The following is a 57,671-nucleotide window of genomic DNA, read 5'->3' on the forward strand; positions in this document are numbered from 1 at the left end:
AAAAGAACCACACGTAATCACGATATCCAAACGACAGCTGATCAGCTCACAGAACAACAAGACGCTCAAGATCCTCTTCAAGCCACATCGAAAGCAAATACCTCCCCCTTCGCCCAAATAGAAAACGATACCGACAACCTTCAGGAAAACGCCATCGCGAAACCTGAAACAACGCGCCCCAACCCCAGCCATAAAGAGGTCGTGGTCTCTAGGGGCGACACCTTATCAACGCTATTCGAACGGGTCGGACTTCCCGCTGGCGAGGTTCACGACGTTCTGGCCAGCGATAAACAAGCCAAACAATTCAGCCAACTCAAAAGGGGACAGATTCTGCAGTTCGAACTGACTCCTGACGGGCAGCTTAAACAACTGCACAGCAAGGTCGGCGACCTCGAAACCATCAGCCTGTCCAAGACCGACAACGGCTATACATTTAGCCGCGAGGTTACTAAGCCAACCATACGTACAGCCTATGCACACGGCATTATCAACAGTTCTCTGTCACTCTCAGCTCAACGCGCCGGCCTATCCCACAGCATGACCATGGACATGGCCAATATTTTTGGCTACGACATCGATTTCGCTCAGGATATTCGCCAAGGTGATGAGTTCGATGTGATCTATGAGCAGAAAGTTGTGAAGGGCAAGATAGTCGGCAATGGCAATATCGTGTCCGCAAGATTCACCAACCGTGGGAAAAACTATTCCGCGGTTCGTTATACCAATAAGCAAGGCAACACCAATTACTACACGGCTGAAGGCAACAGCATGCGAAAGGCATTCATTCGCACTCCTGTGGATTTCGCCCGCATTAGCTCGTTATTCTCAATGAGCCGCAAGCACCCTATATTAAATAAAATCCGTGCACATCAAGGCGTCGATTACGCCGCCCCTCGCGGTACGCCGATCAAGGCGACTGGTGACGGTAAAGTGTTGTTGGCTGGACGCAAAGGTGGTTACGGCAATACGGTCATTCTGCAGCATGGCGAGACTTACCGAACGCTTTACGGTCACATGCAAGGATTTGCCAAGGGCATACAGGCTGGCGCTACTGTCAAGCAAGGCCAAATAATTGGCTATATTGGTACCACTGGTTTATCGACTGGACCGCATTTGCATTATGAGTTTCAGGTCAACGGGGTCCACGTCGACCCGCTGGGTCAGAAACTGCCGATGGCCGATCCGATTGCCAAATCGGAAAAACAACGCTTCCTGCAGCAAAGTCAGCCATTGATGGCGCGCATGGACCAGGAAAAGGCCACCATGCTGGCCTCCAGCAAGAGATAAAAGATGGCTCTATATATAGGTGTGATGTCTGGAACCAGCCTTGACGGGTTGGATATCGCTCTTATTGAGCAGACCGACCGCCCAACTTTATTGGCGACTCACTACATCCCCATGCCGGAAGATTTGCGTGCCGAGCTTCTGAGTTTATGCGCCAGCAGCTCGGATGAACTTGCCCGAGCAGCGATCGCCGAGCAGAAATGGGTACGCTTGGCCGCTCAAGGCATTCTGACGCTACTTGAACAAGAGCAACGCTCTCCCGGTGAAATTCGCGCTATCGGCAGCCATGGCCAGACCATTCGCCATGAGCCCGCTCGTGGTTTCACTATTCAAATTGGAAACCCTGCCCTCCTTGCCGAATTGACCGAAATCACTGTCGTCAGTGACTTTCGCCGCCGCGACGTCGCTGCAGGTGGTCAAGGTGCACCGTTAGTCCCGGCGTTTCACGAAGCGTTGTTTGATAAACCTTTAGGCGCGCTACAAGACCATAGAGCCGTGCTCAACATTGGCGGCTTCAGCAACTTAAGCTTGATCGAACCCGATAGACCAGTGTCTGGCTTTGACTGCGGTCCCGGAAATGTTTTGATCGACGCCTGGATACAAACCCAGCGCGGCCTGAACTATGATCAGGACGGAGCGTGGGCTGCCAGTGGACAAATTGAACCCGCACTGCTGCAATCCCTGCTCAGCGACCCTTTCTTTTTGACGCAAGGCCCAAAAAGTACAGGCCGTGAAGTCTTCAATCTCAGTTGGTTGCAACACCACTTGTTTCAACTACCAAGCTTCCCACCGGAAAACATCCAGGCAACCCTTACCGAGCTGACCGCGCTGACGATTACTCAATCGCTACAGATGGCTCAGGCTGTGACTGATGAGTTATTAATCTGCGGGGGTGGCGCGCATAACGCAACGCTAATGGCCAGACTCGCTGCACTGCTGCCAAACACAACGGTAAACAGTACCGCCCTGTATGGAGTGGACCCGGACTGGGTCGAGGCCATGGCTTTTGCCTGGCTGGCACATTGCTGTCTTGAAGGCGTGCCCGCTAACCGTCCGACAGTCACGGGTGCCCGGGGTTTACGTGTACTCGGCGCCATTTACCCAGCCTGACGCACACAGCAAAACGCCGCACGTCAGTGCGGCGCATCTTTACTTACAAACCCTGCATCACAATCGATAAATCAGACCGAAAACGACGAGCCGCAACCACAAGTCGTGGAAGCATTCGGATTTTTGATCACAAAGCGAGATCCTTCCAAGCCTTCCTGATAGTCCACTTCTGCGCCTGCCAGGTATTGAAAGCTCATTGGATCAACCACTAAGCTCACACCGTCACGCTCAACAATGGTGTCGTCATCAGCAATGTCTTCATCGAACGTGAAGCCATACTGGAAGCCTGAACAGCCACCACCGGTTACGAATACACGCAGTTTCAGGCGATCATTGCCCTCTTCATCGACCAGAGTCTTCACCTTGTGCGCTGCACCGGGGGTGAATTCCAAGGCCGTTGGCGTGAAGGTTTCGACGCTCATGCTAATTATCTCCCGGCGCTATGCCGCAATAATGCGTAATGACGCGCATTATCCGCTTGTCCTAGTAAATCGGTCAACTATTGTAGGGGCAGCAACGAGCTGTAGGTGACAAGCCGCAAGACAAAGCCGATCACTTGCAGCTCGTAGCTCGCCACTGCTCTTACGGCAACATCCCCGCATGGGACAGGCCGAACCGCTCATCGAGACCAAACATGATGTTCATGTTTTGCACCGCCTGGCCTGAAGCGCCCTTCACCAGGTTGTCGATCACCGATAACACCACCACGACATCGCCGCCCTGCGGACGATGCACGGCAATACGACAAACATTAGCGCCACGCACACTGCGAGTTTCGGGATGGCTACCCGCAGGCATTACGTCAACAAAGGGTTCATTGGCATAACGCTTTTCATACAGCGCCTGCAAATCCACCGACCTATCTACCACCGTTGCGTAAAGCGTCGAATGAATGCCACGAATCATAGGCGTCAGATGAGGCACGAAGGTCAAACCCACATCACCGCCTGCGGCTCTGCGCAAACCTTGGGTGATTTCGGGCAAATGACGATGACCTTTAACCGCGTAGGCCTTGAAGCTTTCACTGGCCTCCGCGTACAGCGACCCGACACTCAGACCACGGCCCGCACCGCTTACGCCGGATTTACAGTCGGCGATCAACCGGGAGTTATCCGCCAGACCCGCCTCAAGCAGCGGTAAGAAGCCTAACTGGGTCGCCGTTGGGTAACAGCCAGGCACCGCGATCAAGCGCGCCGTTTTTATCTGCTCGCGATTCACCTCTGGAAGACCATACACCGCCTCTTCAAGCAATTCAGGCGCGCCATGGGGTTGGCCGTACCACTTGGCCCACTCGTCAGCGTCATGCAAACGGAAGTCCGCAGAAAGGTCGATAACTTTAGTACCTGCTTTAAGCAGTTCGCCGGCCAGTGCATGAGCTACACCGTGGGGTGTCGAGAAAAACACAACATCGCAGGCGCCCAAGGTTTCAACGTCCGGAACGCTAAAGGTCAGGCCGTCGTAATGGCCTCGCAGGTTCGGATAAAGATCAGCCACAGGCAAACCGGCCTCAGAGCGAGAAGTGATAACCACTACCTCGGCTTGCGGATGCTGTGCCAACAGACGCAGCAGCTCGACCCCGGTATAACCCGTGCCGCCGACGATTCCGACCTTGACCATAACCCTGCCCCTTTAACGAACCTACTGGAAAGCCGTCGATGATAGGGTCGTTGAGCGCATGCGACAACCGCAAAGGTGACGTAGGGGCGCTCATGCAACTACTATTTGGCCACCGTAAATCCTGGAAAACCCAATATGCTCTATCTATGGCTTAAAGCTTTCCACATTGTCTCAATCGTCTGCTGGTTTGCCGGCTTGTTTTACTTGCCCAGATTGTTTGTCTACCACTCCTTGAGCGAAGACGCTGTTAGCCGCGAACGCTTTTGCATTATGGAGCGCAAGCTTTATCGGGGCATCATGGGGCCAGCGATGGTTGCCACCCTGGTGTTCGGAATCTGGTTAATAAGCCTCAATCCGAGCGGCTACCTCAGCCAAGGCTGGATGCACGTCAAGCTCTTATTGGTGGTGCTGTTGATCGGCTATCACCACATGTGCGGCGCGCAAGTAAAACGCTTTGCCCGTGGAGAGAATGGCCGCAGCCACGTGTATTACCGCTGGTTCAATGAAATCCCGGTACTGATACTGCTCGCAATCGTAGTACTGGTGGTGGTTCGACCTTTCTAATCACAGCTCAAAAACGGGGTACTGCTTATGTCGCTGCCAACGCTGCTTGAACATCGTTTGCGTCTGCCCGTGGTAGTCGCACCGATGTTTCTGATTTCCAATCCACAACTGGTCCTAGCGTGCTGCCGCAATGGGGTAGTGGGGAGCTTCCCTGCGCTGAACCAACGTGAAAGCAGCGGCTTCAAGGCTTGGCTGGAAGAAATCGAAGCGGGATTGGCAGGGCTTGTTAATCCTGCGCCTTACGCCGTCAACTTGATCGTGCATAACAGCAACCCACGCTTGCAGGCCGACCTGGAAATTTGTGTTGAGCACAGAGTACCCATCGTTATTACCAGTCTTGGCGCCGTTAGAGAACTGGTCGACGCTGTGCACAGTTATGGGGGACTGGTGTTTCACGACGTTACGACACGACGTCATGCGGAAAAAGCAGCCGAAGCCGGTGTTGATGGTTTGATCGCCGTCGCGGCCGGCGCTGGAGGGCATGCGGGCACCTTGAGCCCATTTTCGCTGATCGCCGAAATCCGCCAATTCTTCGATAAGACCCTATTGCTGGCGGGCTGCCTGAATCAAGGCCACCAGATACTCGCCGCCCAACTGCTCGGCGCCGACCTTGCCTACTTCGGCACACGCTTTATCGCCACCCGCGAAAGTCATGCACCTGACGCCTACAAAGAAATGTTGATGGCCTCAAAAGCCGCCGATATTGTGTACACCGCCGCAGTGTCGGGGGTGCCCGCTAGCTTCATGCGTCAGAGCCTGGAAAATGCCGGTTTTGATCTGGCGGCGCTACAAGGCAAAGTCGAGGTGGGTTCAAGCGCTAAACTCAAACCCATGAGTGACGAAGCGAAAGCTTGGAAAACCGTGTGGTCTGCGGGCCAAGGTGTTGGTGAAATCAACGACCTCCCCGATGTCAACGAACTGATCGCGCGTTTGGATTCCGAATACCGTTCAGCACAAACCCGGTCAGTCGAACTGGCGAAGCATTGGCCTCACTGATCATCTGCCCTTTCACTGCCATCAGTCGACCGTAAAGACTTGACGTATTACCAGACAAGGAAGCCGAGAATGGCTGAGCCACACTTCAAGATCATCTTCAGCGGGCAACTACGCAGCGGTGTCGAGAGAGAGACCGCCACGTTAATCCTGGCGGAGCTGTTCAAAAGTGACGGGGCTGTCGTTGAGAAACTGTTCAGCGGTCGAGCGATTACGCTTAGGCACGGGCTATCGCAAGAACAGGCGCGGTATTACCTGGATGCGCTGAATGATGCGGGCGTCGAAGCACGCATTGAGGCTGAAAACCCCATTAATCTTGAGCTGTACGACATTCATCAACCCACGCCATACCAAACACAAGCACAACTATCACCCTATGCCACGCCTCAAGCGCCGGTTATTACGACACTGGCAGGCTTCCCCGAATTGAAAGTCTTTACCGTCCGAGGGCGGATCGGACGACTGCGGTACTTGGCCTGGACCTTTGTGCTCATGACGGCGATTGGCGTTGCTACGGCGATTTGCGCAGCGCTGATGACAAGCTCGCTGATCGCTGGAGGGCTGTTCACGACCATCGCGGTTGTCGCCTTTTTCATCATCAGCGTACAAATCGGCGCCCAGCGGCTCCACGATGCGGGTTGGTCTGCTTGGCTTCTGTTATTAAACTTGGTGCCATTCGTGGGCGCGCTGTTTCCTATCCTGATGATAGTCGTTCCCGGGAATACGGGACCAAATCAGTTCGGCGCGCCGCAACCGCCGAACAGCAAGGCAGTAAAAATACTGGCCTGCACGTGGCTACTAATTCTCGCAGTGACCATGGTCGGCTTTTTTTTCGGGGTTCCTGGGCTATTCGAAAGCGAAGTACAAACCACCGCCACTGAATACGAAAATACCCTGCCCTATGACGACGACCAAGACAGCGACACTTCACAACCCGCCGATAGCACGCCGCCATCTGTAGACTATAAAAACAAATAACCCGTTAGACTTTGACCGCTCCGGACTGAGCGCGCTGCCTGGAGAAACTGCATGACCTGTTACGCTCTGATTACTGGCGCCTCCAGCGGCATTGGCCTAGCGATGGCCGAGGCCCTGGCGCGCAGGGGTCGCAGCCTGATTTTAGTCGCCCGCGAACGCGAAGAGTTGGAGCGCATCGCCATCGAGCTGACGCAACGCTTTGGTGTGGACGTTTTGTTCCGGGCCTGCGATCTTGGCGAACCGCTGCGGCTTTCCGGCTTCCTTTTGGAACTCGAAGACGGTGAGCGACAAATCGACTTATTGGTTAATTGCGCGGGGATAGGTACGTGCGGGCCGTTCCTCGCTCAAGAGTGGGGTGTAGACCAGGACTTGATTGACATAAACATTCTGGCCCTCACTCGCCTGTGCCATTCCGTCGGCAACGCCATGGCCGTACAGGGTGGCGGACAGATACTGAACGTCGCCTCGGTTGCAGCCTTTCGGCCGGGCCCATGGATGACCAGCTATCACGCAAGCAAAGCTTATGTGCTGACTTTTTCCGAAGGGCTGCGTGAAGAGCTGAAGAAAACCGGCGTGAAAATATCAGTGCTCTGCCCCGGGCCGACGCGTACAGCGTTTTTTCAAACAGCTCAAATGGAATTGGGTGCGCTTTCTAACAGCAACCGGATGATGAGCCCCGAAGAGGTTGCGTTATATACCGTCCGCGCACTGGCGAAAAATCGCGCGGTGATCATTCCTGGTTGGCGCAACAAGCTGTCGGCCTTCGCCCCTCGCCTGACGCCACGTTGGCTAACGATAAAAATAGCCGCTGCGCTCAATAAGGCTCACTGCCCTCGCTAATAAGCGCTGGGCCTGATACCCCTGCGTCATTACACTCGTTTACTTATTCAAGCGGAGAAATAGCTGTGGAGACTCTGTTCACCAAAATCATCAACAGAGAGATACCGGCAAAGATCATCTACGAGGATGACCAGGTGCTGGCCTTTCATGACATTGCCCCTCAAGCACCGGTGCACTTTCTGGTGATTCCGAAAAAAGTGATTCGTACACTTAACGACGTAACCGAAGAAGACAAGGGCCTGTTGGGCCATATCTTGTACACCGCTCAACGTCTGGCTAAAGAACTGGGCTGCGAAGACGGTTTCCGCGTGACGATGAACTGCAATGAGCTGGGCGGTCAGACCGTCTATCACATTCACATGCACGTCTTGGGTCAACGTCAGATGCACTGGCCACCAGGCTGATTCATTTATCAACGACTTAGGCTCATCGGTGCTGGACTCGCACAACCGGTGAGCTGATCCAGCTCAAGCCGCACCTGATCGATTCGGGTAGACTGGTCTGCGTGGATTTACCCGGAGGTGCCCATGGCTACCGAACGTCACTACTCACCTGTTGACCGTTTTCTATTACAAGCCGATGCCGCAATGCGCACGCTGTTGCCCTTTAGCGCGCAACCGTATCGTCCCTCTCCCGCGATTGTCCAACCTGAAGTCAAGATGAACGACGCCGACACTCGGCACGTGGCAGGCCTGATGCGCATCAACCACACCGGCGAAGTCTGCGCGCAGGCTCTTTACCAAGGCCAAGCATTAACCGCCAAATTACCGAAAGTGCGCGCTGCTATGGAGCATGCCGCCGAGGAAGAAATCGATCACCTTGTGTGGTGTGAACAGCGCATTCATCAGCTGGGCAGTCACACCAGCGTGCTCAACCCGGTGTTCTACGGGTTATCTTTTGGAATCGGGGCAGTGGCCGGCCTGATCAGCGACAAAATAAGTCTTGGATTTGTAGCTGCCACAGAAGATCAAGTCTGCAAGCACCTAAATGACCATTTGGCGCAATTACCTGCTGGGGATGAGAAGTCCCGAGCCATTCTAGAGCAGATGCGTACTGACGAAGAACACCATGCTCAGGGTGCACTGGAGGCCGGCGGTTTCCGTTTTCCAAGGCCGGTCAAATTCGGCATGAGCTTGTTGGCAAAAGTCATGACCAAAAGCACTTATCGGGTCTAACGGTTTGACCGTAAAAAGGCGCCTCGATGGGCGCCTTTTTTACATCTACATCGGAACGGGACCCTTTAAGGCTGCATGTTCCGAGCGTAGAAAATCTCCAGCATTTCGTGCTTCACCCTTTCGGTGACCTGGTCACGTTGTTGAGTCGACAGGTTGCTCGTCGCATCCCCAAACAAGTAGTTGTCCAGTTCGAAGTTCTTTAGCAGCATCTTGGTGTGGAACATATTTTCCTGGTAAACGTTCACGTCTGTCAGTTGATAGGCAGAGCGTGTGTCTTCAGAAAGATAGTTCTGAACCGAGTTGATTTCGTGGTCAATAAAGTGTTTTTTGCCTTCAATGTCGCGCGTAAAACCGCGTACACGATAGTCGACAGTGACGATGTCTGAGTCGAACTGGTGAATAAGGTAGTTCAATGCTTTAAGCGGTGAAATAACCCCACAAGTCGACACGTCTATATCAACACGAAACGTCGCGATGCCATCGACCGGGTGAATTTCCGGGTAGGTGTGCACCGTGATGTGGCTCTTGTCGAGGTGAGCCAAAATAGTTTCTTTTGGCAGCGGCCCAGGTGACTCTTCGATCTGGCTGTCGGTGGGCGTCACCGGCTGTTCGGAGATCAAAATGGTCACGCTAGCGCCTTGCGGGTCGTAATCCTGGCGCGCGATATTCAAGATGTTGGCGCCAATAATATCGACCACATCAGTCAGAATCTGCGTCAGGCGTTCCGCGTCGTACTCACGATTGATGTACTCGACGTAGGCTTGCTGGTCTTGCGGAGTTTCCGCATAGCAGATGTCATAGATGTTGAAGCTCAAGGTCTTGGTCAGGTTATTGAACCCGTGGAGCTTGAGTTTGCTTTTCACCGATAAAACTCTCTTTATTTGTGCGGTCAAGCCGCGTAATCAAGCATGCCCGTCAGATAAGAACGGCTCATCTGCGTAGGACGGTGAACACCTCTTCGCGGTGGCGATTTTGGTTGTCTGTTCGGGCGTTTCTATAGTCGTGATGCAACGGACCGTACCCTGAAAAAGGGGCGCATTATGCAGACGTAACACGCCGGCTGCCAGAGTCTGCGCCGCTTTTATGAAATTTGGGTGTCCATTCAGCCCAATTCGATGATTTCATAGTCGTGAGTAATCTCGACGCCTGCATTACCCAGCATGATCGACGCCGAGCAATACTTCTCAGCTGACAACTCAATGGCCCGCTTAACTTGGGTTTCTTTCAAGTCGCGACCCTTGACCACGAAATGCAAATGAATCTTGGTGAACACCTTTGGGTCTTCGGTAGCGCGCTCAGCTTCAAGAAAAGCCTCGCAGCTTTCGATAGCCTGACGTGATTTCTTCAGGATGCTGACCACGTCAAAGTTGCTGCAGCCACCTAGGCCAATCAACACCATTTCCATGGGCCGCGCGCCGAGGTTACGGCCACCGCTCTCAGGCGCACCATCCATCACCACCACATGGCCGCTACCGGATTCACCAAGAAACATGGCTTCGCCAGCCCACTGGATGCGTGCCTTCATCACCAAGACTCCACTATTAAAAAAGGGTCGCCAGCTTAGCACAGGGCCAACATTCGCTGGCTCCAAAGCTAAATGCGTATTTGAAATAAAGACGTGGGAAATTTCCTAATTTTCGGCGATCTGTCCTGATAAGCTGCGGCGAATCACTGACGCGGCCGATACCCAACAGGATGATTCGTGGCGCGTTACTTTTTTCGGGATACATGCATGGTCGCTATAAGCCTTACACCCAAGATCAAAAATCTCGACAAGCTCCTGGCCCATTGTCAACGCCGTCGCTACGCCGCCAAAACTAATGTTATGCGTGCAGGTGACCGCTCTGAGTCGCTGTTCTTCATCGTCAAGGGCTCCGTGACGGTGGTGATAGAAGATGACGGACGGGAAATGATCGTGGCCTACCTCAATACCGGAGATTTTTTTGGCGAGTTAGGTTTGTTTGACCAAGCAGGGCAAGCGATTGAGCGCAGTGCCGGTGTGCGCACCAAGACCGAGTGTGAAGTGGCTGAAATCAGCTACAACAGATTCCGTGAAGTTATGCAGGACGATCCTGACATCTTGTACGCTATCGGCGGCCAAATGGCCGAACGGCTGCGCAATACCACTCGAAAAGTCGGTGACTTGGCCTTTCTCGACGTGACTGGACGCGTAGCGCGAAGCCTGCTGGATTTATGCAAGCAACCAGATGCCATGACACATCCCGACGGCATGCAAATTAAGATTACCCGCCAGGAAATAGGCCGCATTGTGGGTTGTTCGAGAGAAATGGTTGGCCGCGTACTCAAGGCATTGCAAGAGCAAAATCTGGTACACGTTAAAGGCAAGACAATGGTGGTGTTCGGTACCCGTTAAACGCCTACAGGGTTAGAACTCACTTAGGATGTATTGATAACGCTCGGCTAGATTTCCCAAAACATCGGCTCCCGGATAGGCTTCGTGCAAAGCGACATGGCTTTGGGCCCTTACGCGCTGAGGTTGCTCACAAATCTGGTTGAATGCATTGACCGCAGCGATCATGTCCTCACGCTCGTCGTCCAGCAGCAACGCACCATGCGCCAGCACAACAGGGCGTTGACCGCCCTGACTTTGCCGCCAACGCTGGGCCGTGCCTACCATTTTGCGGCCGTCGAGATTCACGTTGAAACGCCCATCACAGAAAGCGCCCTCCACCTCTCCAACTGACGCCGCGCCACCGAGCGCGATTAGCTCGTCGCAGATCGGCTCACACAAGCGTCTGTACGCGTTCTCGATTCGGTCCCGATCATTGTCGCCGCGCGGCTGGGCGTACACCAATGCGATGTTCACGGTGGCGTGAGATTGAGGCACAGGCTCGCCACCGCTTTCACGCAGAAGAATCGGCCAGCCGAGATTTGCCAAAAATTCGGTCGCCACATCGAAACGAGCGAGACGGCTCATACGACGCGGCATCACCAAAGCACGATCTATCGGGCGCCAAAACAGCAATCCGAATTCGGCATTACCCGCACACACCGAGGCGAGCAGATCCTGCTCAGCCTGAAGACCTGCGGCGACAGTGGTTTTGATGACAGGGTTTTGCATCTAAGCTCTCTGGTGTCCATTACATTGTTTCGCCAACATGGTGGCGAGAATTCTCAGATCAATTACTAATCAACGGCCCACGCTCAGGAAAGAACAGTCGCTGCAATTCAGCACCCGGATGTTCTGCACGCATGAACGTTTCGCCCACCAGGAACGCATAGACCTCGCTGATTTCCATCAGCTCGACGTCCGCGCGATTGAGGATGCCGCTTTCTGTGATGACTAAACGATCACGTGGTATACGCGGCAGGAGGTCCAACGTGTTTTCAAGATTCACTTCAAACGTATGCAGGTTACGGTTGTTGACGCCTATCAGTGGTGTGTCCAAGGTCTTTAGCGCCCGCTCCAACTCGTCAAGGTCATGCACCTCAACCAACACATCAAGACCTACGCCTTTCGCGACGGCAGCCAATTCGGCTAACTTCGCGTCTTCCAAAGCGGCCACGATTAGCAACACACAGTCAGCGCCAAGGGCACGGGCTTCAATGATTTGGTACGGATCAATCATGAAGTCTTTGCGAATCACCGGCAGGGAGCACGCGGCGCGGGCTTGTTGCAGGTACGCATCGGCGCCCTGAAAAAAATCGACGTCGGTCAGGACGGAGAGGCACGTCGCGCCACCGGCCTGATAGCTCTTGGCAATTTCCGCAGGAAAAAACTTCTCGCGGATCACGCCTTTGCTCGGCGACGCCTTCTTGATTTCCGCAATTACCGCAGGTTGCTTCTTCTTCGCCTGCTTGATCAGCGCATCGGCGAAACCCCGCGTCGCATCGGCCAGCGCTGCCAGACGCTCCAACTCAGCGAGGCTAATTACCGCGCTACGGGCGGCGATTTCCTCGATCTTACGGGCAAGAATCTTTTCCAGAACCGTCGGCACACTCATCCTTCGTTCTCCTGTCTGAATACCGCAGTAAAGGCACCCAACTCTTCCATTTTCTCCCGGGCAAGGCCAGTGTGCAGAGCATCATGCGCCAGCTCCACGCCTTGTTTCAGCGTGTAAGCATGATCCGCCGCATAGAGCGCTGCGCCTGCATTAAGGACAATCATTTCAGCAGCTTTTTGACCGTTCTCCGTTTTGCGCCGACCTAACGCATCGCGAATCAACTCCAGCGAAGCAGCCGGGCTTTCTACTGTCAGGCCAAACAGGCTTTGGCTTTTAATGCCCAAATCTTCCGGTTGTACCCAATATTCGGTGATGTCACCGTTTTTCAGCTCGGCGACAAAGGTCGGTGCTGCCAGGCTGAACTCGTCCAAACCGTCCTGAGAGTGTACGACCAACACGTGCTTGCTGCCCATCCGCGACAACACCTCAGCCAGTGGACGGCACAATGCCTGACTGAACACCCCGACCACCTGGTGGCGGACGCCAGCCGGATTCGTAAGCGGGCCGAGCATATTAAACAGGGTGCGCAGACCGAGGTCGCGTCGGGGGCCAGCAGCAAACTTCATAGCACGGTGGTGGGACTGAGCGAACATGAAACCAATGCCGACGCTATCAATGCAGCGAGCGACTTGCACGGGGGTCAAGTTCAGATAAATCCCGGCAGCTTCGAGCAGATCGGCGCTGCCACTTTTACCGGAAACCGCCCGGTTACCGTGCTTGGCAACCGTACAACCGGCCGCCGCAACGACAAACGCCGACGCCGTCGAAACGTTAAAAATATTGGCACCGTCGCCACCGGTGCCGACCACGTCGACGACGCCGTCGAGGGTTTTGAGCTCAACCTTGTCGGCCAACTCACGCATTACGGTGACCGCGCCAACAATCTCGTCGATGCTTTCGCTTTTCATGCGCATGGCCATCAAGAATGCGCCAATCTGCGCTTCAGTACATTGACCGGTCATGATTTCGCGCATGACGTCGCGCATTTCTTCCGTGCTCAAATCCAGCTGGTTAACAATACGACCCAGCGCGCTTTTAATGTCCATAACCATAACCTTACTCATAACCTTGAACCCTCTTAAACCTGGCGAGTGCCGCCGGTTTGTTTGAGGAAGTTGGCGAACAGCTCATGGCCCTGCTCGGTAAGAATCGACTCAGGGTGAAACTGAACCCCTTCGACATTCAGCGTCTTGTGGCGCAAGCCCATTATTTCATCGACCGAGCCGTCTTCGAGTTCGGTCCACGCTGTCAACTCAAGGCACTCCGGCAATGTTTCGCGCTTGACCACCAACGAGTGATAACGGGTGACCGTCAACGGATGATTCAGGCCGTCGAATACACCGAGGTCTTCATGGATCACCGGACTGGTCTTGCCATGCATCACCTGCCGCGCACGCACCACGTCACCGCCAAATGCCTGACCAATGGCTTGATGCCCGAGGCAAACACCAAGCAACGGCAACTTGCCGGCAAAGTGTTTGATCACTTCCAGCGAAACGCCTGCTTCGGTCGGGGTACAGGGGCCAGGAGAAACGACGATGCGTTCGGGGTTCAAGGCTTCGATTTCGGCAATCGTCAGTTCGTCGTTGCGGATCACTTTGACCTCTGCACCCAACTCACCCAGGTATTGCACGACGTTGTAGGTAAACGAATCGTAGTTATCGATCATCAGCAGCATGTGATTAACCTCTTGAAGTACTGACTTTAAAGCAACCCCTGGACTCTGTCCGTTAGCTTGGCGCATGCACGCTGCTCACTGAAATCCATCCAGCGCAGGTGCTTTGGCAAGACAATCGAAGGGCTATGGGTACAAGTCCGGCGAGGCCGGGAGGAAACAGTCAGGCGCGCCAACGCCAACGGGCGTGAGCCTTGATAACGCGCATCAAGAATTTACTGACGATCAACACTGGGGGAGGTCTCATTTTCATACGTCCCGGCACATTAGCTTACCCAAGCATGCGGTGCAATATCGCCGTAGTGACGCTCCGCCGGGCATTTAGCACGCGCAGACGGCGCAGAGCCGTCAAAGCTTTGCTACTTTTCGTAGAGGTAAAACTAAAATAACGACAAAAGGGATCATAACAATGATTAAACAGGCGCTGTCCCTGCCGTTTGCAACATGTGTTCTTTCACTGGCCTGCTCTTACGCCTTCGCGGCCCCTTCTCCTTACTCAACTCTGCTGGTGTTTGGCGATAGCCTGAGTGATTCCGGTCAATATCCTGACCTTGCGGGCCCAAACGTTTCCGGCTTGCGTTTCACGAACCGCACCGGCCCGACCTTTAAAGACGGCAGTGGCGAGGCCTATGGACCGGTTTCAACCACATTGCTCGGATTGAAACTCGGCATCGCGCCCGGCGACCTCTTGCCCTCGACGTCCCCGGTCAACGCACTTCTCGGCTTAAAAGATGGTAATAACTATGCCGTAGGGGGTTATCGAACAGATCAGATTTATGGCTCAGTCACTTCTAAATCGGTAGTTGCCATCCCAGATGGTGAACCCGGTGGAGGCACAGTACTGCGCAGCAAGGACAGTTACTTGGTTGCAAACAACTTCCGGGCTGATCCCAACGCGCTTTATTTCTTGTCAGGCGGCGGCAATGATTTTTTCCAAGGACTGGTCGTCGATGCCCCATCAGCAGCAGGTTCGGCAGACCAACTGGCGAATAGTGCCCAAGCCCTTCAGCAAGCGGGCGCACGCTACATCATGGTCTGGCTGTTACCTGACCTCGGCTTGACGCCAGCGGCGTTTGGCACGCCTGCCCAAACGCCCAGCTCCCAGTTGAGTGGCGCGTTCAATGCAGAACTCGTCAGTCGCCTGTCGCAGATTCACGCCGAGATCATCCCGCTGAATATTCCACTGTTAATTCAGGAAACCTTGGCCAACCCCGCGCGCTTCGGCTTGGACGCCAGCCAAAATCTGGTCGGCACGTGCTTTAACGGTAATGCCTGTAAGGAAAATCTCGCACACGGCCTTAACAGCGCAACGCCCGACCCCACCAAGCTGCTGTTCAACGACAGCGTGCACCCGACAATTGCCGGGCAACAATTAATCGCCGATTACGCCTATTCATTGCTTTCGGCACCTTGGGAAACAACCCTACTGCCGGAAATGGCCCTCGGGACTTTGAACGCGCACCAAGATGCATTGCGCAATCAGTGGTTAGCCGATGAAGGTAATTGGCAAAGCGTCGGCCGCTGGCGCGCAATCATCGCTACCGGCGGTGAGCGCATCAAATTCGATGACGACAGGAGTTCCGCCAAGGCAGACGGCCATGGCTACAACTTGACCATCGGGGGCAGTTACCGGTTTGCCGACGATTGGCGTGCGGGGGTTGCTGCAGGTTTCTATCGGCAACGCTTGGAAGCAGGCCCCCGAGACTCCGACTATTCTCTCAACAGCTATTTGGCGACTGCATTCCTGCAATACCATGCCAACCACCTGTGGGCGGACGCGGCGCTGACCGGCGGAAAACTCGACTATCAAGATGCCAACCGTAAATTCGCGCTGGGGATAGCCGAAGGCGAAGAGAAAGGTGATACCGATGGCAAGCTGTGGGCATTTAGCGCCCGATTGGGGTACGACATCGCCCAGGCCAATAGCGGATGGCACCTGTCGCCGTTCATCAGCGCCGATTACGCCCACATCGTAGTGAACGGCTATTCGGAAGATGGGGCGCGTTCTACGGCGCTCACCTTCGACGACCAGCGACGTAACTCTCGGCGCCTCGGTGCAGGGCTTCAAGGCAAAATCCAGGTCACGTCGTCGACACAACTGTTTGCTGAGGCAGCACACGAACATGAGTACGCCAACCACCAGCAAAACGTCACGATTGCCCTCAACAGCCTGCCGACTATCGACTTCACGCTGGACGGTTACAAACCACAAAGCAGCCTCAACCGCGCCAGTATCGGCGTCAGTCAGAAGCTGACCCAGGAGGTGTCATTGAGCGCGAACTACAACTGGCGCAAGGCCGACGACGTGACCCAGCAAGGTGTTGGGTTGGCGGTGAGTGTGGATTTTTAACAGCGAGGATTTCAGCCTTTGCGACCGAATTTATTCGGGAAACAAGCGGCGTGGTGCGTGTGACCCGCCGCGTTGTTGCCTTCCCGAATAAATTCGGTCCCACAGGGAAATTGCAAAGGAAGTATTACGGCTCCTGCTCAGCCAACGCCACGGCGCGGAACATGGCGCGGCGCTTGTTGAGCGTTTCTTCCCACTCAAGCCTTGGCACTGAGTCGGCAACGATACCGCCACCGGCCTGAACGTGCAGTTCGCCGTTTTTGATCACCGCCGTGCGGATCGCGATGGCGGTGTCCATATTGCCGTTCCATGCCAGATAACCTACGGCACCACCGTATACGCCACGTTTTACCGGTTCCAGTTCGTCGATGATTTCCATCGCACGAATTTTCGAAGCACCGGACAGCGTTCCCGCAGGCAGAATTGCGCGCAGCGCATCCATCGCCGTCAGGCCGCTTTTCAGTTGCCCAGTCACGTTGGAGACGATATGCATGACATTGGAATAACGCTCAATGACCATCTTCTCGGTCAGCTTCACCGAGCCGACTTCCGACACACGACCAGTATCGTTACGCCCCAGGTCGATCAGCATCAGGTGCTCGGCGATCTCCTTGTGGTCTGACAGCAGGTCCAGTTCAAGCGCCACGTCTTCTTCTTCGTTGGCGCCGCGTGGGCGCGTGCCAGCAATCGGACGAACCGTTATCAGATTGTCTTCAACCCGCACCAGCACTTCCGGCGAACTGCCCACAACATGGAAGTCACCGAAATTGAAGAAGTACATATAAGGCGTCGGGTTGAAGCAACGCAGTGCGCGATACAAATCGATGGGAGCGGCTTTGAAGTCAATGGACATACGTTGCGACGGAACCACCTGCATCACGTCACCGGCAAGGATGTATTCCTTGATGGTATCCACCGCCCGCTCATAATCCGCTTGAGTGAAACTGGAGCGGAAGATCGGGTCTGGCGCTTGCGGACGTGTAAGGTCTAGCCCGCGACGTGGTGTGATCGGCTGACGAAGTTTTTCCATCAGCTCTTCAAGGCGCGCCTGACCGTTTTCGTAAGCGTTGGCCTCAGCCGGATCGACCAACACGATCGCGTGCATCTTGCCCGCCAGGTTGTCGAACACCACCACGGCGTCAGATACCATCAGCAAGATATCCGGAACCCCCAGTGGGTCCGGGTTCGGGCATTTGCCCAGGCGTTTCTCAACATAGCGCACGCAGTCGTAGCCGAAATAACCCACTAACCCGCCGTTGAAACGCGGCAGTCCGGGGATAGTCGGTACGTTGTAGCGGGCCTTGAATACCTCAACAAAGGCCAGCGGGTCTTCGCTTTCCAAATGTTCGATTTCAACACCGTCCAGGGTCACGCTGATCTGTTCTTCGTGAACCCGCATGACCGTACGGCATGGCAAGCCAATGATGGAATAACGCCCCCACTTCTCGCCGCCCTGCACCGATTCCAGTAAATAGGAGTTCGGCTGGTCGGCCAGTTTCAGGTAAATCGACAGCGGAGTGTCGAAGTCGGCAAGGGTTTCGTAGGCAAGCGGGATACGGTTGTAACCGGCAGCGGCCAAACGCAGGAATTCTTCGCGGATCATGATCAGCCTCGTGGCTTGAGGTAAACGGTCAGGTGTGCAAACGCGCCGGGAAACCGGCCAAAATCAAGTCAGGCGCGCCAACGCCAACGGGCCAGGGCCTTGATGACTTTCATCCAGAGTCTGCAGATAACCACCACGATGGAGTCTCTTTTAAGGGGGCAATTGAGGTCGGCCAACGTTAGCTCAGCCGCCGGATCTAAGCAACCGGGGAGCAGCTTGCGCAGGTCGTCAATGACCAACGCTGGCAATTCTTCTTCAATAGGCCGGCCGTGGTTGTAACCATAACTTAGCGCCACACAAGTAACGCCAGCCGCTTTCGCCGCCAGCACATCGTTGCGCGAGTCGCCAATGAACAGCGATTGGGAAGCCGGAACACCGGCCATCTTCATCACGAAAAACAACGCCGCGGGATCAGGTTTCTGCTGCGGCATGGTGTCGCCGCCAATGATCCAGCGGAAAAATCTTCCCAGTTTCAGCTCGTCCAACAGGGGCGCGACGAAGCGCTCCGGTTTGTTGGTGATCAGGGCCATTTCAATGCCCTGCTTCTGCATCCACTTCAACGTCTCGCGTACACCGGGGTAAACCTGTGTCAGCGAATGGCTGCCAGCGTAGACCTCCATGAAAATCGCCAACGCCGCCTCGGTGTCGGCTTCACTGACGGCCGAATGGTCAAAATCATTGGCCAGCGCCCGGCGTACCAATACCCGCGCGCCGTTACCGATCCAGATGCGCACCGATTCGATACCGACCGGGGAATGCCCCAACGTGAGCAGCATGCTATCAACGGCGGCGGCCAAGTCTGGTACTGAATCGACCAGCGTCCCATCCAGGTCGAACATCACCAACTTAGGCAAACAGCCGGGAAACAGCTGCTCGAAGCCACTCATGGGCGAGCCAACGCCAATTCTGCACGCATTTTCTGAATGACTTCCTTGTAATCCGGGGCATTGAAAATCGCTGAACCGGCTACGAAAGTGTCAGCACCGGCAACGGCGATTTCCCGAATGTTATTCACGTTCACACCACCGTCGATTTCCAGGCGAATGTCATACCCCGACGCCTCAATCAACGCCCGCGCTTCGCGCAGTTTGTTTAGGGTGCCGGGAATGAACTTCTGCCCGCCAAACCCTGGGTTGACGCTCATGAGCAAGATCATGTCGACCTTGTCCATCACGTACTCAAGCAGGTTAAGCGGCGTGGCCGGATTGAACACCAAGCCCGCCTTGCAGCCGCCTTCACGGATCAACTGCAATGAGCGGTCGATGTGCAGCGTGGCTTCGGGGTGAAAGGTGATGTAGGTGGCGCCGGCTTCAATGAAGTCGCCAATAATGCGATCAACCGGGCTAACCATCAGATGCACATCGATAGGCGCGGTGATGCCGTACTTGCGCAACGCGGTGCATACCATCGGCCCGATGGTCAGGTTCGGCACGTAGTGATTGTCCATCACATCAAAGTGCACGGTGTCGGCGCCAGCGGCTAAAACAGTGTCCACTTCCTGGCCCAGGCGGGCGAAGTCGGCGGAGAGAATCGAAGGAGCAATAACGAAGGGCTGCATGACGCACCTTTTGAGCATAATCACGGTGGCGCGCATTGTACCTCATGAGTGATCGCCGGCACCTGAAGCAGTGCAAGAGCCGATGAATGCACTATCGACACGCGCTTATCTGTTGGGAGTCGCTCCACAGGAGCAAGCGAATGGTACGGAGGATAGAAACCGCTTTCTTGGCCTTTTCGCTGTAGCCGTATCCTTTAAGCAATTACCCACGGGTAAGCGGGAATTGCCCTACGCGACTGGTCGGTTGCGGACTATATATATCTATTTTTTGCTACTGGACACTCGTCGGGCCTCTCCCCCATGAAGACCGGCCCATGTCCAATATTCCAAAAACCAGCGTCAGTGAACTCTTCCAATTCCCGATTCGCAAGGCAGACGGCAAACCCTTTGCTGACGCCGAGCAACTGCACCAACTGCTGGAAAAAGAAACGTCAGGTTTCTACTTATTGAGCAAAAGCGGCTTCTGGCACGGCGGTATTCATATCAGCAATGAAAGCGCCCCGCACTGCGTCCACAACGAGCCGGTGCGCTGCATCGCCGACGGTGAAGTGGTCGCTTACCGCTTGAATGCCGACTACCTCGATTCCCAGTTCGAACAGGACGCAAGTTGCCTGCAACTGAAATACTCCACCTCGTTTTGCCTGGTCCGGCATACCTATCAGTCACCGCCCAATCCCGAAGAAGGGCCCGACCACGGCAAGCAAAACAGCCTGACCTTTTACAGCTTGTACATGCACCTGCTGCCCTTCGAACGCTACCCGAATGATGACCCGACCTACGCCAACCGCGTGCAAGTCGGTTTCGGCGACCGCGCAGCCCGCAATGTGCCCTTGGGTGAACCCGGCAGTAAAAAGATCGGTGTAATCCTCGCCGGCAGCGTGTTCGACATTCTTGAAGAGCGAGAAGGCGCCGAAGGCTATCGCTTTGCCAAAGGCCGCCTTGTCTGGGCACCACCGGAAGGCCCGTTCAATCCCGGTGCAGAACTCTGGTTCGCCAGCCACCAACACGGGCAACCCATCAGCCCAGATAACTGTCGGTTGCTGTTGGCCAAGGTGCTGCCACCTGCGCGAGCCCGACCTGCGTATTGGCAAGGCATGGTTGAAGCCCGCGTGCGGCAGTTCCACGGGTTGGACATGCATCGCGCGCCTGAGAATAACGAACCGGGCGCCAGCTACGGCGTGCGGGAACAATTACCCTCGGGCTATACCTTTCGTTTTGATAACGCACACACCGTGTTGGTCAACGCACCGGATGGCACCCGACGGCCCATGGCGCGCTGCACCATTGCCCCGACCACCATCAGAGGCGAGCCTCTCATTCAAGCGTTTTGGGCCTACGTGGATGACATTGAACTGGAGTTTCCGCGCACTGAGCCGGTGGGTCTGGACAGCGTTATCGTTCCCGAAAAACCGATCCCGATCAAAGCTGGCGCCCCGGTGGGCTACCTTGGGTTGTACGAAACACCCGCCGAAACCGGCAAGACATCCAAACACCAAGTGCATTTGGAAGTCTTCACCTGCGACCCGAACCTCGACGCTTTTCTCAGCAACGAAGCCGGTCTCAAACACGGCAAGCAATACCTCCACGTACCCAAACTGCAACCGGACATCGTGGCCCAAGACACCGAAAGCGAGCTCCGGAGATTTCTGTTTCAAGACCATGTGTTTGACCTGAACAAGTTGCCGGTCGTAAAAGACAAAGACGGCGCCCTGGCCTACAAGATTAACGTCCAGGAAAAGGTCCCTACCCCCAAAGCGCCGATCCGTAATTTTGAAGCATTGATCAGTAAACAAGGAGTACAGGACGGCACAACCAAGGCCCAGATCGTCAGTCAACACGACTTCAAGGCGCTTGGCTTCAAGATCGTTGAGCAAGGTGCCAATAGCTGCAGCCCGTTGATTTCGGGGAAGGTGTGTAATTTCTATAAACACCTGCACGCTTTGGCCGACGTCAATCACGACGGAAACGTCAGCGCTGAAGAACTGCGGGTAACACTGAGAAACCCCGCGTTCAGAAATCGCTGGTCAAAACTCATCACCCACCACCACACCGAATGGCAAACCACCGCCGACGCTGCCAACTGGCAAGCGTTTCGGGACCGTCTGAGTCACGACCCTGAGTGGCTAAGGCATGAGAGTGAGCGGATTAATAATTTGGTGTTTTGGGATGAAGTGGCGGAGAAGGTTGGGCTGCCGGAGGATGGGCGGGTTTCTTATTTTCATCCGGTGGAGTTTGTTGGGTGCCTGCAAAATAGAAAATTGCATCCGGTAATTTCAATAAATAATCGAAATATAGAAATTTCGTTTCTTGATTTTTATGACAACTCAGTAATAGATGAGGAAGATTATATTAATGCTGCAACAAGACTTCGCTGTGAAGTTGAAGCAATAAAAGCTGTAGCCATTACAGAAACAGGCAGCTCAGGTAGCTATTTTATTAATGGGCGTGACGATAAAGTTCCAACAATACTGTTCGAAAGGCACTATTTCCATAGGCTCACCGGAGGCCGATTTGGTGAGACGCATCCTGAAATCTCCCAAAAAACAGGGGGAGGATACGGCCGTTTTTCCGCTCAATACGAAAAGTTGCTAAGCGCTTACTCCTTGGATCCGAACGCTGCCCTTAAATCGGCATCTTGGGGGAGGTTTCAGATTATGGGAGATAACCATTTGCGCGCCGGATACTGTACCGTCGAGGCATTCGTAAATGATATGGGATTGTCCGAGAGGAAGCACTTGGAAGCTTTTGTTAACTTTATCTTATCTGACCCTGTACTTTCGGCTGCCATTATTGAAAAGGACTGGTTGAAGTTTGCTAGAAAATATAATGGCGCCAATCAGGTCGGTTATGATGGCAGGATATCGGAAAACTACGAGTTAATTAAAAATGCAAAGTAAATATCATTTGAGCATGTTGACTGCGGGGCTAATATTCTGCTCAGGCACAAACGGATTGGAACAAAAGATATGTACCGGGCAAAGTGTTTCTGTATTCCAGTGTGAGATCAGCAATGGAAAGAATTTAGCGTTGTGTGGTGTATACGATCAATTAGCTGGGCTTCAAGGTCTTCAATATGTATTTGGTAAAGCGAATGATGTGGAGTTGATTTATCCTGTTGGAAAGGTTACGACAGGAGATTTCAAATTTAATTATTATTTTAGATCTGGAGTTGAATACTTAAAGGTTAGCTTCCGTAATGGATCAGTCAAATATAGTATTTTTAGCAATTCGGACCAGAATCAACCTCAGGGCAATATTTCCGGAATCGAAGTGTTTGACGATCAAAAGCATTCCTCTGAGGTTCAAATTTTATGCAGTAAAATATATGCAAATAAATTGCGAAATCTTTCGAGATTGAAGTGCGATGAAGACGATGCTCTAGGCTGCAATAACTAACCCTGCTACCGAAGGCTAAATCGCCGAATGGTAACCATCGAGCAGGTGGATCGGAGACTACCCACGCCCAACAGCAACATTTATTTGATATTACATATCCAGATTACGTAATCGCGCTATCAACAATTACAACAGATGGACAGCTGGCGAGGAGGCACGCTGTGAATGGGATAAGCTCCTGCCTGCCATCAAAGATATCTTAGTCGACTTCGTGTACCAAGGTTTCACAATAGTATCGAAGATTTGATAACTTATATCGAAAACACCCCTATACTAAAGCAATATAAGCCCGGGCGACAACGGGCTAATTACCTTCGGAAAAATCGAGGAGCCAACTTATAATGCGTATCAAATCATATTTGATCGCTGGCGCTTTTTTTTTGCAGTGGCGTATCCCGCATTCGGTTCAGACTTTGAAAGCGAGGCCTGCAAGAATGTAATCAATAGTTTGGCAGTTTTGACCTGCGCAGTGGCGAAAAAGACGAGGCCAATAGCAGGCTCAAAGAAAGCTATCAAGAGCTTACAGTCAGAGTTAAATCACAATATAAAAATCATCCGAAATCAAGATTATTTATCAATGATAAAAAATCTCAACTGGCATGGATACCTCTAAAAGACAAAATTGTGCGCTTGGGGGGGGTGAGATAGAGACAGATAGCTAGGCATACAACTGCACCTCAAGAATGAGTGACGAGCGACGATATTACTTGAATGCAATTTCTCCCATGCTGCCGTAGCATCTATCACCGACCTTGTTAACCGGTTATACGGACGCACCCCCAACACGTTGGCTCCTACAGGGGATCGTGCTTATCTGTAGGAGCCAACGTGTTGCCGAAGGGTCAGTTCAATCACCCACCGTCTCAGGCACCGCACGCACAACCGGCTTCACCACCACCGGCTTGGCATCAACCGCGCCGACATCCTTGGTAAAGGTCTTGTCGTTCTCGCCCTTGAAGAAGTTTTTACCGTAAATCAGCAGGCACAGCACTACGCCGATGGCGAAGGCCCAACTGGCGCCTTTGACTGCCAACACCGCGCCGATTACCCCGGCTATCCCGAGGTCACGCTGGCTGCGGGCTTCGAGGATGCCCAAACGCACGCTGACATAACCTTGAATCAACAAGGTCAGCGCCAGCGCCACGCCCAAAATGGGTTGCACCAGTGTCACCACCGGCAGCAACAACAGGCCGGTATTGGTCCCCCAACGAAACGAGCCGACGCCGCCGTAAATCGATTTCATCGCCTTCGGTCCACCTTTGAAACGCTCGATCACAACCACCAACATGGCCGCCCATTTCGGCCCGCACATCGCCACGTCTGGACCAAACACGCTCATCAACGCGTTACGCGCTCCGAATATCAGGTGCGCACGGTCAGGGTTGTAGTCCACGTTTTCATCGGTTCGAATCTGCTGCGCTTCGTCGAGCAGCACCTTGGCGCTGAGCACGTCGCCGAAAACGATGATGTACACCGCCAACATGGTCGGGAACGCGGTAATGAACATCGACAGCGGCGGCATACCCAAGCCAAAGATCGTGTAGTTATTCCACAGCCCCATAAAGTCAGGTTTGCTGAAGCCCCACTGAATGGTCGGCCATGGCGCTTCATGGAACAGCGGCGCGATGACCACCGCCAGCAAGATGATCGGCAAAATGCCGAGCTTGGCGAAATTCCACCAGAGTTTGTTGCGCAGTTTCAGGGCTTGGAAGTGCTGGGAGAAAATCAGGTAGAACGCGATACCGATGGTGATCGAGATAGTCCACGGCAGTACGTCGAACTTGCCGCCGACCTGAAACACCGCGCTGACCGCGCTCAAACCGGCGCCCATGATAATCCCGGATTTGATCGCCGAGGGCACGTAAGCCACCACCTTCTTCGCCATCCCTGTTGCCCCTAGGGCGATGGAAAACACCCCGAGCATCATCTGAAACGCAATCAAGGCGTGCACACGCTCAGGCCCCATCGGGAAGTGCGCGCAGTACGCCATCAATAACGGCACCGCTGGCGTGATCCAGCCGGGCACGGTCGGGTCACCCAATAGATGGTGAGTGAGGTACAGCAGCCCATTGAGCATGACCACGGCCAACGCCACTTCAAAAGGCATGCCCAGCAGTTCGGTCATCAACGGAATGGCCGCCAAGTCCACGGCGCACATCAACAAGCCCTGGAGGTAATCCGGCATCTCGAAGTTGTAGTGAATGAACGGCAAACGCACTTTGAACGGGCCCAGCGGGATGTACGGGCTTTCGCGACCCGGTTCGGGAAGGTTGGACATTAACGGCACCTGTCTTATTGGTTTTGGTTGCCGTGTACGGCAGACGCCCGAAGCCGGTCGCTCGGGCGTCATTACGCGATCACTCAGTAAGCGGCGCGGTAAATTTTTTCGATGTCGGCGGCGGTGAGTTTGCGAGGGTTATTGCGCATCAGCCGGTCGATCTTGCTGGCTTCTTCGGCCATGGCTGGAATTGCATCTTCCGGTACGTTGAAGGCGCGCATCCCCGACGGAATGTCCACGGCGATGCACAGGTCGGTCATGGCCTGAACAGCTTGATCGGCGGCGTCTTTGTCGCTGAGGTGCGCCGTCCGCACGCCCATGGCTTCGGCGATATCGCGGAAGCGTTCGACGCAGGCCATCTTGTTCCAAGCCATGACGTACGGCAGCAACAAGGCATTGCTGACGCCGTGGGCAATGTTGAAACGCCCGCCCAGCGGATACGCCAGCGCATGCACCGCGCCGACACCGGCATTACCGAACGCCATGCCGGCCATTAAACTGGCGGTGGCCATGTCTTCGCGGGCGGCCAGGTTGGTCGGGTTGGCGTAAGCCTTGGGCAGCGCCTTGGCGATCAGCTTGATCGCACCAATGGCCAGCGCGTCGGTAATCGCCGAGCTGTTGACCGATAAATACGATTCGATAGCGTGGACCAACGCATCAACACCGCTGGCCGCGGTCACGCTACGCGGGCAGCTCAGGGTCATGATCGGGCTGACCAACGCGACGTCCGGCAGCAAGTAATCGCTGACGATGCCTTTTTTCAGCTGCGCTTGTTTGTCCGAGAAAATCGCCACGTTGGTCACCTCCGAACCAGTGCCCGCCGTGGTGGGAATCGCAATCAGCGGCGGCCCTTTGCGCTTGACCTGATCGACGCCGAACAATTCGGTTAATGGCCCGTCGTAATTGGCAAAGGCGGCGACGCCTTTGGCAATATCAATAGCGCTGCCGCCGCCGAGGCCGATCAGGCCGTCATGGCCGCCTTCGCGGTAAGCGCGAGTGCAGTCTTCAACGATGGAGATTTCCGGCTCGGGTTTGACCTGATCGAAAATGCCGTAGCGGCGGTCGCCCAGGTGCGCCAATGCCAAATCGACAGTGCCGGATTGAACCAGCACAGCATCAGTAACGATCAGCGGGTTGTTGATATTCAAGCGGGTCAGCTCAGCGGCCAGTTGCTCAATAGCAGCGGGACCGGTGATCAGTTTGTTGGCGATTTTGAACGCAGAGATACTCATCGGCTCGTCCTTTATTAGTTGTTTTGCGCGAGGGCGTGCCGGATGAATTGCGAAAGCTGTGCCAAAACTCGCAAAGCCCCACGGGGCAAGGGTAAGCACGAAAAAGAGACCGTCAAAGGGGGTGGCAGCGATTAGTTTTCTAATCGCCAAATGGGCTACTGATTCAAATCCTAATCAGACCGTTCCCAACGCTTCATCTTCTGCACCACGGTTGCCTGGCTGACGCCCAACGCTTTGGCGGCCAGCCGCGTGGTCTTGTGTACCTGCAGCGCGGCACGAATGGCGGCGCGTTCGGCATTTTCCAGCACCTTGCGCAATGGCAAGCGGCTGTCGTCAGCGTGCAGGGAATTGAGGTTGAGGATTTCTTCAGGCAAGTCCAGTGCTTCGATGATATCGGCATGACTGGTAACCACCAGGCGTTCGACGATATTGATCAGCTCCCGAATATTTCCCGGCCATGCGTAATCGCATAGCACATCGAGGGCTTCGAGGCTCAATTGCACCTGCCGCTGATAACGGGCGTTAAAACTGTCCAGGTAGTAATGCAACAGCGGTGCAACTTCTTCACTGCGCTCGCGCAATGCCGGAATCACGATAGGCACAACGTTGAGCCGGTAATACAGATCGGCCCGGAAGCGTCCATCTGCCACCAGTTGCTTCAAGTCGTGATGGGTGGCGCTGATGATGCGCACGTCTACTTCCTTGAGTTCCAGACCGCCCACCGGGATAAAGCGATTCTCTTCGATCACCTTGAGCAGCTTGACCTGCACCGCCAGTGGCAAGTCGCCGATCTCATCGAGGAACAACGTCCCGTGATGCGCCAACTCCAGCAGGCCGCGTTTGCCCTTGGGACCGGCACCGGTAAAGGCGCCAGGGGCATAGCCAAACAGCTCGGCTTCAATCAGGTTTTCCGGTAGAGCCCCGCAGTTCAGGGCCAAAAACGGTTCTTTGGCGCGGTCGCTGGCGTTGTGGATAAAGTGTGCGACCAAGGTTTTACCAACGCCGGTTTCGCCTTGAAGCAACACCTTTACCGAACTGTGGGCGACTTGCCGGGCCAAGGCGAAAACTCTGCCGGACACTTCTTGATCGGCCATCAGCGGCGAGTGCAGCAGGTTATCGCGCTGACCGGCGTGAAGTTTGGCGGTGCTGTTGCGCAGTTGCTTGAGCTGTTGCAGCTCGTCGCGCTCGTGCTTCATGCGCAGCAATTCGGTCATGTCTCGCACAGTGCTGACCACATAGCGAATGCTTTGGTCAGCGCCAAGAATCGGCGTGGCGCTGACCAGTAGCTTCTTGCCCTGATGCAGGCTTTGCATCACCGACATTGGTTTGCCTTCCTGCAATACACGCAGCGATGCCGACTGGGAAATCACCCCATCCTTGACCAACTCCTGCATCGGTCGACCAATCAAGTCCGCGCTGTTGAGACCTGTCAAACGCTCGTAGGCCTTATTGACCTTCAGCGTCTTGCCGTCGCCGTCCGTGATGTAGACACCATCGTGCAACGCATTGAGCAGCTCTTCGAAACTGGCGTCGTTGACGTTCACCTGAGGCTCCATGGCGCGGACGGAAAGGTGAGGATGTTACCTCAACCTTTCGCCAACAACTTGGCTTCTACAGAGGCGAAGCGTTTATACAACGACGACTCAAACCTCCTGCGTCCTCATCTTCTCGCTGCGCCCACGCAACCATTCCAGCACCAGCAGCAACACCACCGAGAACGCAATCAACATGGTTGCGGCAGCGGCAATGGTTGGGCTGAGGTTTTCGCGAATGCCACTGAACATCTGTCGAGGCAAGGTAACTTGTTCAGGGCCGGCGAGAAACAAGGTCACCACCACTTCATCAAAAGAGGTTGCGAAGGCGAACAGTGCTCCGGAAATCACTCCCGGCGCGATCAACGGCAACGTCACGCGGCGGAATGCAGTCAGCGGCGAGGCACCCAAGCTTGCAGCGGCGCGAACCAGATTATGGTTAAACCCCTGCAAGGTCGCTGACACCGTGATTATTACGAACGGAACACCTAGCACGGCGTGGACAAGAATCAGCGAGATGTAGCTATTCCCCATTCCCAGCGGCGCAAAAAACAAATAACTGGCCACGCCAACGATGACCACCGGCACCACCATCGGCGAAATCACCAACGCCATGACCAACGCCTTGCCGGGAAAGTCACCACGGGTCAAGCCAATGGCAGCCAAGGTACCGAAACCCATGGCCAGAACGGTGGCGGCAGGGGCGATGATCATGCTGTTTTTCAGCGAGCGCATCCATTCCGCCGAGGTAAAAAAGTCCTGATACCAATGCATGGAAAAACCTTGCAGTGGATAAACCAGAAAACTGCCGGAGTTAAACGACAACGGAATGATCACCAGTACCGGCAGTACCAGAAATAACAGCACCAGCCCGCAAAGAATGCGCAGGGCGTAAAACCAGACCCGCTCAATGGGCGACGTGTAAGGGCTCAGCATGTTGACTCTCCTCAGCTCAAGCGCATACGGCTGGCGCCGACTAGCCAGCTATAAATCAGATAAAGCACGACGGTCGCCGTCAGCAGCAAACCGCCCAGCGCCGTGGCCATGCCCCAGTTGATGCTGGTGTTGGTGTAGAAGGCGACGAAGTAGCTGACCATTTGATCGTTCGGGCTGCCAAGCAGCGCCGGGGTGATGTAGTAACCGATCGACAATATGAACACCAGCAGACACCCCGCGCCGATACCTGCGTAGGTCTGCGGGAAGTACACCCGCCAGAAACTGATCATCGGGTGGCAGCCCAAAGAGATGGCGGCGCGCATGTACGTCGGTGAGATACCTTTCATGACGCTGTAAATCGGCAAGATCATGAATGGCAGCATGATGTGCACCATCGATATGTAAACCCCGGCTCGGTTAAACACCAGCTCCAGCGGTTTATCAATAACGCCCATCGACATCAACGCGCTGTTAATCAATCCGCTTGATTGCAGCAACACGATCCAGGCCGCTACTCGCACCAAAATTGAGGTCCAGAACGGTAACAGCACCATGATCATCAGCAAGTTGCTCTGCCGTGAAGGCAGGTTCGCCAGCAAATACGCCAGTGGATAAGCCAACAGCAGGCAGATCACGGTGATGACCAAGCCCATCCAAAAGGTGCGGCCGAAGATATCCAGGTAGATCGCTTGATCGGGGGTCGCGGGCGCCACTTCACCGAGGTCATTGATGCGGTGGTCAACGGCGGCCAACAAATAATAGGGTGTGATGCTACTGACATTACGGCGGATCGCTTGCCAATAGGCCGGATCGCCCCAGCGCTCATCGAGTGCTTCGAGTGCTTCTTTATAAGAGGTCGGTTCTGTTGCGAACGGCAAAGCACGCGCGGTTTTCGTCAGCAAGCTGCGGTAACCGGCCAGTTCCATGTTCAGGCGTTTGGACAGATCGCCCAGCGTTTGATTCTTGCGAGCCAGCGCCAGATCAACGCTCAGCGCTTGATACACCGGTTCAGGCGGCAGGCTTTTTCCGTCCCATTTCGCCACGGCGGCAACCGTATGCGGCAACGTTCCGACGACTTCCGGATTGTCAACGCTCTTGAATAACAGCGCAACGATGGGCACCAGGAACACCAACAGCAAAAACAGCACCAGCGGCGCGATCAATGCTTGAGCCTTCCAGCGATTAACCCGTTCAGCACGAGCCAGACGCTGCTTCAGGGTGGGGCTGGCGCCTTCGGTGAGGGGCACTGCGATGGCCATAACGAACTCCGAAAATCTCTAAACAATGGATGCAGCCCTCCTCTCGAAGAAAGGAGGGACTGGATCTAACTCAACGTAAACTGCTTACTTGGCAGCCCACGCGGTGAAGCGCTGCTCCAGTTGCTCACCGTTGTCAGCCCAGAAGCCGACGTCGATCTGCACTTGGTTTTTGATGTTTTCCGGGGTCGTCGGCATGTCTTTCAAGACGCCTTTGTCCAATAACGGGACAGCTTTGGTGTTAGCTGGGCCGTAAGCAATGTTCTCGGAATAGGTTTTTTGCTGTTCTGGACTAACCGAGTAAGCGATGAACTTCTTCGCTTCGGCTGCATTTTTCGAGCCCTTCGGAATCGCCCACGCGTCGAAGTCGTAGACGCCGCCATTCCAGACCACTTTCAGGTTGCTTTCTTTCTGCACAGCGGCGATACGGCCGTTGTAGGCCGAGCTCATCACCACGTCACCGGACGCGAGGAACTGCGGCGGTTGAGCGCCAGCTTCCCACCATTGGATAAACGGCTTGAGTTCATCGAGCTTTTTGAAAGCGCGGTCTTGACCGTCTTTGCCGGCCAGCACTTTGTAGACGTCTTTCGGTGCAACACCGTCAGCCATCAACGCAAATTCCAAGGTGTACTTGGCGCCTTTACGCAGGCCACGTTTTCCTGGGAATTTTTTGACGTTCCAGAAATCCGCCCAACCTGTTGGTGCGCTGGCCAGCTTGTCGGCGTTGTAAGCCAACACGGTGGACCACACGAAGAAGCCTACGCCGCAGGTCTGGATAGCGCCCGGAACGTAGTCAGCTTTGGTGCCGGGAAGTGAAGCCGGATCGATTTCTTCGAACATGCCTTCGTCGCAACCGCGCGACAGCTCAGGCGACTCGACTTCTACCAGATCCCAAGAAACGCTCTTGGTGTCGACCATGGTTTTGATTTTGGCCATCTCGCCGTTGTATTCACCCGCAATAATCTTACCGTTGCCGGCCTTTTCCCACGGTGCATAGAAAGCTTTTACCTGGGCGTCCTTGTTGGCACCGCCGAAGGAAATAACGGTCAGATCCGTTGCCGCCATGGCATTGGCCGCGCACATCATGCCCAGCGTAATAGCGGTGAACTTCAAAGATTTAAGCATTTATTGTTCTCTCCACAGTGTGCAGTGTTGGTTATACGTGGGGCGATTGATTCGCCTCTGACAGTTACAGCGCTTCCAGCAAGGGATCGAGTGCGCGAACGTGCTCGACCTGCCATCCAATTGGCACAACATCGCCGACAGTCAGCCCCGGATCGAGTTCCGCGACTGGCTGCTTAACGAAGAAGTCGGTTTTTCCTGCAACTTCCAGACGCACACGGACGTGGTCGCCCAGATAAATAAATTCAGCAACGCGACCGGAGAACCGGTTTACGCAGTTTTCACTGTGGCCGTTCACGCGAACGCGTTCAGGGCGGACCGACAGCGTCACCTGATCACCGATTTCGCCGACATTGACCGCCAATGCTTCGACCTTTTCGCCGCGGGCCAAGGCCACGACGCAGCGATCACCGGAGCGGCTGATCAAGTGGCCGTTAAGCCGATTGTTTTCGCCGATGAAGTTAGCGACAAACGTGTTTTTCGGCTCTTCATATAGCGTGCGAGGCGGTGCGATTTGCTGAATTTCGCCCTGATGGAAGACTGCCACCCGGTCCGACATGGTCAGCGCTTCGCCTTGGTCGTGGGTCACGTAAACCACGGTGACGCCAAGGCGCTGGTGAAGGTGCTTGATTTCCATCTGCATGTGTTCACGCAACTGTTTATCCAGCGCACCCAAAGGCTCGTCCATCAGCACCAACTGCGGTTCAAACACCAACGCACGGGCCAACGCTACACGCTGCTGTTGGCCACCAGAAAGCTGCGCCGGGTAACGATGGGCGAAAGCGTCGAGCTGGACCATGCTTAAGGCACGCTTGACCCGATCGCTAAGATCGGATTTGTTAAAGCCACGCACCGAAAGCGGGAACGCCAGGTTCTCCGAAACCGTCATGTGCGGAAACAACGCATAGTTTTGGAACACCATGCCGATGTCGCGCTTGTGGGGCGGAACGTTGTTGATCGCGCGCCCGGCCAGCTTGATTTCGCCGGCGGTGGGCGTTTCAAAGCCGGCCAACATCATCAGGCTGGTGGTTTTGCCGGACCCGGAAGGCCCAAGCAACGTGAGGAACTCGCCTTTGCGAATTTCCAGATTGAGGTCTTTGACGATCAGGTTTTCGCCGTCGTAGCTTTTCTGTACGCCACGGAAGCTGACCAGAACATCACTCAACCCAGCGCTTGAATCGACGTCGCTCATTACCCACACCTTTGTTTGTCTGCCGTGGATCAAGCCTAGATCAGGCAGCGGCTCAGGCAAATCGGCGGGCGAGAGAGATTGCTGTAGGGATTGCCCTACAGTGATGACGCAAATAGGTATGTAATTGGAAATAGATACTTCGTTTGGAACAACGCTATCGCGATCAAGCCAGACCCTGAGGGCAACAATTACATTGCAGGAGCCGACTGGCTTAGGATGACAGGTGCCAAACATGTCGCAGACGGACATGCTTGCATCACAACAACTTATGCTCCAGCGCGTATTTCACCAAATCAGCCAAAGACGTGATGTGCAGCTTCTGCATCAAGCGCGCTTTGTGGGTGCTAATGGTTTTACTGCTCAGGGCCAACTGCTGGGCGATGTCATTGACGTTGGCACCTTGGGCCAAGCGTTCGAACACCGAGAACTCGCGCTCGGACAATAACGAATGCAGGGGTCGGCTATCGGTCAAGCCCACCTCAAAGACCATACGGTCCGCAAGATCTGGATCAATGTATCGTCCACCGGCTGCGACCCGGCGTATGGCTGTCAGTAGCAACGCGGGGTCACTGTCTTTGGTCGCATAACCGGCAGCGCCGACTTTCAATGCGCGCGCCGCCATTTGCGCTTCATCGTGCATCGAGAGCACCAAAATCGCTGGCGGATTGTTCAGCGCACGAATCCGTGGGATCGCTTCGAGGCCATTGACGCCAGGCATTGAAATGTCTAGCAGCACCACTTCGCATTCGACATGACGCAACGTGTCCAACAACTGCTCGCCGTTGCTGGCCTCACCCACAACTACCAAGTCTTTCGCTAACCCGATCAGCTGTTTAAGCCCTTCGCGGACGATAGTATGGTCTTCAGCTACCAATACACGAATCACTGTTCTCACTCCTGCCCAATGGCGTTGGATAATTAAACGGCCAGCGGAATATAGGCGCGCAAGGTTGTGCCCTCGCCCGACTCACTGTCCAGCTGCAAAGTGCCGCCCAACATCAGTACCCGTTCGCGCATGCCTACAACGCCGAACGAGGTCGACCTACCCTGCTCAGGCACAAAACCTCGTCCATCATCGGCGACGGTCATACACAACACCCCGTTTTCCAGCGTCAGGCTTAGCTCCACCGTGTGCGCTTGAGCGTGTCGCATCACGTTCGTCAGAGCCTCCTGAAGGATACGAAATAAGCCAATGGCCTTAGCATCGCTGAGCGCCGGCAGGTTGTCCGGAACCTCAACTAAACACGGAATCTGGGTTCGGGCTTCGAATCGCCGCGCTTGCCACTCGATGGCGGAAGCGATGCCTGCATCTAGAATCGGCGGACGCAGTGCAGTGGCAACGTCGCGCACCAATTGGAACAGCTGGGAAATGAGGCGCTTCATACTGTTTAGCCGGTCACGCAGGCCAGGATCAAGATCGGCGTAGGCCAATTCGCACATAGAGGTTTCCAGTTTAAGCACGGTCAGCATTTGCCCGAGTTCGTCATGCACTTCGCGGGCGATCCGCGCTTTCTCTTCTTCACGCACGCTTTCCAAGTGCGCCGACAATTCTCGCAATTGCTCGCGAGAGCTGGCCAATTGCAGCTCGATGCGCTTGCTCGCAGTAATGTCCCAAACAATGCCGTCCCAGACCATTCGATCATCGTCCAAGCGGCGAGCAATGGCCTTGATTTCCGCCCAACGCTCTTCGCCTTCCCGGGTCAGAATCCGTCCCTGCCACGCCCAATCGCTGTCGCTTCCCAAAGATCGATCCTGCACCAAGTGGTAACCAATCCGGTCATCGGGGTGTACCAGGTTACGCAACCCCATGCTCGGGTGGCGCAATGCAGCGGGCGCGTAACCCACCAACGTTTCACTGCCCTCGCTGATGTAGGCAAACTCCGGCTCACCACCGGATTGCGCACGCTCCAAACGAAATACCAGCCCCGGCACGTTAGCCGCGATGCCCTGCAATCGCGCTTCGCTTTCCTGAAGCGCCGCCACGGCACGTCTTCGATCAGTGACATCGGTGAGGAATACGACTAGGTATTCCGCATCCCTGAACCGCATAAAGCTGAGGGAGACATCAACCGGTAAAAAGCTGCCGTCGGCGCAAATACAGTTGGTTTCGAAGCTCTGCGGGCTTTCTTCGGTGGAACGGGCACGCTTCCAAAGGTTCAGCCAGCGGTCCATGTGCAGACCCGGCTCGAAATCAATCAGTGGCCGATCAACAACGCCGCCCTCGGCATACCCCAACATCGCTTCGGCGGCGTGATTGGCATAACGCACATGGCTGTCCCAATTGACCCAAAGAATGCCAACGGTGCTTTGGTCGATGGAAAACTGCGTCAAGCGCAGGGCTTTTTCGCTGGCTTGACGCCGTGCGATGTCTTCACGGGCAGCGTCAAGACTTTGCTCTAGAGCGTGTTGCTGACGACGCTGCCAGACCACAATCGCAAAGCATGCTAGAAACATGACAGTAACCAGCAACGTCAGGTTTTGCCAAAACCCGGGAGACTCGCTCAGCCGTGGGTATTTAGGCTGCAACCAGCGCGAGTGAAGTTGTTCAAGGTCGCGCGCGGGAATCGCATGCAGGGCGGCGGTAATAATGCCCGCCAACTCAGGCCAATCTTTGCGCGACGCCACCCGCAACAACTGTGGCAAACCGATGTCGCCCACTACCGCGAGCCCGATAAAATCCGGTTCGACGGACAACCGGCTGAGCTGCGCTTCATCGACTACGGCGTATTTAGCTTGCTGGCTCAGCAGTAGTTGCAACGCTTGACGCTCCAGCGGAACGCCTTGCAAGTTCAGATGGGTGTAGGTGCTGCGCAGATAATCCGCTACCGGGTTGGGCATCCGGACTGCGACGCGGTCATGACCGTCAAGTTTTTCAAGGTCCACCCCACCACCACTGCTGCGCTCACCCACGATTAGATTCGGGACGCGCATATATGGGTCGGAAAACAGCCAAAGCCGCAAGCTAGCGGGCGTTTGGGTCAAGCCAGGAGCGAGATCGATAGCACCTTGCTCTAAAGCAGTATCCAGCGCTGCTTGATCGGGATAGTTACGCCAGAGCAATTCAACTTGAAGGGTTTTCTCCAGCTCTTTCATTAGGTCGACGTTTGCACCCGACAATAGCTGCAATCGCTTGTCCAGTTGGGCGTAGGGCGCTTGCAACACCAATCCGATGCGCAACTGACCCCGCTGATTGAGCCAGGCACGCTGCTCCTGGCTCAACGCTGAAGCGGCCGCAACCGGCTGAGATGCGGCATTAGCCAAAAAAGGCAGCCCCGCCATAAGTAAAATCATTACAAAAAAAAGGCGCTGGCCGACGACCCGTATGCGCATCAATCGAATCATAAACGTGTCATTCCGTTGCTCCGTGAATTGCCGCTACTGCTGCGGTACGACCCAAACGCCTGACAAACACTGAACAACCCATTAGGCTGCAATAACGTTTCTGGCCATGGAATATCGGATGTCCTACACCTTTCGCGCATCGCTTCCCACATTGTGCCTGTCGCTGATTCTACCGTGTGCTCTGCCCGTGATGGCGGCTACTCAGGCGCCCACTAAAGATTCAGCCACTCAAGCCGCACCGCCTGAACGTCAACGGTTGCTTGAGCGCAGTCAGGAGGATGCTGCGGCCCTACGACGCCAACTGCCGTCTGAAGAAGTGCAGCAGCTGCAAGCGGGTGATGAAACGTTTGTCGCGTTGTGGAAACCGGCGAACATCGACCAACCCAAAGGCGTGGTCATTATCGTCCCAGGCGCGGACGAGTCGGCAGATTGGCCTCAAGTTGTCGGTCCATTGCGACGCAGGTTCCCTGATGAAGGCTGGGGTAGCTTAAGTCTCTCACTGCCGGATACACCAAATACCGGCAGTTTGCCGCGTATTGAGGACGTAGTGGCCGCAGCGCCGGCTAAAGACGCTAAAGTTGCCACCGCTCCAAAAAGCACAGAACCCGACAACACCGCCGAAGCTGACGCTGCGGCCAGCGTAGCCCGCGCGGCGGCGGCGGATGAACAGGCTAAAGCCGAAGCAGAGCGTATCTTCGCCCGAATCGAAAGTGGCATTGCTTATGCGAAACAGCAAAAGGCGCGCGGCATCGTATTGCTTGGGCACGGTAGCGGGGCCTATTGGGCCGCCCGATTCGTCAATGAGCGACCTTTGCCGTTGGTACAAAAACTGATATTGGTCAGCGCGCAAGAACCCCTGAACGCCAAGCCCACCTTGGACAAGTTTGCGACGACGCTCAAAGTCAAAACTGCGGATTTCGTTTACCAGGATTTGACGCAAAACCGCAATACAGCGCAGCAACGTCTAAAGGCCAGTAAACGCACGAAAAACCCTGATTATACGCAAGTGACCTTGACCACACTGCCCGGAGACAGCCCCGCGCAGCAGGAACAGCTATTACGCCGCGTTCGAGGATGGCTGGAGCCCAAATAGACCGGACCATCCTATTGGCGAATGAATTGCTCTCACAGATCAAGCAATTTATCGGCGCGAGCCAATTCATTCGCAAAGTTGGCTTGTATCGCGTTAGCGGAAATTCCGTTGTTCACGAATCAAGGTGTAGGCCTGATGCAGCTCTTGGGTTCTGTCGGTCGCCTCTCGCACCTGCAAGACACTGGCCCCATTCCCTGCGACTTTGTCGGGATGATGGCGACTGAGTAGACGTCGGTAGGCGCGTTTGATCTGTGTCGGCTCAGCGTCCGCCTGCACACCCAACAAGCGCAACGCATCTTGATAAACATCAACGCTGACACCGAGCGGCCTTTTCTGCGGGTCATATTCACTGGCAAGTGTCTGAACCTTTATAGTCGTCCAGCCGAGCCACTTGCCCCATAGCAGGATCAACTCGCGCTCCTCCAGTGAAACTTTGCCGTCAGCCCAGGCCATGCGCCAACACGCTCGCAATAATCCTTCGGCCGCATGCGGCTGGGTTTTCATACGACGCAAATAGCCGCGTAGCCGTTCACGTCCTTTTTTGCCTCGATTGAACGCCAAGATCGCCCGCCGTTGAGCTGGCTCACTCAAGTCCATTCGACGCATTTCCTCGCGCGCCTGCTGAATGTGACCATCCACAACCCGGCCATTGTTCTTCGCCAGACGACCCAACAGGATGAACAGCAACTCGTCGTCACGGGGTACAGAACGGCCCCCCAATCGCTGACGCATATGGGCCCAGCTGTGCAGCGCCATACGCCGGTCCAAGGCTTGACCGAGCAGTGCACCCAGTAGCGCCCCCGGAATACTGGCGATAGCAAACCCGACTCCGGCGCCGATCACGGTAGTAGGCCACAGCATCTAGCAACTCACCGCAATCAATCGCTCAACTTCAGCAATCCGTTCATGTGTACCGACATCCACCCAGCGTCCGACGAAATGCTCACCTGAAACCAAATCGTGCGCCATGGCCGAGCGTAACAACGGCGCTAGCTTGAAAGCCCCCGCCTCGCAGCCGTCGAACAGCTGCGGATGCACAATAGCCATGCCACTGTAGGTCAACCGCGGAACCGTCTGACTGGGTTCAACCCGACCTTCCACCAGCGCGAAGTCACCTGCCAGGTGATGCGCAGGATTATCCACGAGCACTAAGTGCGCCAAACCGGCGATAGGCCGATGTAAGTTGGTGAAATCGTAGTCGGTCCAGATGTCTCCGTTGACGACCAGAAACGGTCTATCGCCCAGTAAGGGCAGAGCGCGAAAAATTCCGCCACCGGTTTCCAACGGCTCGCTCTCTGGCGAGTAACGAATGCTTAGGCCAAACCGTTCCCCGTCGCCGAGGCAGTCCTCGATCTGTTGACCAAGCCATGCGTGGTTAATCACTACCTCGGTAAAGCCGGCCGCGTACAAGGCCCGCAGGTGATATTCAATCAATGGCGCGTTCCCCACACGCACCAACGGCTTAGGTGTGTGCAAGGTCAAAGGACGTAAGCGTTCACCCTTGCCTGCGGCGAGAATCATCGCCTTCATGCGTTAACTACCTTCATTTTCATAAAACCGCTCCAACGGGTTGACGCAGACTTGCCAACAGTTCGCCCAGCTCAGCCAATTCCGGTCGTCGTGCCAATACAACTTCTATATAAGCAAAAAAACGGGGCACATCGGCCATGTAGCGGGGTTTACCGTCACGATGGCAAATACGCGCAAAAATGCCGATCACTTTCAAATGCCGCTGCACGCCCATCAGATCGCTGGCCCGCAGAAAATCTTCAAAGGTCTCTTGCACCGGAATACCCAAACTCAAAGCCGCCCGCCAATACGTCAGCAGCCAACCCTGGACCCGTTCTTCAGGCCAACTCAGAAACGCATCCTTGAACAGACACGTCACGTCATAAGTCACAGGCCCGTAGACCGCATCCTGAAAATCCAGCACCCCAGGATTCGGCTCACTGACCATCAAATTGCGCGGCATGTAGTCACGGTGTACCAATACCTTCGGCTGCGCCAATGCACTGTCGATCAGACGATCACTGGCTCGCTCCCAAAGCGCCAACTGTGCCGAGTCCATCTCGATACCCAAATGGCGCTTTACGTACCATTCAGGAAACAGTTCAAGCTCGCGACGCAGCAACGCAACGTCATAGCTGGGCAGCGGCGCATCCATAGGCAACTGTTGATAGGCCAACAACGTATCGAACGCATCGGCAAACAATGCGTCTGCATTTTGGGCATCGATCACATCGAGATAGGTCTTGTGACCCAGGTCGTTGAGCAAAAGAAAGCCACGAGTAAGGTCTTCGGCATATATTTTCGGAACATTAATTCCTGATTTACTTAATAAATTAGCGATATCCACGAACGGTTTACAGTTTTCTTGGGGTGGAGGTGCGTCCATGACAATAAAAGTTTGACCGGCACCCTCCCAACGGAAATACCGTCGAAAACTGGCATCGCTACTGGCCGCAGTCAACGTGGCCGGGGGTACGGCGCCCCAATCTTGCGCCGTGAACAACGCTGACAACTGCTTATCGAGCCAAACTTTCAGGTGTTGCAGGCGTACATCTTGATCTGGCATTACAAGGGTCTCCGACGGCGCTAGCCGTCAAGCGGGTCATGCTTTATTATCCGTCATCTTTTTCAGCCCATCGAGAGGCGTGCGGCCCCCCCGCGGGCCGATGGCGCGCAGGAAGCCCGGATTAATAAGATGGCATTGAAATCCCACGCATTTCGTAAAAAATTTCCGTTGCTCGTAACCGGCAGTTTGCTGGCGATGCAACCTTTGGCCACTCCATTCGCAGTAGCCGCAGAACAGTATGACTGTTCAGTCTCTGCTGCGGGTGCTTGGGATTGCGCGCCGAAAGTGAACGCAGTTCAGCTGCCACCGCGCCCCGTGCACAGCGTGGACGGTATCAGTACGAACGGTCAAAGCACTCCGGACGCTGGCTCAACGGCCGGCGAAAAAGTGCCCATCACGCTCGTCACCCAAGCGAAAGGCTATGGTCTGAAGTCGCGCAGTGCTGACTACAGCCACCTCGATTGGGTTCCTCGAGATAAGCTCACTCCCGCGCAATTGGCCGAAACTGGCCCCTATTGCTCTGGAGCGTATGTAGAGCCTATCCGTCCGGGCATGAACGACAACACGAAGATGAGCGACGCACCGATGTTTGTCGGTGCCAAAGCATCTCGTTATGAGCAAGAAGCTCAGGTCGCGACGCTGGCCGGTGACGTTGTATTGCGTCAAGGCAGCATGCAGGTCCAGTCCCAGGAGGCCAGCCTGTATCAGGCTGAAAACCGTGGCGAACTGAACGGCGATGTCCGCTTGCGTCAAAATGGGGCCTTGATCGTCGGTGACCACGCGCAGATCCAGCTCGACACCGGTGAAGCCCAAGTCGACAACGCTGAATACGTGATGCACAAGTCCAACGTGCGCGGCAGCGCTCTGTACGCCAAGCGTGCCGAGAACGCGATCATCCGCCTCAAGGACGGTACGTACACCACTTGCGAACCCAACAGTAACGCTTGGGAAATCAAGGGCAATAACATTACTCTGAACCCCGCAACCGGTTTCGGTACAGCGACTAACGCCACACTGCGAGTCCACGACATACCGGTGTTCTACACCCCGTATCTCTATTTTCCGATCGACAGCCGTCGCCAGTCAGGTTTCCTGCCCCCGAGCGTTTCAAGCGGCGGCAATTCCGGTGCAACACTGGTCACGCCGTACTACTTCAACCTGGCACCAAATTACGATGCCACGTTGTATCCTCGCTTCATGACCAAGCGTGGCACCATGCTGGAAGGCGAGTTCCGCTACCTGACCAAGTCGAGCGAAGGCACTATAGGTGGCGCGTTCCTCAATGATAAGGACAACGATCGTAAGCTGCAGACTGACGCCAAAGACACCCGTTGGATGGTCAACGTACAGGAGAAAAGCGGGCTGAATTCACGCTTGACGACGGACGTTGATTACACGGACATAAGCGATCCGTACTACTTTCAGGATCTTCAAAGCGACGTAATCGGTGTCGAGAAGCGCGACTATATCAACCAGCAAGGTGCTGTGAACTGGCGGGGCGACACCTACACCGCTCGCCTGAATCTGCAGGGTTACAAACTGGCCAGCGTCTCCGACATCACCCCATATAACCGTCTGCCGCAGATCACCTTTAACGGTGCGCTGCCATACCACCCCGGCGGATTGGATTTCGCGTATGAAACTGAAGCAGTGCGGTTTCAACGTGATTTGCAGTCGGGTAACTATTTCGACAAAGATGGTGTTGGTACCTCTCGGCTTGATAACAACGTCACCGGTCTCGCCCGATCAGACGGCGATCGCCTGAATCTTGCGCCGTCCATGAGCCTTCCAATGAGTTGGACCTACGGCTTTGTTACACCGAAGCTCAAGTACGTGTACACCAAATATGATCTGAGTTTAAGCGGGCTAGGACAGCAGCAGATCGTTGACGCCCAAACTGCCGCTGCGGCAGCGAACACCAAATACCTGAATGGCGAATTCAATAGCTCTATTGACCGCAGCATTCCGGTGTTCAGCGTCGACAGCGGTCTGTACTTCGACAGAAACACTCAATGGTTTGGCAAAAACTATCGTCAAACATTGGAACCGCGTCTGTACTACCTGAACGTTCCGTATAAAGACCAGAGTGACATCCCGATTTTCGACTCGGGTGAAACCACGTTCAACTACGGGTCACTGTTCCGCGACAATCGTTTTGTTGGCTCCGACCGTATTGGTGATGAAAACAAACTATCGCTGGGTATTACCAACCGCTGGATTGAAGATAACGGCTTTGAACGCCAGACCTTCAGTATCGGTGAAGCGGTGTACTTCAAGGATCGTAAAGTACAACTGCCAGGTATTGATTACGCCACTCGTGCAGATTCAACAGCCGGTCGCTCGCCGTATGCACTTGAATACGCTTACCGCTTTAACAGGGACTGGCGCGCGACGTCCGACTTCAACTGGGATCCGGACAGCAAGAAAACTCGTTCGGGCAGTGCGATGATGCACTACCAACCTGAAGACAACCCAAACAAGGTTGTTAACATTGGCTATCGCTATCGCAACGACCAGATTCGCTATGACCAGAACACCGGTACGTGGAAAGTGGGCGGTGGCGATCTTGGCACGCCAGGGCAACCGGGCTATATCAAGGATTACTACAAAATCCAGCAGCATGATTTTTCGGTCATCTGGCCGGTTGCTCCTCAATGGAACGTCATTAGCCGCTGGCAGTACGATTACAACCGCAACCGCACCCTCGAAGCCTTTGGTGGTTTTGAATATGACAACTGTTGCTGGAAGCTACGTCTGATTGATCGTTACTGGATTAACTATGACGAATTCAGCCAGGACATTACTCAGAACGAAAAAGGCGACCATGGCATCTTCTTACAAGTCGTACTGAAGGGACTTGGCGGTGTTCTCGGCCAAAAAGTTGAAAGTTTCCTCGACAAAGGCATCCAAGGTTATCGTGAACGTGAAGACCAAGCTTTCTAACTGTCTGCGCCCACTGATGTTGGGCGCGTTACTCCTGGGCACCGCAGCAAATGCTGAAGTGCAGTCCCTCGACAAGGTTGTGGCCATCGTCGACAACGACGTGATCATGCAAAGTCAACTGGATAAACGAGTCCACGAAGTTCAGCAGACCATCGCCAAACGCGGTGGCGGCGTGCCTCCAGCGAGTGTGCTGGATCAGCAAGTGATGGAGCGTTTGATCGTTGAGAACCTGCAACTGCAAATCGGTGATCGCTCCGGTATACGAATCACCGACGAAGAGCTGAACCAAGCGGTTGGCACTATCGCCCAACGTAACAATATGTCGATAGATCAGTTTCGTGCTGCGCTGACTCATGACGGCTTGTCTTATGAAGACGCTCGTGACCAGATTCGCCGGGAAATGATCATCAGCCGCGTCCGTCAACGTCGAGTGGCAGAGCGCATTCAAGTATCGGAGCAAGAAGTGAAAAACTTCTTGGCATCCGACATGGGCAAGATGCAAATGTCCGAGGAGTATCACCTCGCCAACATTCTGATCGCGACCCCGGACAGTGCTTCCTCGGACGCCATCCAGGCCGCGAGCCATCAAGCTCAGGATATTTACCAGCAGCTTAAGAAGGGCGCTGACTTCAGCCAGTTGGCCATCGCTAAATCCAAAAGCGACAATGCGCTCGACGGCGGTGATATGGGCTGGCGCAAAGGCGCGCAGTTGCCACCTCCCTTTGACACGTTGCTCAGCAACATGACAGTTGGTGACATCACCCAACCCACGCGCACTCCCGGCGGTTTTATTATTTTGAAACTGATGGAAAAGCGCGGCGGCCAGGGCCAAGCACAGATGAAAGACGAAGTTCACGTTCGCCACATCCTGATCAAACCGAGTGAAATTCGTAGCGAAGACGAAACTCATCGCCTGGCTGAGCGCTTGTATGAGCGCATCAAAAATGGCGAAGATTTCAGTGAGTTGGCAAAAAGTTTCTCTGAAGACCCTGGCTCGGCGCTCAACGGCGGCGATCTGAATTGGGTTGATCCGAACCAACTGGTGCCGGAATTCCGCGCTGTCATGGCCGACAGCCCAGTAGGTGTGTTGTCCAAACCGTTCAAGACTGCTTACGGTTGGCACATCCTGGAAGTCCTTGGCCGTCGCGCTACCGACAGCAGTACCGAAGCGCGTGAAGAACAAGCCAAAACTGCGTTACGTAATCGTAAATACGATGAAGAGCTGCAAACCTGGCTACGCCAGATTCGTGATGAAGCTTACGTTGAAATCAAGCTTCCTCCTGCCGATCAGCCAGACCAGGCTGACCAGGCCACAAAGTGAAAGCAAAACGTTTTGCTCTAACACCCGGCGAGCCGGCAGGCATAGGTCCAGACCTATGCCTGTTGCTCGCGTCACACCCTCAGCCGCACCCCCTGATTGCCATTACCAGCCACGATCTGCTTATCGAGCGGGCCGTGCAACTGGGCGTGGCTGTCAATTTAATCAGGGTAACGCCTGACGCTTGGCCAGACCTACCCGCCCCGGCCGGCAGCCTGTATGTATGGGATACGCCGCTGAATATAAGCGTCGTTGCCGGGGAGCTGAATAAAGCCAACGCAGCGTTCGTGCTGCAAACCCTGGCCCGTGCAGGACAAGGCTGTATCGACGGCGACTTTGCGGGAATGATCACCGCCCCTGTGCACAAGGGTGTGATCAACGACTCCGGCATTCCTTTTTCAGGCCATACCGAATTCCTGGCCGACCTGACGCACACCGAACAGGTTGTGATGATGCTCGCTACCGGGGACTTGCGGGTTGCGCTGGTCACGACTCACTTGCCATTGCGTGCTGTTGCTGACGCGATCACTTCTGAGCGCCTCGAGCGGGTCACGCGAATACTGCACGCCGACTTAGTCCATAAATTCGGCATCGCCCAACCACGTATTCTGGTCTGCGGGCTTAACCCTCATGCCGGAGAAGGTGGCCATTTGGGCCGCGAAGAAATCGACATTATTGAACCTACTCTGGAGCGCCTGCGCAGCGAGGGCCTTGATTTACGGGGCCCGCTGCCTGCCGACACTCTGTTTACCCCCAAATATCTGGAGCACTGCGATGCAGTGCTGGCGATGTACCATGACCAGGGTTTGCCTGTACTGAAGTACAAAGGTTTCGGCGCCGCCGTCAACGTGACCCTCGGCCTGCCGATCATCCGCACGTCGGTGGATCATGGCACCGCGCTGGATCTAGCTGGCAGTGGCAAGGTCGATACCGGCAGTTTGAAGGTTGCCCTGGAAACCGCCTATCAGATGGCCGAGACCCGTCAATGACCGAGTTATTTCAACACAAGGCGCGTAAGCGTTTTGGACAAAACTTCCTGCACGACGCTGGCGTAATCGACAAAATCCTGCGGGCTATTCGTGCAAAACCGGAAGACCGTTTACTGGAAATCGGGCCGGGCCAAGGCGCCCTGACCGAAGGCCTGCTGAGCAGCGATGCGCAACTGGACGTGGTTGAGTTGGACAAGGATTTGATCCCAATTCTGATTCACCAATTCGGGAGTAAGCCCAACTTTCGTTTGCATCAAGGTGATGCATTGAAGTTCGACTTCACCAGCCTGAATGCTGCACCGAGTAGCTTGCGCGTAGTGGGAAACCTCCCATACAACATCTCGACACCGCTCATCTTCTTGCTGTTGCAAAACGCGGGCTTGATTCGCGACATGCACTTCATGCTGCAAAAAGAAGTGGTTCAACGCATGGCTGCAGGCCCAGGCGGTGGTGACTACGGCCGCCTGTCGATCATGGTCCAGTACCATTGCCGCGTTGAACACTTGTTCAACGTTGGCCCCGGTGCGTTCAACCCGCCGCCGAAAGTTGACTCAGCGATTGTCCGTCTGGTACCACATGAAATCTTGCCACACCCGGCAAAGGATCACCGTGCGCTTGAGCGTGTTGTCCGCGAAGCCTTTAACCAGCGTCGGAAAACCTTGCGCAATACCCTAAAAGCTCTGCTGACCAACGACGAGATCATTGCTGCTGGCGTCGATGGCAGTCTGCGACCTGAACAACTGGATCTCGCCGCCTTCGTCCGACTCGCGGATAAACTCAGTGATCAACCTATCACCGAGTAGAGCCCAAGGCCTTCATCGAGGCCAACGGCCGGCACATTGCTAACAAGGATTGGTTTTTATCTCGGCTTTTTTTATGTTGAGAATGCCCTAAACTGAATTTCACCGGTATTGTCCGAATTTTTCCGCTTTTGCTTTTAAGGCGTATTGCATGTCCGATCCTCGCTATCAAGTAGACGTCAGCGTCGTTACGCGCTTCCTCGTAGAGCAGTCACAACCCGAGCAAAATCGTTTTGCTTTTGCATACACGGTCACCGTTCATAACAGTGGAGAGTTACCGGCCAAGTTGCTTTCCAGGCACTGGGTCATCACCGACGGTGATGGCCATGTCGAGGAAGTTCGTGGCGATGGTGTAGTTGGGCAGCAACCCCTGATCAAGTCGGGGCACAGCCATACCTACAGCAGCGGCACCGTAATGATGACTAAAGTCGGCAATATGCAGGGAAGTTATCAAATGCTTGCAGAAGACGGTAAGCGCTTCGACGCCGTGATAGCCCCATTTCGTCTGGCCATGCCGGGCGCCCTGCACTGATGGCAGTGTATGCCGTAGGTGACCTTCAAGGCTGTCTGGAACCGCTGCAGTGTTTGCTTGAACACGTTGCCTTTGATCCGACCAAGGACCACCTCTGGTTAGTAGGGGATCTGGTAAACCGTGGCCCGGCCTCGCTGGAGACCTTGCGTTTCCTCTACGGCATGCGCAATTCGCTAGTATGTGTTTTGGGCAATCATGATCTGCATTTGCTGGCCGCAGCTCGTACTATCGAGCGGCTAAAGAAGAACGACACGTTGCGCGAGGTGCTCGAAGCCGCCGACCGCGACCTATTACTTGAATGGCTGCGCCAACAGAAACTAATGCACTACGACCCGGTGCGTAAAATTGCGATGGTTCATGCGGGAATCGCCCCACAATGGACACTAAACAAAGCCCTTTCGTATGCTAAAGAAGTTGAATCTGCTCTGCGCGATGACAATTTAGTCGAGCCGTTTCTCGATGGCATGTACGGCAACGAGCCCGCCAAATGGCAGTCCAGCTTGCAAGGCGTAACCCGCTTACGGGTAATCACCAACTATTTTACCCGCATGCGCTTTTGCACCAGTGACGGAACCCTTGATCTGAAAACCAAAGAAGGTGTTGGTACCGCCCTCCCAGGTTACGCCCCTTGGTTCAGTCACCCGGAACGCAAGACCAAAGGCCAAAAAATAATTTTTGGACACTGGGCCGCACTTGAAGGCAAATGCACCGAACCCGGCATATTTGCCCTCGATACCGGCTGCGTCTGGGGCGGTGCAATGACACTACTTAACGTTGATACTCTCGAACGCCATAGCTGCGAATGCGATGCTAAGGGGATGGCCGACGCTAATCCAGTCTCATCAAAGCGCATTGGCCTACACACCATTAGCAAGGGTTAAAATCTACTCGTTGCTAGTCATCAGGAGTTCCGATTATGACCGAATTCAAACGCATCCCCCCTGCACACGCCCACTTGCTACTTGAAGAAGGCGCAGTACTGGTCGATGTCCGAGATCAACAGACATATGCAGCCAATCACATTCCTGGCGCGCAGCATCTGGATAGCCACTCTATGGCCGGCTTCATTGCCAACGCCGACTTGGACAAGCCTTTAGTAGTAGTTTGCTATCACGGCAACTCCAGCCAAAGCGCTGCCGCCTACCTCATCGGCCAAGGTTTTTCGGATGTCTACAGCATGGACGGCGGTTTCGAGCTATGGCGAAATACCTATCCCGATGAAACCGTTCAGGCGCGTTGAAATTTTTTTTTACCCCCCTTCTATCCCGCACCCTGAGCGGGCTCGCAAGCAAACTGACGAACGGCTAGCGTTACTAATCAATCAATACTCGTTGATCTCTGTAATTCCGAACTATCCTTAACCTCAGGCCATCCAAATCAGGGGAGAGCCGGTACACCGGCGCGCGGGTCATCGGTAGTAATTTTATGGTGTTCTGGGGGGTAAACTGCATCTGGACTTTTCAGCTGCATGCCAGCATCGACTGACGATCCGCCGCCGGCTCAACGTATCGAGCGAGGTGACGTCATGAGTATTTTTAGCCACTTCCAACAACGCTTCGAATCAACACGTCAGGAAGAGCTCTCGCTACAGGAGTATCTTGAGCTCTGCAAAAGTGATCGCAGTGCTTACGCGTCAGCAGCAGAACGTCTTCTGTTGGCTATCGGCGAACCTGAGTTGCTCGACACGTCGGCCAACTCTCGGTTGTCGCGCATATTTTCCAACAAAGTGATTCGTCGCTACCCGGCGTTCGAAGACTTCCATGGCATGGAAGAGTGCATTGACCAGATCGTCTCTTACTTCCGCCACGCCGCTCAGGGCCTGGAGGAGAAGAAACAAATCCTCTATCTGCTCGGCCCGGTGGGCGGCGGTAAGTCCTCGCTGGCAGAAAAACTCAAACAGCTGATCGAAAAAGTACCGTTCTATGCCATCAAGGGTTCTCCGGTATTTGAATCGCCGTTGGGCTTGTTCAATGCCACCGAAGATGGCGAGATCCTCGAAGAGGACTTCGGTATTCCCCGACGCTACCTCAGTACGATCATGTCGCCGTGGGCGACCAAACGTCTGGCTGAGTTCGGGGGCGACATCAGCCAATTCAAAGTGGTCAAACTGTACCCATCTATTTTGAATCAAATTGCCGTAGCGAAAACCGAACCCGGCGATGAAAACAACCAGGATATTTCTGCGTTGGTCGGTAAGGTCGATATTCGCAAATTGGAAGAATTCCCACAAAACGACGCCGACGCTTACAGCTACTCGGGCGCACTCTGCCGGGCTAACCAAGGCCTGATGGAATTCGTCGAAATGTTCAAGGCGCCGATTAAGGTCTTGCACCCCCTGCTTACCGCCACCCAAGAAGGTAACTACAACAGCACCGAAGGGCTCGGGTCGATCCCGTTCACCGGCATCCTGTTGGCCCACTCCAACGAATCGGAATGGCACAGTTTCCGCAATAACAAGAACAACGAAGCCTTCATTGACCGGATTTACATCGTCAAAGTGCCGTACTGCGTACGGGTCAGTGATGAAATTAAAATTTATGACAAGCTGCTCTTCAACAGCTCCCTGGCCAAAGCCCACTGCGCGCCCGACACCCTGAAAATGCTCGCGCAATTCACCACGCTGTCACGTCTCAAGGAGCCTGAGAACTCGAACATCTATTCGAAGATGCGCGTTTACGATGGCGAAAACCTGAAAGACACTGATCCGAAGGCCAAATCAATTCAGGAGTACCGCGACAACGCAGGCGTGGATGAAGGCATGAATGGCCTGTCAACGCGCTTCGCGTTCAAGATTTTGTCGAAAGTCTTTAACTTCGATCCGCACGAAATCGCGGCCAACCCCGTGCATCTGCTGTACGTACTGGAACAACAAATCGAGCAGGAACAGTTCCAGGCCGAGACCCGTGAGCGCTACCTGCGCTTTATCAAAGAGTATTTGGCGCCGCGGTACATCGAGTTCATCGGCAAGGAAATCCAGACCGCGTACCTGGAGTCCTACAGCGAATACGGACAAAACATTTTTGACCGCTACGTGCTTTATGCAGACTTCTGGATTCAGGATCAGGAATATCGTGATCCTGAAACCGGTGAAATTCTTAACCGAGTTGCGCTGAACGAGGAGCTGGAAAAAATCGAGAAACCGGCTGGCATTAGTAATCCGAAGGATTTCCGCAACGAAATCGTTAACTTCGTGCTGCGTGCCCGCGCCAATAACAACGGCAAAAATCCTACCTGGCTCAGCTATGAAAAATTGCGGGTCGTCATCGAGAAGAAAATGTTCTCGAACACGGAGGATCTGCTGCCGGTCATCAGCTTCAACGCCAAGGCCAGCAAAGAGGATCAGCAAAAGCACAACGATTTCGTTACTCGGATGGTCGAGCGTGGTTACACCGACAAACAGGTACGGCTGTTGTCTGAGTGGTATTTGCGGGTCAGGAAATCGCAGTAAGGCAGCGGCAAGCGGTAGGTTGCAAGCCACAGGTACGCGCACGCGGGCGTGCCTGCGCTTATTGCGGCTGACCGCTTGTCTTTAAGCTTCCAGCTTACGGCTTGAAGCTTGTAACTTAATGCTGCCCGGAGGGCCACGTATGAGTTATGTGATCGACCGACGTCTCAATGGCAAGAATAAAAGCACGGTGAACCGCCAGCGCTTCCTGCGGCGTTACCGTGATCACATTAAAAAAGCAGTCGAAGAAGCCGTCAGCCGCCGTTCCATCACCGACATGGAACACGGCGAACAAATCAGCATCCCCGGTCGGGATATCGATGAACCGGTTCTGCATCATGGTCGCGGCGGCAAACAAACCGTTGTCCACCCCGGCAATAAAGAATTTACCACCGGCGAGCACATTGCCAGGCCACAAGGTGGCGGTGGCGGGAAAGGGCCTGGCAAGGCGAGCAATTCCGGCGAAGGCTCCGATGAGTTCGTGTTTCAGATCAGCCAGGAAGAATTTCTCGAGTTCATGTTCGAAGACCTTGAGCTTCCCAACCTGGTAAAGCGCAACCTAACCGGTACCGACACGTTTAAAACCGTGCGGGCGGGCATCAGCAACGAAGGCAACCCGTCGCGCATCAACATCATCCGCACCCTGCGGTCTGCCCATGCACGGCGCATCGCACTCTCTGGCAGCAGCCGCGCTAAGTTGCGTGAATCAATCACCGAGCTGGAACGCATGAAGCGTGAAGAGCCGGACAATTTCGGCGATATTCGCGACTTGGAAGCTGAAATAGAACGGTTGAAAACCCGTATCCACCGGGTCCCTTATCTGGACACTTTCGATCTCAAATACAACCTGCTGGTCAAACAGCCGAGCCCCAGCTCCAAAGCCGTCATGTTTTGCCTAATGGATGTTTCCGGCTCCATGACTCAAGCGACCAAGGACATCGCTAAACGTTTTTTCATTCTGTTGTATCTATTCCTCAAGCGTAACTACGACAAAATCGAAGTCGTGTTCATTCGCCACCACACCAGCGCCCGCGAAGTGGATGAAGAGGAGTTTTTTTACTCACGAGAAACCGGCGGCACCATTGTTTCCAGCGCACTGAAACTGATGCAGGAAATCATGGCCGAGCGCTACCCCACCAACGAATGGAACATTTACGCGGCCCAGGCTTCCGACGGCGATAACTGGAACGACGACTCACCGATCTGTCGCGATATTTTAATCAGGCAGATCATGCCCTTCGTGCAGTACTACACTTATGTAGAAATCACTCCACGCGAACACCAAGCGCTGTGGTTCGAATACGAACGCATCAATGACGCATTCCCCGACACGTTTGCCCAGCAACAGCTGGTATCTGCCGGTGATATTTATCCGGTATTCCGAGAACTCTTCCAGCGCAGGTTAGCGACATGACCGCTAGAGAGCAGAAGCGTCAACCGCTGTCCACGGGTTCAGAATGGACGTTCGAGCTGATCCAGGCCTACGACCGGGAAATCAGCCGCATTGCCGAACGTTATGCGCTGGACACTTACCCCAACCAGATCGAGGTGATCACTGCCGAGCAGATGATGGACGCTTATGCGTCTGTCGGCATGCCGCTGGGCTATCACCATTGGTCCTACGGCAAACACTTCCTCAGTACCGAGAAGTCCTATAGCCGAGGCCAAATGGGCCTGGCGTACGAGATCGTGATCAACTCCGATCCATGCATCGCTTACTTGATGGAAGAGAACACCATTTGTATGCAGGCATTGGTGGTGGCGCACGCCTGCTACGGACATAACAGCTTCTTCAAGGGCAATTACCTGTTCCGCACCTGGACGGACGCCAGTTCGATTATTGATTATCTGGTGTTCGCCAAGCAGTACATCATGCAGTGCGAGGAACGCCATGGCATTGATGCAGTGGAAGATTTACTGGATTCCTGCCACGCACTGATGAACTACGGAGTTGACCGATACAAACGTCCCTATCCGATTTCTGCCGAGGAAGAACGCCGTCGGCAGAAAGACCGTGAGGAACATTTGCAGAAGCAGATCAACGATCTGTGGCGCACCATTCCGAAAAGTGCAGATAAAAATAGCGAGAAGGACAATGCTCGCTTCCCTGTCGAACCTCAGGAAAACATCCTCTATTTCATCGAAAAACACGCGCCACTGCTTGAACCGTGGCAGCGTGAAGTGGTGCGGATCGTTCGCAAAATTGCGCAGTATTTCTACCCACAGCGTCAGACTCAGGTCATGAACGAGGGCTGGGCAACCTTCTGGCACTACACGCTAATGAATGATCTCTACGATGAAGGCCTCGTCACCGATGGTTTCATGATGGAGTTCCTGACGTCGCACACCAGCGTTGTTTACCAACCAGGGTTCGACAGTCCTTACTACAGCGGCATTAACCCCTATACGTTAGGGTTTGCCATGTACCGGGATATCCGACGCATTTGCGAGCATCCTACCGATGAAGACCGCCACTGGTTTCCGGACATCGCTGGCAGCGATTGGTTGGCCACCATTAAGTTCGCCATGAGCAGCTTCAAGGACGAAAGCTTCATCCTGCAATATTTGTCGCCCAAGGTAATTCGAGACCTCAAGTTGTTCAGCATCATGGACGACGACCAAAAGGATGATCTGCTAGTGCCGGCCATTCATGATGAACCCGGATATAAGACGATTCGTGAAACATTGGCGGCCCAATACAACTTGGGTAATCGCGAGCCTAACATTCAAATCTACAGCATCGACCGACGCGGCGACCGCTCGCTGACGCTACGTCATCAACAACATGACCGTAAACCGCTGGGTGACTCCACTGACGAGGTGCTTAAACACCTGCATCGCCTATGGGGCTTTGATATTCATCTGGAGACGTTGCAGGGCGATCAAATTATGAAGACCCATCATGTCCCGCCAAGAGGCGACCACGCTGATAGTGAATATCCCCGGCTCGATTTGGCGGTCGTTCACTTATAAGACATAAGAGGCAGGCCTCAAGTTTTTACCGGTAGCTTGAGCTTTGCTCCTTGCCCCCATAACCATTGTTTTTTCGCTTTTGCCTCCGTAAGTAACGACTCAAAGGTTTATCCTGTCGCGCTTACGGAGGTTTTTTATGCAAATTTATAAAGTAGGCGGGGCGGTGCGTGATCGCCTTCTCGGTAAAGCAGTGGCCGACACTGACTGGGTCGTCGTTGGGGCCACTGCCGATGAAATGCTCGACAAGGGGTATCGCCCGGTTGGCTCGGACTTCCCAGTGTTCCTGCACCCCAAAACCGGTGAGGAATATGCCCTCGCCCGTACTGAACGAAAAAGCGGCATTGGCTACGGCGGCTTCACCTTCCATGCGAGTCCAGAAGTAACGCTTGAGGACGATTTGGTCCGGCGAGATTTAACCGTGAACGCGATTGCGGAGGATATTGATGGAAATCTAACCGACCCCTATAACGGCAAAAAAGACCTAAAACTCCGAATTTTACGTCACATTTCTCCGGCGTTCGCAGAAGATCCATTACGGGTACTCCGCGTCGCTCGCTTCGCCGCCCGTTACGCCCCCGATGGTTTTACAATTGCGTCCGAAACCCTATTGCTGATGCGACAGATCAGTGAGTCAGGCGAATTACAAGCGCTGACGGCCGAGCGTTGCTGGAAAGAAATCTCTCGCGCACTAATGGAGAACCAACCGCAAGTGTTTATCCGCGTACTGCGAGAATGCGGTGCATTGGAGGAGTTATTGCCCGAAATAAATGCGCTGTTTGGAGTACCGCAACCAGCCGTTCACCATCCCGAAATTGATACCGGCGAGCATGTCCTCAGTGTTTTGGAGCAGGCAGCCATTCATCACCAACCTTTGAGCGTCCGCTGGGCTTGCCTACTGCATGATGCGGGCAAAGGTTTAACACCTAAGAACGAATGGCCAAGACATATCGCGCACGAACACACCGGGCTGCGCCTGATTAAAGCGGTCAATACGCGGTTCAAGGTGCCGCGTGAATGCCAGGAGCTGGCGCTGCTGGTCGGTCAGTACCACACGCATAGTCACCGAGCCATTGAACTGAAAGCATCAACTTTGTTCGAGCTGCTGCAAAGCTTCGATATCTATCGTCGACCGCAGCGCTTCGAAGAATTTATCGCTGCCTGCGAAATGGATGCGCGGGGTCGGCTTGGATTCGAACTGCGCAATTATCCACAAGCGGACTATCTTCGCGGCGCGGCTAACGCAGCGCGAGGTGTGCCGGTACAGCCGTTGCGCGAGCATGGATTTGAAGGGCCCCAGCTGGGTGAAGCGCTAAAACGTGAACGCCTGAACGCAGTCAAAACGTACAAAGACAACTGGCTCGATTAGCCTGCGAAGCTAGCTTCGATCTGCGGACCGAATTCATTCTGAACGGCGTCAAATCTGGCATTGACGTCGCCGGGAGGTAACCTATCCCTGAATAAATTCGACACCACTATTGCCTAAGAGGTCAATTGCCGCCCGCGCCACTCAAACGAAACCGGCGCCAACACCTGGTCAATTCGCGACTCTCGCCATAACACATCAAACGTCTTATTAACCCCAGGATGCAGCCGTCCCGGCGCGATTAACGACAGTGGCCATAGAACAAAGGCATTTTTGAGAATTTCTGCGCGAGGCAAGATCAGGCCATCGAAATTACCGACCTGCTCGCCAAACAGGAGCACATCAATGTCCAACGGCAAGCCCTTACGCTCAGGGGCGTAACGGCCATTGTCCGCTTCGATTAACTTCAAACGACGGTCTAGTTCTATCAGTGACAGATCGGTGTACGCCGTCACCACCAGATTGAAAAATGGACCGCTTTTGATACCTACCGGCTGGCTTTCAAATACCGAAGAACAGGTAACGCCCAGCAAAAAACCGTCGAGCGCCTCGAGTCCCGCGTGCAGGTTTTTCTCGCGCTCTATATTGCTGCCCAAACCAAGGAATATCTGAGTTAGCGGCATCCGCGCTCGATCTCCACGCCCACGCCCGACGCCGCTGCAACGGCGCCGGGCTTGGTCAATCTGAGGTGCATCCAAGGAATATGGAACTCACTCATCAGCACCTCGGCTAGCCGCTCGGCGAACGTCTCCACCAACTGAAATTGTGCCTGTTCGGCAAAGACCTGAATTCGCGCCGAAACGCTGGCGTAATCGAGCGCTTTACTCAGGTCATCACCTGCCGCAGCAGGCTGATTGTCCCAAGCAAAGCTCAGGTCGAGACGCAGGCACTGGCGAATGCCACGCTCCCAGTCGTAGGCACCGATAACGGTATCGACTTCCAGACCCTCGATGAAAACTCTGTCCAAGCACTGTTCTCCGCTGCACGACAAGGGCGCAATGCGCCGTTAGAATCAGGGCAAACTCGCCCGGAGTGGTTAGCATGTTCTGGTTACTTGCAATCCTTGCCTACCTACTTGGCTCACTGTCCTTCGCTATCTGGCTCAGCCAACTCACCGGCAGCCCAGACCCGCGCGCCAGTGGTTCAAAGAACGCCGGCGCGACCAATATGTTGCGCCTGGCCGGCAAAAAACTCGCGGCATTGACCCTCATCGGCGACTTGTGCAAAGGCCTGCTTGCCGTGCTCGCCGCCAAACTGCTTGGTCTCAACCTACAAGAACAAGCATGGATAGGTATTTGCGCCGTGCTCGGTCATCTTTTTCCAGTGTACTTTCACTTTCGTGGCGGCAAGGGCGTTGCAACAGCCGCCGGCGTGCTGGTAGGCCTCTATCCACCCGCCGCTGCCGTAGCGTTCTGCGCCTGGGTGCTGGTATTACTGCTGACTCGTACAAGCTCACTTGCCGCGCTGATTGCGCTGCCACTGACTTTGCCAGTGCTGGCTTGGCAGGAGCCGCAAGCGCTGCTGCCCATGAGCCTTCTCACCGTACTTATCGTATGGCGCCATCGCGGTAATTTACGCGACCTGCTGACAGGGCGCGAACGGCATTTCTGAAAGTTCGCGAAGCCCCCGCTTTGACACCCATTACAACCCAGTCAGTTGCTCCATGGGCCACCGCGCCTGCACACTGATACTCAGTGCTTCTTTTTGCCCGGCTTGCAAACGCTGACACCCGGCGAACGCGATCATCGCACCGTTATCGGTGCAGAACTCGGGCCGCGCATAGAACACCTCGCCTTTTAGCTCGCCGAGCATTTTTTCCAGCGACGCGCGCAAAGCCTTGTTAGCACTCACGCCACCAGCGATGACCAGTCGTTTGAGACCGGCTTGCTTGAGTGCGCGCTTGCACTTGATGGTCAAAGTCTCTACCACCGCATGCTGGAAGGCCAGAGAGATGTCGCAACGGGTTTGCTCACCGTCGTCTCCAGCACTTTGCCGCTGTTGCCAGGTGTTCAGAGCGGAGGTCTTCAACCCACTGAAACTGAAATCCAAGCCTGGCCGATCAGTCATAGGGCGCGGAAAAACAAAACGCCCCGGTACACCCTGACTGGCCAGCCTTGCGATTTCTGGACCGCCGGGATAATGCAGACCCATCATCTTCGCCGTCTTGTCGAATGCCTCACCCGCCGCATCGTCCAGCGTCTCGCCCATCAACTCGTAAACACCAATGCCGTCGACGCGGACCAGTTGTGTATGGCCGCCAGACACCAACAAAGCGACGAACGGAAATTCTGGTGGTCGCTCCTCCAGCATAGGTGCCAGCAAGTGCCCTTCCATGTGATGCACACCCAGCGCGGGAATATCCCAAGCAAATGCCAGCGCTTGGGCACACGACGCACCTACCAATAAGGCACCCACCAGGCCCGGACCAGCCGTGTACGCGATGGCATCGATATCGGTGGCCGCACACTCGGCTTCGGCCAATACCTGCCGAATTAACGGCAACATCCGCTTGACGTGATCCCTTGACGCCAATTCAGGCACAACGCCACCATACGCCCGATGTAGATCGATCTGGCTGAATAACGCGTCGGCCAGCAATCCTTTTTCACTGTCGTATAGTGCGACACCCGTTTCGTCGCACGATGTCTCTAATCCCAGTACTAGCATGGGTTTGCGCCTTTCAGAGGCTGAATCGAAGGCGCGCATAATAGTCGCCGCTCTATGCGCCGACCAGCGCTTTTCGATCAGAGGCTTTGCATTCCTCTCAATGAGGGGTTAACATCCGCAACCCTTAAAAACCGACGTACTTAAGTGCAGTTTTGCACCAGACGTTGACCCCGGTAATGAAAGAAGGTAGCTCTGGATGCCAGCCGTCAAAGTTAAAGAGAACGAACCCTTCGACGTAGCTCTGCGTCGTTTCAAGCGCTCCTGCGAAAAAGCCGGTGTTCTGGCTGAAGTTCGTAGCCGCGAATTTTACGAGAAGCCGACTTCTGAGCGTAAGCGTAAAGCAGCAGCCGCTGTTAAGCGTCATGCCAAGAAAGTACAGCGCGAACAGCGCCGCGCCGTTCGTCTGTATTAATTTACAGACAACCGTCGCAAGCTTCTGCCAAGCCCGGCCTTCCAAGCCGGGCTGTTGGCAGTTGCATATAAAGCCCCACGCTTTATTGACAGAAGCTGTCTAAGCCGCCGGTGCACGCTGACTGCGACTCGGACAAATCCCGTCAAAATACGTCAGCTCTGATTCCGAAAAGACTCAGGCGGTATTGATCACGTCTACACTGACAATGACCAATGCATATGACGAGCACGCCTAATTGATCTTCGCGAGGAGTTCAATCAGGCAGCGTCTCCCAATGTCAGCTTAGTGAACACACTGGCCCGCAATGGCCGTTGTTGTTACGTTTTAGTTTCGCCGCGAGTTTGCTGGCGAGCAGTCTGATAATGAGAACGCCATGGCAGGGCTAATTCCCCAGAGCTTCATTGACGACCTTCTGAACCGCACCGACATTGTCGATGTTGTCAGCTCACGTCTGCAATTGAAGAAAACCGGGAAAAATTACAGCGCCTGCTGTCCGTTTCACAAAGAAAAAACCCCATCGTTTAGTGTCAGCCCCGACAAGCAGTTTTATTATTGCTTTGGCTGCG

General features: G+C 54.6%; 52 protein-coding genes and 2 pseudogenes (2 of these 54 cut by a window edge). 28 read left to right on the forward strand and 26 right to left on the reverse strand.

The genetic code is table 11. The features are described from left to right. A protein-coding gene (locus tag RGW60_RS16715; protein WP_322206953.1) for a peptidoglycan DD-metalloendopeptidase family protein crosses the window boundary here: on the forward strand, nucleotides 1–1,287 show its 3' portion. Its footprint begins 123 nt before the window's first position; 1,287 of the gene's 1,410 nt are visible here — the last part of the coding sequence; its start codon lies off the left edge, out of view; the stop codon is at nucleotides 1,285–1,287. 3 nt (nucleotides 1,288–1,290) lie between these two features. Further along, nucleotides 1,291–2,394, forward strand: a complete 1,104-nt coding sequence (locus tag RGW60_RS16720) for an anhydro-N-acetylmuramic acid kinase (protein ID WP_322205609.1) — start codon at nucleotides 1,291–1,293, stop codon at nucleotides 2,392–2,394. Nucleotides 2,395–2,465: 71 nt separating this feature from the next. Here the strand turns inward: RGW60_RS16720 and erpA are convergent, their stop codons facing one another. Together erpA and argC are read right to left on the reverse strand one after the other, a co-directional pair. Beyond that, entirely contained in the window at nucleotides 2,466–2,816 is a 351-nt protein-coding gene (gene erpA, locus RGW60_RS16725) for an iron-sulfur cluster insertion protein ErpA (RefSeq protein ID WP_322166349.1), read from the reverse strand. 160 nt (nucleotides 2,817–2,976) lie between these two features. After that, on the reverse strand, nucleotides 2,977–4,011 hold the full coding sequence (gene argC / locus RGW60_RS16730) for an N-acetyl-gamma-glutamyl-phosphate reductase (protein ID WP_322205610.1): 1,035 nt from the start codon (nucleotides 4,009–4,011) through the stop codon (nucleotides 2,977–2,979). A 135-nt stretch (nucleotides 4,012–4,146) separates the two neighbouring features. On the opposite strand from argC, the gene hemJ reads away from it, so the two are divergent. From hemJ to coq7, 6 genes are all read left to right on the forward strand, one after another. Next, nucleotides 4,147–4,575, forward strand: coding sequence for a protoporphyrinogen oxidase HemJ (hemJ, locus tag RGW60_RS16735; RefSeq protein ID WP_322205611.1), 429 nt, complete (start codon nucleotides 4,147–4,149; stop codon nucleotides 4,573–4,575). Nucleotides 4,576–4,602: 27 nt separating this feature from the next. Further along, a complete protein-coding gene (locus RGW60_RS16740) occupies nucleotides 4,603–5,571 on the forward strand; it encodes a nitronate monooxygenase family protein (RefSeq protein ID WP_322205612.1) in 969 nt (322 codons plus the stop codon). A 69-nt stretch (nucleotides 5,572–5,640) separates the two neighbouring features. Continuing rightward, nucleotides 5,641–6,546, forward strand: coding sequence for a DUF805 domain-containing protein (locus RGW60_RS16745; RefSeq protein WP_322205613.1), 906 nt, complete (start codon nucleotides 5,641–5,643; stop codon nucleotides 6,544–6,546). A 51-nt stretch (nucleotides 6,547–6,597) separates the two neighbouring features. Continuing rightward, nucleotides 6,598–7,386: an SDR family oxidoreductase gene (locus RGW60_RS16750; protein ID WP_322205614.1), complete on the forward strand. Its 789-nt coding sequence runs from the start codon at nucleotides 6,598–6,600 to the stop codon at nucleotides 7,384–7,386. Nucleotides 7,387–7,451: 65 nt separating this feature from the next. Next, a complete protein-coding gene (locus RGW60_RS16755) occupies nucleotides 7,452–7,790 on the forward strand; it encodes a histidine triad nucleotide-binding protein (protein ID WP_322205615.1) in 339 nt (112 codons plus the stop codon). Nucleotides 7,791–7,913: 123 nt separating this feature from the next. Then, on the forward strand, nucleotides 7,914–8,561 hold the full coding sequence (gene coq7, locus RGW60_RS16760; RefSeq protein WP_322205616.1) for a 2-polyprenyl-3-methyl-6-methoxy-1,4-benzoquinone monooxygenase: 648 nt from the start codon (nucleotides 7,914–7,916) through the stop codon (nucleotides 8,559–8,561). Nucleotides 8,562–8,626: 65 nt separating this feature from the next. On the opposite strand, the gene speD is transcribed toward coq7, so the two are convergent. Both speD and RGW60_RS16770 read right to left on the reverse strand, forming a co-directional pair. Next, a complete protein-coding gene (gene speD / locus RGW60_RS16765; protein ID WP_322205617.1) occupies nucleotides 8,627–9,424 on the reverse strand; it encodes an adenosylmethionine decarboxylase in 798 nt (265 codons plus the stop codon). 239 nt (nucleotides 9,425–9,663) lie between these two features. Further along, nucleotides 9,664–10,086, reverse strand: a complete 423-nt coding sequence (locus RGW60_RS16770) for an OsmC family protein (protein WP_322205618.1) — start codon at nucleotides 10,084–10,086, stop codon at nucleotides 9,664–9,666. A 207-nt stretch (nucleotides 10,087–10,293) separates the two neighbouring features. Between RGW60_RS16770 and crp the strand changes: the two genes are divergently transcribed. Further along, the gene (crp, locus tag RGW60_RS16775) at nucleotides 10,294–10,935 is read left to right on the forward strand and encodes a cAMP-activated global transcriptional regulator CRP (protein WP_322205619.1); all 642 of its coding nucleotides are present in this window, start codon (nucleotides 10,294–10,296) and stop codon (nucleotides 10,933–10,935) included. Between the two features lie 12 nt (nucleotides 10,936–10,947). Here crp and RGW60_RS16780 read toward each other — a convergent pair whose 3' ends face one another. From RGW60_RS16780 to RGW60_RS16795, 4 genes are read right to left on the reverse strand one after another with little or no spacing between them, the layout of a single operon-like run. Further along, on the reverse strand, nucleotides 10,948–11,643 hold the full coding sequence (locus RGW60_RS16780) for a lipoate--protein ligase family protein (RefSeq protein WP_322205620.1): 696 nt from the start codon (nucleotides 11,641–11,643) through the stop codon (nucleotides 10,948–10,950). A gap of 58 nt (nucleotides 11,644–11,701) precedes the next feature. Further along, nucleotides 11,702–12,526: an indole-3-glycerol phosphate synthase TrpC gene (gene trpC / locus RGW60_RS16785; protein WP_322205621.1), complete on the reverse strand. Its 825-nt coding sequence runs from the start codon at nucleotides 12,524–12,526 to the stop codon at nucleotides 11,702–11,704. Beyond that, the gene (gene trpD / locus RGW60_RS16790; protein ID WP_322205622.1) at nucleotides 12,523–13,572 is read right to left on the reverse strand and encodes an anthranilate phosphoribosyltransferase; all 1,050 of its coding nucleotides are present in this window, start codon (nucleotides 13,570–13,572) and stop codon (nucleotides 12,523–12,525) included. The genes trpC and trpD overlap by 4 nt, the downstream gene beginning before the upstream one ends. A 32-nt stretch (nucleotides 13,573–13,604) precedes the next feature. Beyond that, nucleotides 13,605–14,204: an aminodeoxychorismate/anthranilate synthase component II gene (locus RGW60_RS16795; protein WP_322205623.1), complete on the reverse strand. Its 600-nt coding sequence runs from the start codon at nucleotides 14,202–14,204 to the stop codon at nucleotides 13,605–13,607. 406 nt (nucleotides 14,205–14,610) lie between these two features. On the opposite strand from RGW60_RS16795, the gene estP reads away from it, so the two are divergent. Continuing rightward, nucleotides 14,611–16,551, forward strand: coding sequence for an esterase EstP (estP, locus tag RGW60_RS16800; protein WP_322205624.1), 1,941 nt, complete (start codon nucleotides 14,611–14,613; stop codon nucleotides 16,549–16,551). 124 nt (nucleotides 16,552–16,675) lie between these two features. Here the strand turns inward: estP and trpE are convergent, their stop codons facing one another. The 3 genes from trpE to rpe form a co-directional block, all read right to left on the reverse strand. Next, complete coding sequence (gene trpE, locus RGW60_RS16805) at nucleotides 16,676–18,151, reverse strand: anthranilate synthase component I (RefSeq protein WP_322205625.1); 1,476 nt, start codon at nucleotides 18,149–18,151, stop codon at nucleotides 16,676–16,678. Between the two features lie 68 nt (nucleotides 18,152–18,219). Further along, nucleotides 18,220–19,038 carry a phosphoglycolate phosphatase gene (locus tag RGW60_RS16810; RefSeq protein WP_322205626.1) on the reverse strand — a complete coding sequence of 273 codons (819 nt, stop codon included), beginning with the start codon at nucleotides 19,036–19,038 and terminating at the stop codon, nucleotides 18,220–18,222. Next, nucleotides 19,035–19,709 carry a ribulose-phosphate 3-epimerase gene (gene rpe / locus RGW60_RS16815; protein WP_322166366.1) on the reverse strand — a complete coding sequence of 225 codons (675 nt, stop codon included), beginning with the start codon at nucleotides 19,707–19,709 and terminating at the stop codon, nucleotides 19,035–19,037. The genes RGW60_RS16810 and rpe overlap by 4 nt, the downstream gene beginning before the upstream one ends. Before the next feature lie 524 nt (nucleotides 19,710–20,233). Between rpe and RGW60_RS16820 the strand changes: the two genes are divergently transcribed. Together RGW60_RS16820 and RGW60_RS16825 are read left to right on the forward strand one after the other, a co-directional pair. Further along, a complete protein-coding gene (locus RGW60_RS16820) occupies nucleotides 20,234–22,606 on the forward strand; it encodes an N-acetylmuramidase family protein (RefSeq protein WP_322205627.1) in 2,373 nt (790 codons plus the stop codon). Further along, nucleotides 22,596–23,105, forward strand: a complete 510-nt coding sequence (locus RGW60_RS16825; protein WP_322205629.1) for a hypothetical protein — start codon at nucleotides 22,596–22,598, stop codon at nucleotides 23,103–23,105. The genes RGW60_RS16820 and RGW60_RS16825 overlap by 11 nt, the downstream gene beginning before the upstream one ends. A gap of 847 nt (nucleotides 23,106–23,952) precedes the next feature. Here RGW60_RS16825 and RGW60_RS16830 read toward each other — a convergent pair. The 9 genes from RGW60_RS16830 to RGW60_RS16870 all read right to left on the reverse strand — a co-directional run bounded on the left by RGW60_RS16830 (nucleotide 23,953) and on the right by RGW60_RS16870 (nucleotide 35,932). Then, on the reverse strand, nucleotides 23,953–25,383 hold the full coding sequence (locus RGW60_RS16830) for a hypothetical protein (RefSeq protein WP_322205630.1): 1,431 nt from the start codon (nucleotides 25,381–25,383) through the stop codon (nucleotides 23,953–23,955). A gap of 83 nt (nucleotides 25,384–25,466) precedes the next feature. Further along, nucleotides 25,467–26,615 carry an iron-containing alcohol dehydrogenase gene (locus RGW60_RS16835; RefSeq protein ID WP_322205631.1) on the reverse strand — a complete coding sequence of 383 codons (1,149 nt, stop codon included), beginning with the start codon at nucleotides 26,613–26,615 and terminating at the stop codon, nucleotides 25,467–25,469. Between the two features lie 170 nt (nucleotides 26,616–26,785). After that, a complete protein-coding gene (locus RGW60_RS16840) occupies nucleotides 26,786–28,159 on the reverse strand; it encodes a sigma-54 interaction domain-containing protein (protein ID WP_322205632.1) in 1,374 nt (457 codons plus the stop codon). A 99-nt stretch (nucleotides 28,160–28,258) separates the two neighbouring features. Continuing rightward, nucleotides 28,259–29,083: an ABC transporter permease gene (locus RGW60_RS16845; protein WP_322205633.1), complete on the reverse strand. Its 825-nt coding sequence runs from the start codon at nucleotides 29,081–29,083 to the stop codon at nucleotides 28,259–28,261. An 11-nt stretch (nucleotides 29,084–29,094) separates the two neighbouring features. Next, nucleotides 29,095–30,342 carry an ABC transporter permease gene (locus RGW60_RS16850; protein WP_322205634.1) on the reverse strand — a complete coding sequence of 416 codons (1,248 nt, stop codon included), beginning with the start codon at nucleotides 30,340–30,342 and terminating at the stop codon, nucleotides 29,095–29,097. 84 nt (nucleotides 30,343–30,426) lie between these two features. Next, nucleotides 30,427–31,464: an ABC transporter substrate-binding protein gene (locus tag RGW60_RS16855; protein ID WP_322205635.1), complete on the reverse strand. Its 1,038-nt coding sequence runs from the start codon at nucleotides 31,462–31,464 to the stop codon at nucleotides 30,427–30,429. Nucleotides 31,465–31,528: 64 nt separating this feature from the next. Further along, the gene (locus tag RGW60_RS16860) at nucleotides 31,529–32,653 is read right to left on the reverse strand and encodes an ABC transporter ATP-binding protein (protein ID WP_322205636.1); all 1,125 of its coding nucleotides are present in this window, start codon (nucleotides 32,651–32,653) and stop codon (nucleotides 31,529–31,531) included. 256 nt (nucleotides 32,654–32,909) lie between these two features. After that, nucleotides 32,910–33,539, reverse strand: a complete 630-nt coding sequence (locus tag RGW60_RS16865) for a response regulator transcription factor (RefSeq protein ID WP_322205637.1) — start codon at nucleotides 33,537–33,539, stop codon at nucleotides 32,910–32,912. A gap of 32 nt (nucleotides 33,540–33,571) precedes the next feature. Continuing rightward, nucleotides 33,572–35,932: a PAS domain S-box protein gene (locus RGW60_RS16870; protein WP_407074101.1), complete on the reverse strand. Its 2,361-nt coding sequence runs from the start codon at nucleotides 35,930–35,932 to the stop codon at nucleotides 33,572–33,574. Nucleotides 35,933–36,113: 181 nt separating this feature from the next. Between RGW60_RS16870 and RGW60_RS16875 the strand changes: the two genes are divergently transcribed. Further along, complete coding sequence (locus tag RGW60_RS16875) at nucleotides 36,114–37,088, forward strand: alpha/beta hydrolase family protein (RefSeq protein WP_322205639.1); 975 nt, start codon at nucleotides 36,114–36,116, stop codon at nucleotides 37,086–37,088. Nucleotides 37,089–37,181: 93 nt separating this feature from the next. Here RGW60_RS16875 and RGW60_RS16880 read toward each other — a convergent pair whose 3' ends face one another. From RGW60_RS16880 to RGW60_RS16890, 3 genes are read right to left on the reverse strand one after another with little or no spacing between them, the layout of a single operon-like run. Next, nucleotides 37,182–37,949: a DnaJ domain-containing protein gene (locus tag RGW60_RS16880; RefSeq protein ID WP_322205640.1), complete on the reverse strand. Its 768-nt coding sequence runs from the start codon at nucleotides 37,947–37,949 to the stop codon at nucleotides 37,182–37,184. Next, entirely contained in the window at nucleotides 37,950–38,618 is a 669-nt protein-coding gene (gene murU, locus RGW60_RS16885; RefSeq protein WP_322205641.1) for an N-acetylmuramate alpha-1-phosphate uridylyltransferase MurU, read from the reverse strand. Nucleotides 38,619–38,637: 19 nt separating this feature from the next. After that, nucleotides 38,638–39,663: an aminoglycoside phosphotransferase family protein gene (locus RGW60_RS16890; RefSeq protein WP_322205642.1), complete on the reverse strand. Its 1,026-nt coding sequence runs from the start codon at nucleotides 39,661–39,663 to the stop codon at nucleotides 38,638–38,640. Between the two features lie 129 nt (nucleotides 39,664–39,792). On the opposite strand from RGW60_RS16890, the pseudogene RGW60_RS23845 reads away from it, so the two are divergent. The 12 genes and pseudogenes from RGW60_RS23845 to RGW60_RS16945 form a co-directional block, all read left to right on the forward strand. Then, a pseudogene (locus tag RGW60_RS23845) lies at nucleotides 39,793–39,988 on the forward strand (hypothetical protein); the annotation flags it as partial. 74 nt (nucleotides 39,989–40,062) lie between these two features. Continuing rightward, a pseudogene (locus tag RGW60_RS16895) lies at nucleotides 40,063–42,606 on the forward strand (LPS-assembly protein LptD); the annotation flags it as partial. After that, nucleotides 42,581–43,927, forward strand: a complete 1,347-nt coding sequence (locus RGW60_RS16900) for a peptidylprolyl isomerase (RefSeq protein WP_322205644.1) — start codon at nucleotides 42,581–42,583, stop codon at nucleotides 43,925–43,927. The pseudogene RGW60_RS16895 and the gene RGW60_RS16900, both read left to right, overlap by 26 nt. Continuing rightward, a complete protein-coding gene (gene pdxA, locus RGW60_RS16905) occupies nucleotides 43,924–44,913 on the forward strand; it encodes a 4-hydroxythreonine-4-phosphate dehydrogenase PdxA (RefSeq protein ID WP_322205645.1) in 990 nt (329 codons plus the stop codon). Before RGW60_RS16900 ends, pdxA begins: the two co-directional genes overlap by 4 nt. Next, the gene (rsmA, locus tag RGW60_RS16910; protein ID WP_322205646.1) at nucleotides 44,910–45,716 is read left to right on the forward strand and encodes a 16S rRNA (adenine(1518)-N(6)/adenine(1519)-N(6))-dimethyltransferase RsmA; all 807 of its coding nucleotides are present in this window, start codon (nucleotides 44,910–44,912) and stop codon (nucleotides 45,714–45,716) included. The genes pdxA and rsmA overlap by 4 nt, the downstream gene beginning before the upstream one ends. A gap of 148 nt (nucleotides 45,717–45,864) precedes the next feature. Continuing rightward, nucleotides 45,865–46,245 carry a Co2+/Mg2+ efflux protein ApaG gene (gene apaG, locus RGW60_RS16915; protein WP_322205647.1) on the forward strand — a complete coding sequence of 127 codons (381 nt, stop codon included), beginning with the start codon at nucleotides 45,865–45,867 and terminating at the stop codon, nucleotides 46,243–46,245. Next, complete coding sequence (locus RGW60_RS16920; protein WP_322205648.1) at nucleotides 46,245–47,126, forward strand: symmetrical bis(5'-nucleosyl)-tetraphosphatase; 882 nt, start codon at nucleotides 46,245–46,247, stop codon at nucleotides 47,124–47,126. The genes apaG and RGW60_RS16920 overlap by 1 nt, the downstream gene beginning before the upstream one ends. Nucleotides 47,127–47,161: 35 nt before the next feature. Continuing rightward, on the forward strand, nucleotides 47,162–47,485 hold the full coding sequence (glpE, locus tag RGW60_RS16925) for a thiosulfate sulfurtransferase GlpE (protein ID WP_322205649.1): 324 nt from the start codon (nucleotides 47,162–47,164) through the stop codon (nucleotides 47,483–47,485). 285 nt (nucleotides 47,486–47,770) lie between these two features. After that, nucleotides 47,771–49,693: a PrkA family serine protein kinase gene (locus RGW60_RS16930; protein ID WP_322171194.1), complete on the forward strand. Its 1,923-nt coding sequence runs from the start codon at nucleotides 47,771–47,773 to the stop codon at nucleotides 49,691–49,693. Nucleotides 49,694–49,832: 139 nt separating this feature from the next. Beyond that, the gene (locus RGW60_RS16935; protein WP_322205651.1) at nucleotides 49,833–51,104 is read left to right on the forward strand and encodes a YeaH/YhbH family protein; all 1,272 of its coding nucleotides are present in this window, start codon (nucleotides 49,833–49,835) and stop codon (nucleotides 51,102–51,104) included. Next, nucleotides 51,101–52,663 (forward strand): SpoVR family protein, encoded by a 1,563-nt coding sequence (locus tag RGW60_RS16940; RefSeq protein WP_322205652.1) that lies wholly within the window; start codon nucleotides 51,101–51,103, stop codon nucleotides 52,661–52,663. The genes RGW60_RS16935 and RGW60_RS16940 overlap by 4 nt, the downstream gene beginning before the upstream one ends. A 136-nt stretch (nucleotides 52,664–52,799) precedes the next feature. After that, nucleotides 52,800–54,029 carry a multifunctional CCA addition/repair protein gene (locus RGW60_RS16945; protein ID WP_322205653.1) on the forward strand — a complete coding sequence of 410 codons (1,230 nt, stop codon included), beginning with the start codon at nucleotides 52,800–52,802 and terminating at the stop codon, nucleotides 54,027–54,029. Between the two features lie 113 nt (nucleotides 54,030–54,142). On the opposite strand, the gene folK is transcribed toward RGW60_RS16945, so the two are convergent. Together folK and folB are read right to left on the reverse strand one after the other, a co-directional pair. Next, nucleotides 54,143–54,649, reverse strand: a complete 507-nt coding sequence (gene folK, locus RGW60_RS16950) for a 2-amino-4-hydroxy-6-hydroxymethyldihydropteridine diphosphokinase (RefSeq protein ID WP_322205654.1) — start codon at nucleotides 54,647–54,649, stop codon at nucleotides 54,143–54,145. Then, nucleotides 54,640–54,993: a dihydroneopterin aldolase gene (gene folB, locus RGW60_RS16955; protein WP_322205655.1), complete on the reverse strand. Its 354-nt coding sequence runs from the start codon at nucleotides 54,991–54,993 to the stop codon at nucleotides 54,640–54,642. Before folB ends, folK begins: the two co-directional genes overlap by 10 nt. A 74-nt stretch (nucleotides 54,994–55,067) precedes the next feature. Between folB and plsY the strand changes: the two genes are divergently transcribed. Further along, entirely contained in the window at nucleotides 55,068–55,637 is a 570-nt protein-coding gene (gene plsY / locus RGW60_RS16960; RefSeq protein ID WP_322205656.1) for a glycerol-3-phosphate 1-O-acyltransferase PlsY, read from the forward strand. 30 nt (nucleotides 55,638–55,667) lie between these two features. Here plsY and tsaD read toward each other — a convergent pair whose 3' ends face one another. After that, nucleotides 55,668–56,693 (reverse strand): tRNA (adenosine(37)-N6)-threonylcarbamoyltransferase complex transferase subunit TsaD, encoded by a 1,026-nt coding sequence (tsaD, locus tag RGW60_RS16965; RefSeq protein ID WP_322205657.1) that lies wholly within the window; start codon nucleotides 56,691–56,693, stop codon nucleotides 55,668–55,670. Between the two features lie 196 nt (nucleotides 56,694–56,889). Between tsaD and rpsU the strand changes: the two genes are divergently transcribed. Both rpsU and dnaG read left to right on the forward strand, forming a co-directional pair. Then, nucleotides 56,890–57,105, forward strand: a complete 216-nt coding sequence (rpsU, locus tag RGW60_RS16970; RefSeq protein ID WP_002551877.1) for a 30S ribosomal protein S21 — start codon at nucleotides 56,890–56,892, stop codon at nucleotides 57,103–57,105. Nucleotides 57,106–57,478: 373 nt separating this feature from the next. Continuing rightward, a protein-coding gene (gene dnaG, locus RGW60_RS16975; RefSeq protein WP_322205658.1) for a DNA primase crosses the window boundary here: on the forward strand, nucleotides 57,479–57,671 show its start. The gene runs 1,754 nt beyond the window's last position; 193 of the gene's 1,947 nt are visible here — the first part of the coding sequence; the start codon lies at nucleotides 57,479–57,481; its stop codon lies beyond the right edge, outside the window.

The sequence above is a fragment of the Pseudomonas sp. AB6 genome (assembly GCF_034314105.1).
In the GTDB taxonomy this organism is placed as follows: domain Bacteria; phylum Pseudomonadota; class Gammaproteobacteria; order Pseudomonadales; family Pseudomonadaceae; genus Aquipseudomonas.

Coding starts and splice junctions, on each gene's coding strand:
- trpD (WP_322205622.1), bottom strand. CDS start 13,572: ATGGACATTAAAAGCGCGCTGGGTCGTATTGTTAACCAGCTGGATTTG.
- estP (WP_322205624.1), top strand. CDS start 14,611: ATGATTAAACAGGCGCTGTCCCTGCCGTTTGCAACATGTGTTCTTTCA.
- RGW60_RS16750 (WP_322205614.1), top strand. CDS start 6,598: ATGACCTGTTACGCTCTGATTACTGGCGCCTCCAGCGGCATTGGCCTA.
- RGW60_RS16835 (WP_322205631.1), bottom strand. CDS start 26,615: ATGAGTATCTCTGCGTTCAAAATCGCCAACAAACTGATCACCGGTCCC.
- RGW60_RS16845 (WP_322205633.1), bottom strand. CDS start 29,083: ATGCTGAGCCCTTACACGTCGCCCATTGAGCGGGTCTGGTTTTACGCC.
- trpE (WP_322205625.1), bottom strand. CDS start 18,151: ATGATCCGCGAAGAATTCCTGCGTTTGGCCGCTGCCGGTTACAACCGT.
- argC (WP_322205610.1), bottom strand. CDS start 4,011: ATGGTCAAGGTCGGAATCGTCGGCGGCACGGGTTATACCGGGGTCGAG.
- RGW60_RS16870 (WP_407074101.1), bottom strand. CDS start 35,932: ATGGCGGGGCTGCCTTTTTTGGCTAATGCCGCATCTCAGCCGGTTGCG.
- rpe (WP_322166366.1), bottom strand. CDS start 19,709: ATGCAGCCCTTCGTTATTGCTCCTTCGATTCTCTCCGCCGACTTCGCC.
- RGW60_RS16740 (WP_322205612.1), top strand. CDS start 4,603: ATGTCGCTGCCAACGCTGCTTGAACATCGTTTGCGTCTGCCCGTGGTA.
- RGW60_RS16940 (WP_322205652.1), top strand. CDS start 51,101: ATGACCGCTAGAGAGCAGAAGCGTCAACCGCTGTCCACGGGTTCAGAA.
- RGW60_RS16850 (WP_322205634.1), bottom strand. CDS start 30,342: ATGGCCATCGCAGTGCCCCTCACCGAAGGCGCCAGCCCCACCCTGAAG.
- apaG (WP_322205647.1), top strand. CDS start 45,865: ATGTCCGATCCTCGCTATCAAGTAGACGTCAGCGTCGTTACGCGCTTC.
- RGW60_RS16810 (WP_322205626.1), bottom strand. CDS start 19,038: ATGAGTGGCTTCGAGCAGCTGTTTCCCGGCTGTTTGCCTAAGTTGGTG.
- RGW60_RS16855 (WP_322205635.1), bottom strand. CDS start 31,464: ATGCTTAAATCTTTGAAGTTCACCGCTATTACGCTGGGCATGATGTGC.
- RGW60_RS16930 (WP_322171194.1), top strand. CDS start 47,771: ATGAGTATTTTTAGCCACTTCCAACAACGCTTCGAATCAACACGTCAG.
- RGW60_RS16795 (WP_322205623.1), bottom strand. CDS start 14,204: ATGCTGCTGATGATCGATAACTACGATTCGTTTACCTACAACGTCGTG.
- plsY (WP_322205656.1), top strand. CDS start 55,068: ATGTTCTGGTTACTTGCAATCCTTGCCTACCTACTTGGCTCACTGTCC.
- RGW60_RS16830 (WP_322205630.1), bottom strand. CDS start 25,383: ATGTCCAACCTTCCCGAACCGGGTCGCGAAAGCCCGTACATCCCGCTG.
- glpE (WP_322205649.1), top strand. CDS start 47,162: ATGACCGAATTCAAACGCATCCCCCCTGCACACGCCCACTTGCTACTT.
- folK (WP_322205654.1), bottom strand. CDS start 54,649: ATGCCGCTAACTCAGATATTCCTTGGTTTGGGCAGCAATATAGAGCGC.
- crp (WP_322205619.1), top strand. CDS start 10,294: ATGGTCGCTATAAGCCTTACACCCAAGATCAAAAATCTCGACAAGCTC.
- coq7 (WP_322205616.1), top strand. CDS start 7,914: ATGGCTACCGAACGTCACTACTCACCTGTTGACCGTTTTCTATTACAA.
- rpsU (WP_002551877.1), top strand. CDS start 56,890: ATGCCAGCCGTCAAAGTTAAAGAGAACGAACCCTTCGACGTAGCTCTG.
- trpC (WP_322205621.1), bottom strand. CDS start 12,526: ATGAGTGTGCCGACGGTTCTGGAAAAGATTCTTGCCCGTAAGATCGAG.
- RGW60_RS16720 (WP_322205609.1), top strand. CDS start 1,291: ATGGCTCTATATATAGGTGTGATGTCTGGAACCAGCCTTGACGGGTTG.
- rsmA (WP_322205646.1), top strand. CDS start 44,910: ATGACCGAGTTATTTCAACACAAGGCGCGTAAGCGTTTTGGACAAAAC.
- RGW60_RS16825 (WP_322205629.1), top strand. CDS start 22,596: ATGCAAAGTAAATATCATTTGAGCATGTTGACTGCGGGGCTAATATTC.
- hemJ (WP_322205611.1), top strand. CDS start 4,147: ATGCTCTATCTATGGCTTAAAGCTTTCCACATTGTCTCAATCGTCTGC.
- RGW60_RS16770 (WP_322205618.1), bottom strand. CDS start 10,086: ATGAAGGCACGCATCCAGTGGGCTGGCGAAGCCATGTTTCTTGGTGAA.
- RGW60_RS16780 (WP_322205620.1), bottom strand. CDS start 11,643: ATGCAAAACCCTGTCATCAAAACCACTGTCGCCGCAGGTCTTCAGGCT.
- RGW60_RS16935 (WP_322205651.1), top strand. CDS start 49,833: ATGAGTTATGTGATCGACCGACGTCTCAATGGCAAGAATAAAAGCACG.
- erpA (WP_322166349.1), bottom strand. CDS start 2,816: ATGAGCGTCGAAACCTTCACGCCAACGGCCTTGGAATTCACCCCCGGT.
- RGW60_RS16875 (WP_322205639.1), top strand. CDS start 36,114: ATGTCCTACACCTTTCGCGCATCGCTTCCCACATTGTGCCTGTCGCTG.
- tsaD (WP_322205657.1), bottom strand. CDS start 56,693: ATGCTAGTACTGGGATTAGAGACATCGTGCGACGAAACGGGTGTCGCA.
- murU (WP_322205641.1), bottom strand. CDS start 38,618: ATGAAGGCGATGATTCTCGCCGCAGGCAAGGGTGAACGCTTACGTCCT.
- RGW60_RS16745 (WP_322205613.1), top strand. CDS start 5,641: ATGGCTGAGCCACACTTCAAGATCATCTTCAGCGGGCAACTACGCAGC.
- RGW60_RS16890 (WP_322205642.1), bottom strand. CDS start 39,663: ATGCCAGATCAAGATGTACGCCTGCAACACCTGAAAGTTTGGCTCGAT.
- RGW60_RS16860 (WP_322205636.1), bottom strand. CDS start 32,653: ATGAGCGACGTCGATTCAAGCGCTGGGTTGAGTGATGTTCTGGTCAGC.
- RGW60_RS16880 (WP_322205640.1), bottom strand. CDS start 37,949: ATGCTGTGGCCTACTACCGTGATCGGCGCCGGAGTCGGGTTTGCTATC.
- RGW60_RS16920 (WP_322205648.1), top strand. CDS start 46,245: ATGGCAGTGTATGCCGTAGGTGACCTTCAAGGCTGTCTGGAACCGCTG.
- RGW60_RS16945 (WP_322205653.1), top strand. CDS start 52,800: ATGCAAATTTATAAAGTAGGCGGGGCGGTGCGTGATCGCCTTCTCGGT.